The following is a 57,264-nucleotide window of genomic DNA, read 5'->3' on the forward strand; positions in this document are numbered from 1 at the left end:
CGGTGACTGCGGCCCGTCGCGCTGCCCAGGTGGTGCGACGTGTCCGCTTATATAGCCTTCATCCGTATTTGACGCTGCCTTACACATATGTTGCGGCCGGTTTTTCGAGACCTTGGAGAGTTATGGCTCGAATATGGGCGTAACTCTCCAAGGTCTTGAAATCGGGCTGCTAGCGACCTCCCCAAAAGCTACCGGACATGGACAAATCGACCGTCCTATTCAGACGGTCGTCCACGATGCGTAACTGTTCAGCTGGTTCCGTCGGCCGGGAGTCCCCGCGCGAGGCACCGCCGCCAGGCCCGGGCAGGTCCCAGCTCCCCACAGTGGCCGCCCCACCCGGGCGTGGGGAGCCGCGACGCCGAGGAGGTGGCGGTTGCCCACACCTCAGCCACCCCCACCCCCGTGTGGGCAGTCGCGACGCCGAGGAAGTTGCGGTTGCCCACACCTCAGCCACCCCCACCCCGGTGTGGGCACCCGCCACGACCGGAAGGTCCCAGCTCCCCACAGCGACGGTCCGCGCAGGTCCGCCGCGCATGGCCAACTCATCGGAGGGTGAGCGGCGCGAGAAACAGCTGAACAGTTCCACGATGCAGACGCGTCTGTCCGAATAGTGAGAGCGCGGTCTTGGAAAAGCGCAACTGTTGGCTCGCGGCTTGCCTTTGGCGAACCAGACACCGCAACAGGCGCCAACCAGCCGGACCCGGCACGAGGCCGCCGTGGCTGCCGAGCCCGGCCATCCGGCGACCGTGACTGGCGGCAGTGGGCGGGATTGGGCACGAGCGCCGCCGTGGCTGCCGAGCCCCGGCCACCCGGCGACCGTGACCGGCGGCAGTGGGTGGGACGAGCGAGCCATGGCTGCCGAGCCCGGGCATCCGGCGGCCGGGGCGGCGGCCGTGGGCGGGATTGGGCACGGCCGCCGCGGTGGGTGCCCAGGCCCGGCGGCCCCCGCTACCGCGAATGGCGGCGCGGCGGCCGTGCTTCCCGCGCCCGGTGGACACCCGCGTCGGCGGCTGCTGCGAAACGTGAAATGTCGGACATGATTTTGTGAGTTTTCGTCACATGGGCGGGCGTATCCGGGCAAGGTGGCACGTGGCCGATCAACCAGGACCACGGGGGTTCACGTGCACCGGAATCGGACGATCAGTCTGTTCGCCGCCGGCCTTAGCCTGATCATGGCGGTGGGGGAGCCGGCCGTGGGAGCCCCGGCCCGGCCGGGTGGCTTGGCGCTCACGATCGCGCGAGGGAATCCGGGGGCGCTGCCGCTCGAGGCCGGTCGCGGCGATTCGGGAGGCGCTTGGCGAAGTGCCCTGCAGACCGCCGCGTTGGGTAAGCGGCGCACGACCAGGCCGTTCAGCATGATCGGCGTGACTTGGACAGATCCCCGCGCGAGCATGGGCGGCCTCATTCAGGTGCGAACGCGGGCTGTCGGGTCGGGCCGGTGGAGCGTCTGGCGAAGCCTCGAAGCCGACGGCGGTGGTCCGGGTGCCCGCGGCGCGACCGACCCGCTGTGGGTCGGCGATTCGGACGCCGTCGAGTCCCGCGTCGTGGGCGCACGGAAGCCGTTGCCCATCGGCGTCCGAGTGGACCTGATCGATCCGGGTGCCGACGCCCCCCGAACCGAGTCGGCCGCAGGCGAGTCTCGGGCCGAATCGGCTGCGGACCGGTCCCGGGGCGAGTTGGCCGCGGGCGAGTCCCGAGGGGAGTCGGTTGCGGGCGATTCCGGGGGCGAGTTGGTTGTGGGCGAGTCCCGAGGGGAGTCGGTTGCGGGCGAGTCCGGGGGCGAGTTGGTTGTGGGCGAGTCCCGGGGGGACTGGGCTGCGGGCGAGTCCGGGGGCGAGTTGGCTGTGGGTCAGTCCCGGGGCGCGGTGGCTGCGGGCCTGGCCCGTGGCGGGTCGGCCGTGGGGCCAGCGGAGGGCGCCGCGTCGGTCGTGGTTGGCGGGCTGGGTGGCGTCGCGTCGGGGGTGGGTGGAGCGCGGACGGCGGCGGTGGTCGGGGGCGGCGGTGCGGCTCGCGGTGCGGGCTGGGGAGTGGCTGGGCGGGGGAGTGTGCCGCTGCCGGCGCGGCCGGTGCCTCGGATGGTTACCCGCGCCGGGTGGGGGGCCAACGAGGCGATGGTGCGGGACGCGCCTGAGTACACCGGGCCGGTTGAAGTGTTCTTTGTGCACCACACCGCTACCGGGAACGGCTATCGGTGTGCGCAGTCGGCGAGCATTGTGCGGGGGATTCAGGCCTACCAGGTGCGCAGCCGCGGGTGGGATGACATCGGGTACAACTTTTTGGTCGACAAGTGCGGGACCGTGTTCGAAGGGCGCGGCGGGGGTGTCGGGCGGGCCGTGCTCGGGGCGCACACGCTCGGGTTCAACGCGGACGCCAGTGCGATCGCGGTGATCGGCAGCTTCGAGTCGCGCGGGGTCTCCCGGACGGTGCGGACGGCGATCGCGGCGGTGGCCGCGTACAAGCTCGGGGCGTACGGGAATGTGCCGAACGGCCGTGTCGTGCTCACCTCCGGGGGCAGCGACCGGTTTTCGCGGGGTCGCAAGGTCCTGTTCAGCCGGATCTCGGGGCATCGCGACGCCGGTCGTACCGCGTGCCCGGGTGACGCGCTCTACCGGCAGCTGCCGCAGATCCGGGCGATCGCCGGTGCGGGCCCGAGCGACTTGCACTTCGAGCGCGTGTTCGGCGCGCAGAAGCACGGTGCGCTGCTGTTCTCCAAGGGGCTGATCAAGCCGTTGTGGGACGTGCGGACGCCGAGCGCGCTGATCAACCGGTTCGAGGTGTGGGTCGACGGGGTGTTGCGGCTGGCGGCGCCGGGCGGTCATCGGACGGCGGCGCTGCGGCTGGCGCCCGGCGGGCACACGGTCACCGTACGGGCGCTGCATTTGTCCGGGCGGTCGGCGACGAGCACGGTCAAGGTGGTGTCGGACGCGAACGCCCCGGCCTTCAGCGAGGCGCCCGATGTGGTGCTGCGGACCGGGTCGCTCAACGGGACTGTCCCGATCCGGCTCAACTGGTCGGCGCAAGACGTCAACGGGCTCGCCACGGTTGGGCTGGTGCGGCCGACGGCGGTCAACCTGGGCACGACCGGCCACGGACGCAACGGGACGGTCGCCCCGGCGGTGCCGACCACGTTCATGGTGCGGGCCGTCGATCGGGCCGGCAATGCCGTGAACGCCTCGGTGACGCGTACGCCCATGGTTGTCTCGGAGCTGGCGGCGGAACGCAGCGGAACCTGGCGTGCCCTGCGCAACCAGGCATATCTCGGCGGGACAGCACTCGGCGGGACGGCGGCCGGAGCATCCGCGTCGTGGACGTTCACCGGGCGGTCGGCGGCGCTCGCGGTGGGCCGGGGCGCGCAGAGCGGCCAGGTGCGGATCTGGGTGGACGGGGCCGACCAGGGCATCGTCGACCTGCGGTCGGCCGCCACCCGCTACCGGCAGGCGGTCTGGGCGCGGTCGTGGTCCACGAGCGCTTCCCATTCCGTACGCGTCGAGGTCGTCACCCCGGGCGTCGTGCTCGATGGACTTGTCTATTTGAAGTGAGTCCCGGATTCCTGCCAGAAGGTGTCAGTCTCGTTGGTGAGGATCGTGGTCATGACTGGTTTCGCGACGATGGCAATGATTTCGCTGGATGCGGGCGACCCGGCCGCGCAGGCGCGTTTCTACTCGGCGGTCCTCGGGTGGGAGGTCCTGCACAGCGAGGGCGACTTCGCCATGATCGGTGACGGCTCGACGAGCATCGGGTTCGGGCGGGTGCCGGGGTTCTCCGGGCCGGGCTGGCCGGACGAGGCCACCCCCAAGCGGTATCACCTCGACTTCTACGTGGACGACCTGGACAAGGCCGAGGAGATGGCGCTGGCGCTGGGCGCCACCAAGCCCGCCGAGCAGCCGCAGCCGGACCGGTGGCGGGTGCTGCTCGATCCGGCCGGGCATCCGTTCGACATCTGTATCAAGAGCTGATTCAGCGCAGGCGGTAGAAGCGCCAGAAATCGTTCGGGATCGTGAGCACCTCGGGGTTCTCGAAGCCCGCCGCGCGCGCCCACGCCACCAATGTGGGCGCGCGCAGGATCGTTCCGTTGGCGATGACCGGCTTCTCGGCACGGGTGGCGGGCAGGCAATGCAGGACGCTGAACGCGTATTGAAGGCGTTCGACCTCGCCGGCCGGGGCGGTGAATTCGTCCTCGACGCGTTCGTCGCCGATGAAGACGCTTCCGGTCGGGGTGAGGCGTTCGCGCGCGTTGGTGAGCACGCCGACCGGGTCGCCCATGTCGTGCAGGGCCTCGAAAATGGTCACCAGGTCGTAGTGACCCTCGACCGTGGCGGCGTCGGCGAGCGCGAATGTCACCCGGTCGGTGACGCCCGCCCGGGCCGCGGCGGCGCGCGCCTCGGCGATGGAGCTTTCGTCCAGGTCGATTCCGCGGACCGTGATTCCGGGATAGGCGAGCGCCATCGCGATCGACGAATAACCGGTGCCGCAGCCGAGGTCGAGGACCGTGGCGTCGCCGTGCAGGCGCTGTTCGACGTCGGGAATCGCGGGCAGCCATTCGGTGGTGAGCTGGTGGGCGAACATCGGGCGGTTGAACGACGCGATGCCGTGGCGCATGTGCCGGCCGTAGTCCGAATACGGAATGCCGGCCCCGGACCGGAACGCGTCGACCACCCGGGGGGTGAGCAGCCCGAGCCCGACGGCGAACTCACCGGCGGTGCCCAGATAGTCCGGGCCGCCCTCGTCCAGCAACACCACGGCGGTGCCGCTCGCGAGCGCGAACACATCGCCGTCCACGGTCAGCAGACCGGCGGCCGCCTGCTGCTCCAGCCACTCGCGGGCGTAGCGCTCGTCGATGCCGGCCGCCTCGGCCAAGTCTGCGGACGTCCGGGGACGCTCGCGGAGGGCGACGTAGAGGCCGAGTTCGCGGCCCACCTCGATCGTGATGAGTTCGGCCGCGCCGATCAGTGCGGCCAGCAGCCGCTCGCTCAGTGCCTGTGCGTCAGTCGTCATGCCTACCACCGTGACTCATCCGGGGCGGGCCGCCCATCGCCCGCTTGACTTCAACCTGGGTTCAGCTTGCAGGGTTTCGTTATGAGAGCCGCCGTGTTCGATCGTTTCGGGCCGCCCGACGTCCTCCGGATAGCCGACTTACCCGATCCGGAGCCCGCGCCCGGTGAGGTGCGGGTCCGGGTGCGTGCGGCCGGGGTGCAGCCGTTCGACGTCGGCGTACGCCGCGGGACGATGCCCTGGATCAAGGTCGGTTTCCCCCAGGCGCTCGGCCAGGAGTACTCGGGGGTGGTCGATCGTCTGGGGGAGAGCGCGGTGGCCACCGGGCTGCGGGTGGGTGACGAAGTTCTCGGCTCGACGATGCTGAACGGCCACGCCTCGATGGTGTGCGTGCCGGCCGAGAACGTCGTACGGAAGCCGGATCGTCTCGATTTCCCGACCGCGGCGGGTCTGGTCGCCGCGGCGCAGACGGCCAGCGGGGCGCTGCTGGAACTGGGCGTCGGGGAGGGTGACGTGCTGCTGGTGCACGCCGCGGCGGGCAGCGTCGGGACGGTCGCGGTGCAGCTGGCGCGGCTGGCGGGGGCCACGGTGATCGGCACGGCCAGCCCGGCGAACCACGACTACCTGCGGCAGCTGGGTGCTATTCCGGTGGCGTACGGGGAAGGGCTGGTGGAAGCGATGCCGCGGGTGCCGACCGTGGCGCTGGACGCGGTGGGTGGGATGGCCATCGCGCAGTCGGTGAAGCTCGGGATCGCGCCGGAGCGGATCGGCACGATCGTCGATGACAAGACCGCCGCCGAGTACGGGACCCGGGTGGTTCGAGCCGGTCGCAGCCCGCATCGGCTGGCGGAGGTGGTGGCGCTCGCGGCCAAGGGGGCGGTCACGATGCCGATCCGGGCGTATCCGCTGTCCCAGGTGGGCGCGGCGCACGCGGCGGTCGAGTCGACACACGGCCGGGGAAAGGTTGTTCTGATCGTCGAGCCGTGAGTTCATGAGCGCGCGTCGACGAACAGGGCCAGCCCGTCCAGCAGGCGCACCAGGCCGAACTCGAAGAGCTGGTCGAGCGTGTAGTCGAAGCCGGCGGTCGCCAGCTCGCGGAAGCGCGGGAGCCGGCTGTCGTCCATCACCCGCAACAGCGCCGACGTCTGCGTTTCCATCCACTGGTCGTTGGTCAGTCCGCTGTCCTGGATCGCCACCGCCTCCGGTTCCAGGGCGCTGGCCACGCCGCGTACGAAGCTGAAGAAAAGAATTTGGATGTACATGCGCTCGCTCATCGTGAGCGCGGTGCCGTCGAACGCGGCCATCACCCACTCGCTCAGGCGTATGGCGTTGGGCGCGAGCTGCGGCCGGGTGATCGACATGGTGGGGCCCAGCCACGGGTGCCGCTGGAACAACGCCCACTGCGTCCGGGCGTTGAGCTGCAGGCTGCGGCGCCAGTCCGCGTCGGGGCGGGCCGGGAGGCGTAGTCCGTCGAAGGCCGCGTCGATCATCGCCTGGATGAGGTCGTCGCGGCTCGGCACGTGCCGGTAGAGCGACATGGTCGCGACGCCGAGAGTGGACGCGATCCGGCGCATCGTCACCTCGGTGATGCCGTCGGCGTCGGCGATCTCGACGGCGGTGGCGACGATGCGATCGCGGCTCAGCTCGTGCTGCTTCGGCGCGCGCGGGGCCGGGCCGGCGACGATCGTGCCCACGCCCGGCCGCGCGACGGTCAGCCCCTGGTCGCGGAGGGCCTGCTGGGCCTTGATGGCGGTGGCGATCGCGACGCCCCACTCCTTGGTCATCGCGCGGGCGGACGGGACACGGTCGCCGGGCCTCAGATCGCCGCTCTCGATGCGGCCGCGGATGTCGGCCACGATCCGCTTGTACGTCACGTCAGTCCTCCCCGTACTAGTACACCTGGTCTGCCAGTCTGCAGCGTACTAGTGCAGTTTGCACCCTTGTCAGGCGCGCCCCTAGCCTCCTAGTACGTCGATGTACAGCGTACGCGGGGAGGATGGAAATGCGAGTTCTGATTTCTGGTGGGGGCATTGCCGGGCCGGCGCTGGCGTATTGGCTGGTCCGTGCCGGGGCCGACGTGACGCTGGTCGAGCGGGCGCCGGCGCTGCGGCCGGGCGGGCACGCGGTGGACGTGCGCGGCGTGGCCCGCGAGGTCGTCGAGGCGATGGGTCTGATGCCGGCGGTGCTGGACCGTCGTGTCGACGAGCGCGGCTGGATGATGGTCGACTCGCGCGGGCGGCGGCTGGCGTCGATGCCGGCCGAGATGTTCGGCGGCGAGGGAATCGTCGCCGAGATCGAGATCTCGCGTGGCGATCTGGCCCAGGTCCTGTACGAGGCGTCGTCCGGCGCGACATATCGATTCGGTGAGCGGGTGGTCGCGCTGACGCAGGACGAATCCGGTGTGGACGTCGCATTCGCGTCCGGCGATCGGGAACGGTTCGACATCGTGGTCGGCGCCGACGGGGTGCATTCCGGGGTGCGGGCGCTGGCGTTCGGGCCGGAATCCGAGTACGTGCGGCATCTCGGCGCGTACACCTCGTATTTCACCGTCGCCGATCCCGGGGACCTCGACAATTGGTTCCACATGTACAACGCGCCCGGCGGCCGGGTTGCCGGAATCCGGCCCGAGCGCGGCGGAACCGCCAAGGCGAGCCTCGGGTTTCGTTCGGCCGAGGGCTTTCACCGGCTCGACCGGGACGCGCAGATGCGTTTGCTGAACGACCGTCTCGCCGGGGCCGGATGGAAGGTGCCGTCGTTGTTGGAGGCCATGCTCGACGCGCCCGATTTCTATTTCGACTCGATCAGCGCGGTGCGGGTGCCGACCTGGCATCGCGGCCGCGTGGTGCTGCTCGGCGACGCCGGATACTGCGGTTCGCCGCTCGCCGGAATGGGCACCAGCATGAGCCTGGTCGGGGCGTACGTGCTGGCCGGTGAATTGACCGCGGGCGATTCGCCGGCCGACGCCTTCACCGAATACCAGGCACAGATGGCGGCCTACGTGGCGGATGGGACCGAGTTGCCGCCGGGCGGGGTGGCCGCGTTCGCCCCGAAATCGGCGCTGATGATCCGGTTGCGGGCGGTGTCGACGCGCGCGATGACACGCTGGCCGATGCGCAAGCTCCTGGAGAAGCAATTCAGCAAGGCCGAAGCGATGACCCTCAAGCCGTACGCGCGTACACCCTCCGTCGGTGGCGTCTGACTTTCGGCAACCACGGGTGGGCTCTGCGGGTGCGGCGGGGCGGACGTCGCTACCGTTATCGCGTGTCTGCGATCCCGTGGTGGGGGCTGCCCCTCATCGCCGCCGTGTTCGCGCTGGCCGGGGCGGCTGCCGCCCTGCTGGTCAGTGCCCGCAACGACTATCTGAGCAGCCGCCGCAAGCGCACCAGGCGCTGGTACGAGGAGCGACGTTCCGCGTACGTCCAGTTGCTTGCGGTCTTCGAACGTGACACCTACCGTCTCCGGGCCGCCTTCGACGCGGGGGAGAAGCCGGCCCCCGCCTTGGCGTACGTGGATGAGGTCGGGCCGTCCCTGATGCTGGTCCGGCTGCTGGCCTCGGGGCCGGTGCGCAGTGCCGCGCTCGCGGTCCACCTGCTGCTGCAGAAACTGCACGGCGAGATGAACCCGGCGTCGGTCTCCGGGGTGCAGCCGCAGACCCACTTCCGTGAGCTGCTCGCCCAGGTCCCGCTGGTGTTGCAGCAGCTGGAGGCCGCGATCCGGGAGGAACTGCAGATCGAGGTCACCGCCCCCGGCCCGCTGACGCGGCGCCGGCCGGCCAGGACGGCGGCACTGGATGGTCATGAAAACATCGGGCAGGATCTAAGTCGTGAGCGATGAGAGCAGCAACCCCGATGCCGTGACCGCCGCCGTCGTCCGCAGTGGGGTGGTCGCGATCCTGCGCGCGCCCACCGCCGATTCGTTCGCCGCCGTCGCCACCGTGCTGGTCGACGCCGGCATCACCGCGCTGGAGGTCACGCTGACCTCGCGCGGCGCGATCGAGGCGATCGCCGGGCTGCGACGCCAGCTGCCGGAATCGGTCGCGGTGGGCGCCGGCACCGTGCTGACACTGGACGAGGCCAAGGCCGCGGTCGACGCCGGCGCCTCGTTCCTGGTCTCGCCGGTGCTCGACGCCGACCTGGTTTCGCAGTCGCCGGTGCCGTTCTATCCGGGCACCCGTACGCCGACGGAGATCTACGGCGCGCACCGGGCGGGCGCGCCGCTGGTCAAGCTGTTCCCGGCGGCCGGCCTCGGCCCGCAATTCCTGCGCGACCTGCGCGGCCCGCTGCCACAGATCGACATCATGCCCACCGGCGGCATCAAGATCGAAGACATCGCGGACTGGCTGTTCGCGGGCGCGAAGGCGGTCGGGGTGGGCAGCCCGCTGATCGGCGACGCCACGTCCGGCGGCAGCCTCGAAGCGTTGCGCGCCCGGGCCCGGCACGCGGTCAGCGCCGTGACGTTCGCGCGCTCATGACGGGACTGTTCACGTTCGGCGAGACGATGGGGCTGATCGCCGCGGACGGGATCGGACCCGTGGCGTACGCGAAAAGCTTCTCGTTCGGTGTCGGCGGTGCGGAGAGCAATGTGGCCGTCGGGGTCGCGCGCCTGGGCGGTTCGGCCACGTGGCTGGGCCGGGTCGGGCCGGACGCGACAGGCGACCTGATCGCCCAGCGGCTGACCGCGGCCGGCGTGCACACGATGGCGCTGGTCGGGCCGCCATTCACCGGGCTGATGGTCCGGTATCGGCGCTCCGGCGAGTTCACGCACGTCGACTACCACCGGGCCGGCAGCGCGGGGTCGCGGCTGACCCCGGCGGACATTCCGGCCGCTTTGCTGACCGGGGCGGGGATTGTGCACGTCACCGGTATTACGCCGGCGTTGAGCGAGGGGGCGCGGGCGGCCGTCTTCCAGTCGGTGGAGACGGCGCGGTCGGCCGGTGTGCCGGTCTCGGTCGACGTGAACTATCGGTCGAAGCTCTGGAGCCGGTACGACGCCGCGCCCGTCCTGCGCGACCTGGTGTCCCGGGCGGACATCGTGTTCGCCTCGCCGGAGGAGGCTTCGTTGTTCGTCGACCCGGGCGATCCGGTGGCCGGGCTCGCCAAGCTGGGGCCGTCCGAGGTGATCGTGAAGGACGGCGCGCGCGGCTGCCAGGCGCTCATCGGCGGCGTTTCGTTCGTGGTGCCGGCGTTGCCCGTTGCGGTGGTGGATCCGGTCGGGGCGGGGGATGCGTTCGTCGCGGGGTATCTGGCCGATCGGCTGGCCGGTGCGGAGCCGCTGGCGCGATTGACGACCGCGATCGCGGCGGGGGCGTTCGCGGTGACCGTGCCCGGCGATTGCGAGGGGCTGCCGGACCGGGATGAGCTGGGCGCGCTGACCGGGGACGACATCCGGCGTTGACGGGTGTGGGTTCGGGCGTTGCCTGAGGGTCGCTCCGGGCGTTTCCCGGCGGTGTGATCCGGCGTTGCCTGGCGGTGGCACACCGTGTTGCCTGGCGGTGGCGCCCGGTGTTGTTCGGCGGCGGCGTTGGCGCTGACGGAGGGGGCGCCATCGGCATCAAGGCCGCGTTCTCGCCGCGGACGGCGTGGCCCTGTGGATGACGCCGCGAAAGTGTCAGACCCACCTGGTTGACTTGGCCCCACCCAAACGGGTGGGGGTGGCTTGGGCTGCTTCCACGCCGTCGACAACTTGATCTTCTCGGCATCTTCTCGGCAGAGAACCGAGGAAGGCTGCTGTGGCTGCGGTCTGTTGCGGTCGTGGGTGGTGGGCTGGGTATGCCAGCGCGGTTGCGCTGTGCCTCGGGCTCGGTCGCCCGCCGCCTTCGGTGTCGGGTTAGGCCATATAAGGTGCGTTTTGTCATGCCGATGGCTCGGCAACCAATTGGCACTTACCGGCCGCAGGTGGCAGTCGTCTCAATATCTGGACGCTTGTGTCTGCATGGTGGGCGATCGTCCTAACAGGACGGTCGATTTGTCTATATAGCAGCATTTGTGCCTGCGATTTTCGGTCGGATTTCGAGACCTTGGAGAGTTACGCCCACATACGAGCCATAACTCTCCAAGGTCTCGGAAATTCGGCTGCGCACAACTGCGCGCGGCGACTAATGGGGCAAAGGCGATAAATCGCGGCAGCTCCCAGCGGTGGCGGTGGCGGTGGCGGCGCTGGCGGTCGGTGGCGGCGAGGTGGGCGCCGTGCTCGCGACCCAACCGGCGCGGAGTCGCCCACGACGTACCCGCGGCCGACCACCTCATGCTCTTCGGACACGTTGAGCGCCGGGGATGCCACCGCTCAGGTCTGTTGGAGGATTGCGATGACGCCGGCGCGTTAGGGTCGGCGGTGTGGAGATCGCTGGGGTGGTGCTCGCGGCTGGTGGCGGGAGCCGCTACGGCATGCCCAAGGCGCTGATTCGGTACCCGGACAAGCTACTGGTGCAGCGTGCCGTGGACACCCTGCGTGAGGCTGGGTTGCGGCGCTGCGTGGTCGTCCTCGGCGCTGAAGCGGTTGAGGTGCGTGCCGCTGCGACCGATATTTCCGATATTTCGGAAATAGTGGTGAATCCTGACTGGGAGACCGGAATGGGGTCCTCGCTCCGCGTGGGGCTTCACGCTCTGGGCGGCCTTGCTGGCGACCGCGGCCTTGTTGACGACGGCGGGCTTGGCGGCGACGGCGGGCTTGGCGGCGACGGCGGGCTCGGCGACGGCGGGCTTGGTGGCGGCGGCGGGCTTGGCGGCGACGGCGGGCTTGGCGGCGGCGGGCTTGGTGGCGGCGGCGGCCTTGGTGGCGACCGTGGCCTTGCGGCGGGCGCCGAGGTCGAGGCCGCGCTGATCTTGCTGGTTGACATGCCGGGGGTCAGCCCGGAGGCGGTGCGGCGCATCGCCGGGCGCGCCAGGCGCGACGCCCTCGTCATGGGCGGCTACGGGGAACGGCGGGGACACCCTGTGCTGCTCGGGCGCGATCACTGGCAAGGGGTGGCCGAGAGCGCGACCGGCGATCGGGGCGCGCGCGACTACCTGCGCCGCCACGAGGTCGAGGTGGTGCAGGTCGACGACGTCGCCGACGACCGTGACATCGACGTGCCGACGGCAAACCCCTACGCCTGAGGGATCGTCAAACCCCGACGCGCAGGGCGGCCAGCGTGGCGATGCGGTGCGGCTCGTCGAACGGGCCCTCGCCGCGGCGGTCCAGGTGGATGGCGTGCAGGCCGGCCGCCCGCGCGCCCAGCACGTCGAACTCGTGGTTGTCGCCGACGCTCAGGACCTCGGCCGGGGCCAGGCCCCACCGCTCGCACGCCAACCGGAACGCGGCCGGGTCCGGCTTGGCCACGCCCAGGTCGTCGGGGGTGTAGACCGGGCCGATGCCGGCCAGGCCGACCCGGGAAAGCTTGCGGTTCTGCTGCTGCCTGCTGCCGTTGGTCAGCACCGCCGTGCTCAGGCCGGCCGCCGCGATCGTCGCGAGCATCTGCGGCACGTCGGGGAACGAGCGGTACGAGTCCTCGTAGGCCCGCAGGTAGCCGCCGAAGATTTCGTCGAGCTCGCTCTCGGCGTACGGGACCTGGATGGCCGGAAGGAAATCGCGGGTGCAGAGCGTCCAAAGTGGAGAACCGAGGTTCGTACCCGAGAACCGACCGGGCCCGCCCGATGCTCGCGGTGATGCCGCGCTCGATGTGATCGCGGGTCGTGGCCGCGTGATCCGCGCCGACCCGCTTCTCGAAGTCCGGCCACTCCACGAGGTCGACGACCGGCTCGCGGCCGAACCATCGGGCGACCCCGGTGGCCAGCCCTAACGACGTCATCGACTGCTCGGCCACGACGTGGAAGCTCGCGCCGATCGCGGCCGGCCGTCGCAGCGCCTGCTCGAAGGCCTGCGCCACGTCGTCGGCGTGCACGTGGTTGAGCACGCCCAGACCCATGGCGGGCAACGGAAGCGGCTCCCCGGTGGCCAGCTTCCGCCACACGTCGAGGTCCAGGTTGCCGGCCGGGGTGATCACGGACCAGCCGGGACCGGAGATGTGACCCGGGTGCAGGATCACCGACGGGACGCCACCGGACATGGTCTCGCGGTGCAGCAGTTCCTCGACCGCAGCCTTCTGCGACCCGTACGCTCCGTAACCGGTACGCGGCTCGTCCTCGGTGATCGGCGCCCGCAGCGCCCGCCCGTGCACCCAGATCGTGCCGCAGTGCACCAGCAACGGCCGGGCCGGGCGTAACGCGTCGACGAGCTGCTGGGCCGACGAGGGGGTGAAGCAGATCAGGTCGATGACCGCGTCCGGGCGCAGCGAAGCTATCCGCGTGCCGAACGTGCCGGCCGCGTCCTCGGCCTCCCGGTCGGCGACCACCCGGGTGACCGACTGCCACTCCACCGCGGGGTGGTAGGGCTCCTGTGTACCGCGGCTGACCGCGACGACCTCATATCCGGCGCGCACCAGCCGCGGCACTAAGTACGTGCCGATGTGGCCGGTCGCTCCGATGACGACAACACGACGCATGCCGGTCAGCGTACGACGGAAGCTAGGCGGAAGGCTTCCATTCGATCGTGGCCATCAGCGCGGACAGGGCCCGCAGCTGCCCGTGATCGAAATGATCGAGCAGGTTGCGCCGCACGCTCGCCGCGTACGACCGCTCGGTCTGATGCAGGCGGGTCCGGCCGGTGATCGAGAGGACGGCGCTCCAGCCGCGCCGGTCGCCGGGCACCGGTTCCCGCGAGACCAGTCCGCGCTGCTCCATCAACCGCACCATCCGGCTGATCCGGCTCACCGACAGGCCGGTCGCGGCCGCGAGCTCGGTCATCCGCAGCCGCCCCTCGTCCACCTCGGACAGACGGCGCAGCGCGGTGTACTCGCTGAGGCTCAGGCTGTTCTCCTCGAAGAGATCCTGGTCGACCCGGCGCTGGACGGTCACCGCCGTGAAGAGAAACTCTTCGAAGATGTCCCTCTCCTCCGAGGTCAAACGCGACAACGGGACTCCTTCGGACCGGTACATCGGCTAATCCGATGCTCAGACGTCGCGAAGGTCGCTTCATTCACGCCGCGTGCGCGCGGTCACAGGGTTCAGGCGGCCAGACGATGGGGTGCCGACGGACCGCGCAGAAGATCCTCGATGCGGTCGACGAGCCTGGCGGCCACGTCGATCTGGCCCAGCTCGGTGTACCGGTCGCGGGCCTCGCGCCAGGCGAGCACCGCCTCGTCGCGCTGCCCGGCGGCGGCCAGCAGGTCACCGAGCTGCCGGTTCGCCACCGCGACCTCCAGCACGTTGCCGGCCCGGCGGAGCAGGTCGCGGGCCCGGTGATAGGAGGCCAGCGCCTCCTCGGTGCGGCCCAGTCGCACCTGCGCCTGCGCGATCGCCCCGGCCAGCGATCCGGCGGTGTTGACGTCGTTCAGCTCCAGCGCGGTCGTCTCGGCGCGGCGCAGGTCGGACAGGCCGCCGTCGATGTCGCCGAGCTTGGTGCGTTCCTGACCGAGGGTGAACAGCGTGAGCGCGATCCCGCGGCGGTCGCCGGCCGTCTCGAACAGCGCCAGCGCCCGCTCGAAGTTCTCCCGAGCCGCCACGTGCCGGTTCGCCTCGGCGTGCACGGTGCCGAGGTTGCGATAAACGTGGGCCTTGTCGAGCGTCCGGTCCAGCACGTCGAGCAGGTCCAGCGCGCGTTGCAGCGGCCCGGCCGCGGACAGGATCCGTTCCTCGGCGCCGGGCCGCCCGGCCGACAGGTCGTTGCGTCCGCCCAGCGCCAGGGCACCGGCCAGCATCCGGTTCATCGCGGCCTGGCCCTCCAGGTCCTCGGCGTCGATCGCGGCGCGTAGCGCGTGCTCGGCCGTCGTCGTCCACCGCTGGAACATGGCACGCCGCTGGTAGTAGGGCATGAGCAGCTCGGCCAGCCGCCAGGTGTTGGCGCCCGGGATCTCGACCGCGTCCTCCAGGACCGCGAGCTCGGTGGTGAACCACGTCATCGCCGCGGTCGTGTCCGGGATCGGCTCCGGCGTCGCGTCGCCGCGCGCCGGCGGCGGCTCGCTCGACCGGAACGACCCGTGCAGCATGATGTTCGCCGCGTGCCCCACCCGCGTCAGGTGGTCGAGCATCCGACCAAAGGCGGCGATCCGGTACGCCTCCGGATCCTCGACCCGGCCCAGCTCCGCGGCGTACGCCTTGATCAGGTCGTGGAACGCGTACCGGCCCGGCCGGGTCTCGGTGAGCAGCCGGGTGCGGGCCAGTTCCCGGAGCAGCTGCCGCACGGTGTGCAACGGCTGCCCGGCCAGGTTCGCCACGCCCACGGCACCGAAATCCGGTCCCGGATGGACCGGCAGCAACCGGAACAGCCGGGCCGCCGGGTCGCTCAGCATCCGGTACGACCAGGAGAAGACGTTGCGAACGTCGCTGCGCGGCTCCTCACCGTCGAAGAAGTCCAGCGGCGCCGCCATCCGCAGCTCGTCGGCGATGTCCCGCAACGGCCACTCCGGGTAGGTCAGCGCCCGCCCGCACACCACCGCTATCGCTAGCGGCAACCGCCCGCACCGCTCGATGATCTCGTCCAGCGCCCGCTCCTCGCCGGCGATCCGGCCGGTGCCGAGCCGGGCCACCATGCCGGTGCGCGACTCCTCGTGCGACGGCGGGGTCAGGGTCAGCGGCACCGCGCCCTCCTGGGCGATCAGCCCGGTCAGGCGGTTCCGGCTGGTGACCAGCACCAGGCTGTGCGGGGAGGCGGGCAGCAGCGGGCGGATGTGCTCCTCGTCGCGCGCGTTGTCCAGGATGATCAGCATGCGGCGGTCCGCGGTCATCGTGCGGAACAGCGCGTTGCGCGCGCCGGCGTCGGCCGGGATCCGCTCGTGCGGCACACCCATCCCGGCGAGCAGATGCGCCAGCGCCTGGTCGGCGTCGAGGACCCGGCGGTGGACGTCGAAACCCTGCAGGTTCACGAACAACTGGCCGTCCGGGAACTCGTCGGCCATCTGGCGGGCCCAGTGGATGACCAGGCTGGTCTTGCCGACGCCGGGCAGGCCGTCGACCACCCCGACCACCGTCGCGCACCGATCCCGGCCGGTCTCGGCCAGCAGCCCGGTCAGCCGGGTCAGCTCGGCCGCGCGGCCGCTGAAGAACCGGGTGCCGGCCGGTACCTGCGACGGGATCGCGCGCGGCGCCGGCAGCTCCGCGGCGCCGTCGGCGGCATCCTGGCGGAGCACCCGGTCGTAGGCGGTGCGGAGCTCGTGCCCGGGGTCCACGCCCAGCTCCTCGACCAGGCGCGAGCGCACCGAGTGGAAGACGCCGAGCGCCGCGGCCTGCCGCCCGGTCGCGGCCAGCAGCAGCATCAGGCGGGCCTGCAGCGCCTCGTCCAGCGCGTTCTGCTCGGCCACCTCGCGGATCACCGGCATCAGATCGTGGGTGTCGCCGGTGCTCAACGCGTCGTCGACCGCCGCCCGGGCAACCGCGACACGCTCCTGGTCGACGGCGTGGAACTCGGGCAGCATCTCCGGATCGGGATCCAGGTCGGCGGCGCATCGGCCGCTCCACAGCCGCAACGCCTCGGTCCGCAGCGCCAGCGCCTTGGCGTGGTCACCGAGCTCGGTGGCCTGCCGTCCCTGCTCGGCGAGGCGGCGGAACTCGAGCAGGTCCAGCGACTCGGGCTCGATGTCCAGCCGGTAGCCGCCGGCGGCGCGCTGCAACCACTGCCCCTGGACGCGGTACGGCAGATCCGGTTCGAGCAGGCGCCGCAGCGTGCCGATGTGCCGGTGCACGATGTCCGCCGCGCGCTGCGGCGGGACCTCGCCCCAGAGCAACGCCGCGAACTCCTCGACGGTGACCGGCTTACCGGCCCGCAGTAGTAGCAGACCCATGACGTGGCGTAGCTGCCGGGGGCGAAGGTCGATCTCGATCTCGCCGCGCCAGGCCCGCACCGGACCCAGCAACGCGAACCTCACCACGTGATCCACCCCGCATCCCCCGACGACGTAGCAAACGTATCCAGGTCCGGGCCGTTCCCCCGCACGAATGTGAACGACGCCGCTACCAGGGCGTGACGTAGGCAACACCGCCATCCGCGAATTCCGCCCGGCCGCCTGCGTCTGGTCCGCGACCAACTGGAGGAAGCATGCCCGTGATCCGAACCGACGACGGTACCGACATCTTCTACAAGGACTGGGGGTCCGGACGGCCGATCGTCTTCAGCCACGGCTGGCCGCTGTCATCCGACGACTGGGACACCCAGATGCTGTTCTTCCTGCAGCAGGGTTATCGGGTCGTCGCCCACGACCGGCGCGGTCACGGCCGGTCGGCGCAGGTCGCCGACGGGCACGACATGGACCACTACGCCGACGACCTGGCCGCCGTGATGAACCATCTCGACCTGCGCGACGCGGTGAACATCGGGCACTCCACCGGGGGCGGCGAGGTGATTCGCTACCTCGGCCGGCACGGCACCGACCGGACGTCCAAGGCGGCGATCCTGTCGGCCGTCCCGCCGCTCATGGTGCAGACCGACGCCAACCCGGGCGGGCAGCCCAAGAGCGCCTTCGACGACCTGCAGGCGCAGCTCGCGACCAACCGCGCGGCCTTCTATCGCGGCATCGCGGACGGTCCGTTCTACGGCTTCAACCGGCCCGGCGCCGAGGTGTTGCCGGTGCTGGCCGACAACTGGTGGCGGCAGGGCATGATGGGCAGCGCGAAGGCCCACTACGACGGCATCGTCGCCTGGTCCCAGACCGACTTCACCGAGGACCTCACGAGGATCTCGATCCCGGTGCTCGTCATGCACGGCGATGACGACCAGATCGTCCCGTACGCCGACTCGGCGCCCCTGTCCGCGAAACTCCTCCCGAACGGGACCCTCAAGACGTACCCGGGCTTCCCGCACGGCATGCCCACCACCCAGCACGCGACCATCAACGCCGACCTGCTGGAGTTCATCCGCTCCTGAGCGGGTAAGCCGGAGGGGACCCCGCCCGGTCCCCTCCGGCCGGCTACGCCGCGATCAGGCCGATGCCCGCGGTGAGCAGACCGACGCCCAGGGCGGCCGCACCGATCCAGATCAGGGCGACGAGAGCGTTCGGCCGCTGCGGATCCCGGCCGAGCACGGACAGGAAGAACCCGGCGGGCATGAACGCGGCGGCGACGAGCACCCCGAACGAGAGCGCCGACCAGGGCTGGCCCACCCCGTTCGTCTGCACGAGGATCATCACCAGCAGGCCGAGAATGACCAGCACACCCGCGTGCGCGTGGCCGGCTCGGAAGAACGACACCTGCAGCGGATTCGCCGGAACGCCGCCGCGCACCACGCGCAGCAGGAACGTCCCGCCGTACGCGATACCGAGAACGGTCAGCAGGACCACGCCTGCCACGGTTTGATGAGCGCTGTCGAGCACGCCTCGCAAACGCACCGCGATGCTGAATATTCAAATAGATCTCCTGTCGGAGGAGGACACCCCCGTGAATGTCGTCCCGCTCGGCCGCAGCGGCATCAAGACCACCGAGTTCCTGTACGGCGCCGGGTCCATCGGTGGCGTCGGCTCGCCGGTGGCGACCCGCGGTCTCGGCATCACCGCCGATCAAGGGTTCGAGCGGCTCATCGAGGCGTACGAGCTGGGCATCCGGGGAATCGACACGGCGGACGCGTACGGCGGCGGCGAAAGTGAACGCACGGTCGGCCGCTGGCTGTCCATGCACGGCACGAACGACGTCCTCGTACAGACGAAGGTGGGCAACGTCGTCGAGCCGGATCGGGTCCGGGTCGACCTGTCCGCCCGCTACATCGAGCGGCAGCTGTCCCAGAGCCTCACGCGTCTCGGCTGCGTCGACGTGTGCCTCTCACACGCGATCGACCCGGAGACGCCGATCGAGGAGACGCTCACCGCCTTCGCCGCCGCGTTGCAGGACGGCACGATCCGGGCGTACGGGGTCAGCAATGTCGACGCCGAGCTGCTGGAAGCGTGGCTGGACGGCGCCTCGCGCAGCGGCCTGCCCCGGCCCGAGATCGTGCAGAACGGCTTCAACCTGCTCAATCGCGACGACGAGCACGGGCTGGCCGGCCTGATCGAGTCGGAAGGTCTCGCCTACCTGGCCGCGTCGCCGCTCGCCGGCGGGGTTCTCTCGGACCGCTACCTGGACGTCGCCGAACCGCCGCCGGGCAGCCGGATCGCGCTCGCCGGCGACCTGCAGTACCCGGGCATGTACTCGCCGGCGAACCTGGCGCGCGTCGCCCGGCTGCGCGACCTCGCCGGCGCGGCGGGCATCAGCACCGCGGGTCTCGCGCTCGCCTGGCTCCGGCACCACCCGCTGGTGACCGCGCCGATCGTCTCGCCCAGCACCGACGCGCAGTGGCAGGCCGTACGGGATGCCCTGACCGTGCCCGTCGACGACCAGGTGCTCGCCGAGGTCTCCGGCATCTTCAGCCGCTGAGCTGGTCCGCCGCGTCCTTGCGTAGCCGGCTGGGCGTACTGCCGGTCACCGTCCGGAAGGCCTTGCCGAACGCCGAGGGCGACCGGTAGCCGACGCTGGCCGCGATGTCGTCGAGGGTGCGCCCGGTCGTGGTCAGCAGGTCGGCCGCGATCGTCATCCGGGTCTGGGTCAGGAAGTCGGCCACGCCCATGCCGGTGGCGGCGGAGAAGTGCCGGGTCAGCGTGGCCCGCGAGACGCCGGCGACGCGGGCCAGGCCGGCGATGGTCCATTGCTTGTCCGGCTCGTTCACCACGGCGTCGACGACCGCGCGCAGGCCCGCGTCGGCGACGGCGGTCCAGGGGGCGACGAGCTTCACCGAGGCGGGGCTGCCGTTGCCGTCCCCGCGCAGGACGAGCGCGAGCAGGGCGTCGCAGAGCGAGGCGAGCAGGGCCCCGGCGCCCGGGCCGTCGATGGTCGCCTCGTTGCGCATGAGCTGGCCGAGCAGGAACAGCGGCGAGCCGGCGGCGAGGCCGAAGGAGGCGTGCACGATGTCCGGCAGCCCGGTGAACAGCAGCTCCCCGGCGCCCGGGCGGAACTCGTAGTGGCCGCAGAAGAGGTCGACAACGGGTGTGCTCACGCTGCGGAAAATGTCCATCGAGTCGGCGCTGTAGATCTCGGCGGGGGCCGGTGGGCCGTCGGCGACGACCCGCATGCGGTGGCGCCCCGCGCGCGGCAGGATCAGGACGTCACCCGCACGCAGGTCGACCGTGCGGTCGCCGACTTCGGCCACGCAACGACCCTCCAGCAGAACGTGGAAGGGCACGCGGCCGTGCGCGCAGGGCGGATTGTCCAGGACGTGACTGCCGGCCAAGAGGCAACGCAGGTCGATGGCCGCCTCGAGACGGGCCATACGGATGATGGTGCTGATCGCGTCCATGACCGGCTTCCGATACTAGCCGCGGCCGGTCGGTTCAGCCGAGCATCGCCTGACGTAGCGCCTGGATGGCGTAGTGCTGGCGGGAGCGCACCGTGCCGATCGGGATGTTCAGCAGATCGGCGACCTCGCGGGTGGTGCGGTTGCGGACGAATATCTCGTCGATGACCTGCCGTTGCGGGAAGGCCAGGTCGCTGAGCGCCTGACGGAAGGAGTCGGCGGCCACCACCGTCGAGGAGACGTCGTCGGATCGGCCCGGCTGGTCCCCCTCGACGTTGGCGGACAGATCCGACCGGCGTACCTTCTGCCGGCGTACGTGGTCGATGAGCAGCCGGTGCGCGACGGTGCGCAACCAGCGCCGGATGCCCTCCTCGTCGTCCGGGAGCCGTTCCTGCGACTGCCAGGCACGGATGATCGTCTCCTGCACGATGTCCTCGGCGGTGTGGTGTTCGCCCTGGGTCAGGTGCAGGACGAAGCGGACGAGGGGCAACCGGTGGGTTTCGATCAGCTCCTTCATGCGAGTGTCGGATTTGGCATGGGCGGTCGGGTATCGCATCCAGTGTCCTTGCGGGCGGGCGAGTTCCTGATGGCAAGGACGCTAGGGAGGAGCAACCGACCTGCGACTGAGGTCGTACTGACGTGACCGGCCGCCCGGGTCATTCATCCGCGATCATGACGTAGGTCACCGCGAGCGGCGCTGAATTCTGCGGGCCGCCGTGCGTCCTGAGCGCATGAATCGCAGCGATGTGCGACAGGCGCCCGCGACGACCGCCGTCACGCCGCCGCCGACGCGACTGCCGCTGAACACCCTGGCGGTGGCGTTCGGCTTAGCCGGCCTGGCCGGCATCTGGTCGGTGGCGGCCGACCAGCTGGGTGCACCGGAGTTCATCTCGACCGTGCTGTGGGTCATCGTGGGCGCGGTCTGGCTCGGTCTGATGATCGCGCACACGGTCCGCGGCTCGCGGACCACCGACACGCTGGCCGATCAGCTCCGGCATCCCGCTCAGGGCCCGATCGCCGCACTGCTGCCGGTGGTGGGCATGCTCGTCGGCGCCCAGGTGCATCGCGTGGCGTCGCGTACCGGCCTGGTCATCGTGGTGTTCTTCGTGGTGGTGGCGGCCGGGTTCGCGGCCTGGATGCTGGCCCACTGGGTCGACGGCAATCTGCGCATGGAGAGCGTGCACGGCGGCTATTTCCTGCCGACCGTGGCCGGCGGGTACATCGCGGCCGGCAGCCTGGCGCACGTGGGACTGCCGGAGCTCGGCTACTGCGCGTTCGCGGTCGGCACCTTCTTCTGGCTGGTCATCGGCACGCTGATCCTGACCCGCGTCGCGGTGCATCAGGACCTGCCGGCGCCCCTGGTGCCGACGCTTGCCATCTTCGTGGCCCCGCCGGCGGTCGGCGGCAGCGCGTGGTTCGCCCTGGCCGGCATGCACTCCGATCTGGTCGCGATGTTTCTCGCCGGCATCACCACGATCCTGGCGCTGATGCAGGTCGCCCTGCTGCCCCGCTATCTGCGTCTGTCGTTCTCGCTGGGTTTCTGGTCCTTCACATTCCCGTACGCCGCGGTCGCGCGCTTCGCCGTCGAATGGCTGGGCCTGGAGAAGCCCGCCGAGTGGAAGATCTGGGCGTGGGCCGTCGTGCTCGCGATCTCCGCGTTCATCGTGGTCATCGCGGTGCGGTCGGTGGCGCTCATTCCGCGCCCGGCGCCGCGTCCTCGGTGACGACCGACAACGTGCGGAAGAACTGCGCGTACGCCTCCCGCCCGACCTTCGCGGCGTATCTCCTCTCGATGTCCGCGACGATCGCGTCCGAAATCCGCATGAGCCGCAGGCCGCGTTCGGTGGGCACGATCAGCTTGGCGCGGCGGTCGGCCGGGTCGGTCACCCGCGAGACGTAACCCATCGCCTCCAGTTCGTCGATGATCGCGCCGATCGTCTGTTTGTTGCGGCCGGACAGCCGGACGAGGTCGTTCTGGCGCAGACCGTCTTCATCCAGGTAGGCGGTCACCGCGCCGTGCCGGGGACGGAGGTCACCGAAGCCCTCCTCGGCGCTGCGCCGGAACAGTTCGGACTGCAGCCCGAACAACAGCCGGGTGGCGAGCATGCCGAGATCCGCGGTGCGGGTGCTGCGTCCCATGTAACCCCCATCACGATATGGTCCCATAGTTGGACAGTCCGAACTCTGGACCATATCTTCGTGTCGAACGCACTGGAGGATCTCATGCCCGCTGTCGAACTCACGCGCTTCCGGGTCGACCCCGCCCGTGAGCAGGAATTACTGCGCACCCGGCCGGGAATGCTGGCGGATTTCCGCGCCGACCGCACCGGATTCGTCGAGGCGCGCCTGGTCCGGCTGCCGGGCAACGAGTGGCTCGACATCGTGGTGTGGGAGACCACCGAGGACTACGCGGCGTCCCGGGCGAAGGGCCCCAACCTGCCCGGCATCGCGGCGTTCTTCGCGGCCATCGGCGAGGTCGTCAGCGCCGAGGAAGGAACCCTGATCAGGGAGTGAGCACGACGCGGCCGGCGGTGGCCGGATCCTCGACGAGCCGGTGCGCCCGGACGATCTCGGCGAGCGGGAGCCGCGCGGCGATCGGATAGCGCAGGTCGCCGGCCTGCAGCGCGGCCGCTAGCTCCCGGGCCGCCGCGGCGTTGGCGTCCTCGGGGAAGTCGTCGTTGCTCAGAAAACGCACGGTGACGTTCTTGAAGGCGTACGGCCAGAAGGGAACGTGCGGCGATCCGTCGCGCGTCGCGTAGGTGGCGATCACGCCCTGGTATGCCAGAATCCGCTCGTTCACGTCCTGGTTGGAGTCGAACGCCAGCTCGGCCACCCGGTCGATCGGGCGGTTGCCGGTCGCGTCCAGAATCTGCTCGGCCGCGTCCCCGGCGGACACGTCGATCGCGTGATGCGCGCCGGCTTCGAGCGCCTCGGCGACCTGCGACGGATGCCGCACGGTCGCGACGACGGTGGCGCCACCCCGCCGGGCCACCGCCACGGCGGCCCGCCCGACCGCGCCCAGCGCGCCCGTGACCAGGACGGACAGGCCGGTCACCGGGCCGTCCGCGAAGACCGCCCGATGGCCGGTGATCCCCGGGATGCCGAGGCCGGCGGCCTGCTCGTCCGGGATCGCGGCGGGCAGCGGCACGGCGTGGGCGGCGGGCACGGTGGTGAAGCCGGCCGCGGTGCCGAACGGGCGGTACGACTGGGCGAGATAGATCCAGACCCGCTCGCCGGCGCGCTGCGGGTCGACACCCTCGCCGACGGCGTCGATGAACCCGGTGCCGTCGCCGTGCGGGATCACCCGGGGGTACGCCATCGTGGAACCCCAGTAGCCCTGGCGCTTGCCGATGTCTCCGATGTGGATGCCGGAGGCGGTGACGCGTACCCGCACCTCGCCGGGACCGGGCACGGGATCGGGCATCTCGCCGAGCTGGAGCACCTCGGCGGCCGGACCTTGCTTGTCATACCAGGCTGCACGCATGTCGGATCCCTACCAGGTGCTGGAGAACGGAGGCGCCTGACGGTCCGGCGGTGGCGGCGGCGGTTCGGTCGCGTCCTCGTCACCGGTGTCCGGCTCGGCCGGGCCGTTCGCGCCCTGGTCGCCGGTGTTCGGCACGCCGGACCGGTCGTCGGACTCGGAACCTGATGAAGGGGTGTCGCAATCCCATCCCGTCGTCGTCATCAGTAACGACATCCGGCCCCCAAATTAGTCGTATAATTTGACTGTCCAAGAATAGGACTAATTTTCCCTGGATTGTCAAGTAAATCTTTGTGACGGTGGCGACAAATCGGCCACCCGTCGCGCGGCCGACCCCGAATTCGTCCGCGCGGCGGGCCGTCGAGCAAAAAGCGACGTCCCCATGCAGACAGGTTCCGATGAACGGGCAGATCCGGCAAGACAGAGATGAATCAAGTTTCGTCGCCATCGGCTCACCGCTCATTCGGCCACGCGACCGCCTGTCATTCGGCTACGCGACCACCTGGCCCAAAGGTCACCACCATGGCGTGACTCACATCCGAGCGGCCGTCCATGAATTCCCGCGCCCGGCGACCGTTTCGCGGGCAACGACCGAGGGGGTGGGTGGATGACCGGGCCGCACCGACGTCTGCTGGCGCCGATGCGAGCGCGCTCCGCGGACGAGCCGTACCGCGCGTCCACGCCGCTGGAACTGCTCTTCGACCTCTGCTTCGTGATCGCCGTCAGCCAGGCCGCGACGCCCCTGCACCACGCCGTCGCGACCGGCCACCTGGGCGCCACCCTGCAGGGCTACCTGGTGGTGTTCTTCGCGATCTGGTGGGCGTGGATGAACTTCAGCTGGTTCGCCAGCGCCTACGACACCGACGACCTCGTCTACCGGGTCACCACCTTGGTGCAGATCGCCGGCGCGCTGGTGCTGGCGGCCGGGATCGGCCCGGCCCTGGAGAACGGCGACCTGCGCGTGAACACGGCCGGATACATCGTGATGCGACTGGCCATGGTGGTCCAGTGGCTGCGCGCGGCGCGCTCCGACAAGCAGCGCCGCCGGACCGCCGCCCGGTACGCGATCGGCGTCGTCTGCCTGCAGATCCTGTGGCTGCTCCGGCTGGCCATCGAGCCCGGCTCCGGCCTGTTCCTGCCGAGCGTCCTCGTGCTGATCCTGCTGGAGCTGGTGGTGCCGATCTGGGCCGAGGTCGCGCCGGGTGGTCCGACCACGTTCAACCCGCACCACATCGCCGAGCGGTACGGCGGCTTCACGCTGATCGTGCTCGGCGAGGCGGTCGCGTCGGCCACCGTCGCCTTCCGCGCGGCACTGGACGAGGGCGGCGACCACGTGGCCGCCCTGCTGCGCGTCGGGGTGGCCGGCCTGGTGATCCTGTTCGTGCTGTGGTGGCTCTACTTCGACCGGCCCGCGCACACGCTGCTGACCTCGTTGCGCACGTCGCTGTTGTGGGGATACGGCCACTACTTCATCTTCGCGTCGGCCGCGGCGGTCGGGGCCGGGCTGGGCGTCGCGGTGGACCACGCCGCCGGCCATTCGTCGATCTCCGACGTCCAGGCCGGGTACGCGGTCGCAGTGCCGGTCGCGATCTATCTGTTCTTCGTCTGGCTGCTGCACCTGCGGCCGCACCTGTCCGGGGCGGCGCTGGCGACAATCCCGCTGGGCGTGGTCCTGACGCTGGTCGTCCCGCTGGCGCCCGCATCGATCGAGGTGCTCGCACTCGTGCTGGTCGGCCTGGTGGTGGTCAGCACGCAACTCGGCGGTCGACAACCTGTCTCTTGACTAGTTGTCACTCTGTGCGGAAACTGTCCTCCGCGCCGATCATTGGCGCGAAAGGAGGAACAGTGAGCGACCGCAAGCCCCCCGATGCCGCCGATGCCAGGCAGGTGCCCCGCGACTTTGACGGCCTGTACAAGGCGCTGTTGGAGACCTACCCGCGCGATGCGCTGAGCCTGTTGTGCGGTGCCCGGCTCAACGGCCGAGAGGCGATCGTCGACGGACCCACCGAGCAGCCGCGGCAACGCAGCCGCCAATGCGACAAGGTGTTCCTGGTGCATCACCTCAACCGTGGGCCCACCGACGTCTACCACATCGAAATCCAGCTCAAGCGCACCGAGGATTTCCAGGAGCGCATGGTGGCCTACTGGGCCTCCCTGGCGCTCAAGTACCGCCGCTTGGCCTACTGCATCCACCAGGTCGTGCTCTGGCCGTTAGGTGGAGGACTTCCGGGCCGGTTCATCCGTGATCAGGCCCAGCTCGAGTACCGCTCGATCAACGTTCCCGACGACCTGGACCCCGCCACCCTGCTGGCCAGCCCCCTCGCTCCCCTCGCGTTGTGGGCGCAGAAACCGCCACCTGATCTCACCGAGCGAGTGGCCGATCGGATCGCCGAGACCGACACGATCGAGGAACAGCTGGTCCAGATCGAGCTCGGTATGCTCGTGGGAGGCTCACTGGCCATCCAGGTTGTCGAAGCACTGCGAAGGAGAGGCATGAACGACGTTCTCGAACAGACCACGTCAGGCCGCGAGATCGCCCAGCGCAACCTCGACCAGGGCCGCGAGCAGGGCCGCGAGCAGGGTGTGGAGCAAGGCCACGTCGACGGGATGCGGGCGCTCCTGAAGGCGAGGTTCGGCGAGTTCGGCGACCTCGACGACCTCGCCCGGCGCCTGGCCGAACACGACCACGACGGCAACATCGCTCGCATCGTCGCCGGCGCGACCTTGGCGGAGCTGCGTTCCTAAGACGGCAACGGGGCGGGCGTGACAGATGCGTCCCGCCCACCCCCACCCAGTGGAGTGGGCCTGCGCGGCCTGCGGATCGATGCCGGGATACTAGGCCGCGTGACGGCGGTGGACTTTCCGGTTGAGGCCGGCGGGCGGCGGAGCAGCGTCGCATTCGGGAAAGCGGTGGTCGCGGACGCGCTGCGTGGGGTCGATCCCGGGGCGGCCGACGCGGTGCTCGCGGAGCGGGACTGGCGCAAGGGTTATCCGCGGCACTTCCGGGCGCTGGTCGAGGCCGGGTTGGGCGAGGAGGCGTACGGGATCGCCAGTGCCGGTTTGGACTCGGTGCGCAAGCGGATCCCGCTGGCCGACTCGCTGGCCGACGGGCCGGAACGCCCGCTGGAGACGGTGACCGTCGACGGCGGCGGGCGGCCGGAGACCGAGGTCACGCTGCCGGTGCGCGGCGAGCTGCTGCGCGGCGACGGCTTAGCCCGCCAGCTGGAGACGTGGGTCGCCGACGGCGTGATCGAGCCGTCCTGCAGCGACATCATCCACCAGGTCATGAAAAATCCGGACATGTTGCACCTGGGCGACCAGCGCATGGTCGTCCTCGGCGCGGGTGCCGAGATGGGCCCGTTGACGGCGCTGCTGGGCTGGGGCAACACCGTGATCGGCGTGGATCGCCCGCAGGTGCAGCCGAGGCTCCTGGCCGCCGCGCGGGAGACCGCTGGCACGCTGATCGCCCCGGCTCACGGCGCCGACTTGCGCAACGATCTCGCCGCGGTCGCGCAGTGGCTCGAGAGCGTCGACCGGCGGCTGATCATCGGCAATTACGTGTACGCCCCGGGCGGTCTGCACACGCTGCTGTCGATCGCGGTCGACGCGCTCGGGTCGTACCTGACGTCGCGCCGCGACGACACCGCGCTGGCCTTCCTCGCCACGCCGACCGACGTTTTCGCGGTGCCGCCTGAGGTGGTGGCGCAGGCGAGCGACCGCTTCGGCCACCGGTCCCGGAGCGCGCGGCTGACCGGGACGCTCTCCGGCGGACGGCTGCTGCGGCGCAACTATCCGGAGGACGCCGACCCGGGGATCAACGACAGCATCGTCCTGCAGCAGGGGCCGAATTACGCGCTCGCCAAACGCATCCAACGCTGGCGCGCCACCGTCGCCCGTCACGAACGGACCGTGGCCTTCTCGGTGGCGCCGGCCACGCGGACGCGGTCGGTCACCAATAATCGGCTGCTTGCCGCCGCGTATGCCGGGGCCCATCGGTTCGACGTCGACGTCTTCGAGCCGGAGACCGCGCGCAAGCTGATGGCTCTGCTGCTGGTCCACCAGATTCAGAACCCGCGCCCGCCGGCCGCCGAGAGCTGGCGGGACGAGGCGTTCGGGGCGGCGCACGGCGGGTTGTGGCGGTCGGCGTACGCGCCTCGGTCGGCGCTGCCGTTGGCCATCGTTCTCCCGAAGTAGCTCCTCCCGAAGGAGGAGATGCCGCGACCCCTGGGCGGACGAAACGCGGCCCCGCCCGGACGACGCTTCGGGCATGGCTGTCGAGACGCTCCCACTGACCCGCACGCGTGACTGGCACCGGCCGTTGCTGGTGCTGACCGGGGCGGCGATCGTGCTGTCGGTCGTCGCCGGGATCGGGGTCTTCACCGATCCGCAGATCGTGACCGGCGTGCCGGCCTGGCTCAAACCGTTCAAGTTCGCCGTGTCGTTCGCGATCTACATGTTCACGATGGCGTGGCTGCTGGCCGTGCTGCCGCGCCGCAGCCGCAACGCCGAACGGGCCGGCACCGTCATCGTCGCGATCGTCGTCATCGAGCTCGCCGTCATCGTGATCCAGGCGGCGCGCGGCACGATGAGCCATTTCAACGACACCACACCGTTCAACGGTCTGCTCTTCCGGATCATGGGCGTCTCGGTCATGGTGCTGTTCTTCGCGCACATCGTGATCGGGGTGGTCGCTTTGCGGCAGCGCATCGGGGACCGGCCCACGACGTACGCGGTCCAATGGGGTCTGGGGTTGGCCCTGCTCGGCATGCTGGTGGCGGTGCCGATGCTCACGCCGCTGCAGGATCCGGGCATCGCGGGGCTCACCGGGTCGCACAGCGTCGGCGTGCCGGACGGCGGTCCCGGGATGCCGGTCACCGGGTGGAGCACGACCGGCGGTGACCTGCGGATCGGGCACTTCGTCGGACTGCACGGGATGCAGGCGCTGCCGATCCTGGCGTTCCTGCTGGCCCGGTACGGGCGGCGGCTCGGCGAGGCGACCCGCGGCCGGCTGGTGGTGCTGGCGGGGGCGTCCTACGCCGTACTCGTGGTGCTCCTGACCTGGCAGGCGTTTCGCGCGCAGCCCTTGCTGCGGCCGGACATGCTGACCCTGGCAGCCGTCGCGACGCTGGCGGCCGGCTCGGCGATCGGACTCGTCGCGGTGCTGGGACGGAGGAAATTCGCATGACCGGTACGCTGTTCGGCCTCACCTTCACGCTCGCGGCACCGTTCTGGGCGCTGATGATCCTGGCGCCGTCCTGGTCGTGGACCCGCCGGATCATCGAGTCGCCGCTGATCGCCGTGCCGATCGCGCTCATCTACGCGGTGCTCGTCGCCTCGGAATGGGGCGCCATCCTGCCCGCGGTGCTGACACCGTCCTTCGTCGACGTGCGGGAACTGCTGGCCACCGCGACCGGCGCCGCGGCGGCCTGGGCCCACATGATCGCGTTCGACCTGTTCGTGGGCCGATGGTCCTACCTGGACAGCCGGGAGCGCCGCATCCCGGCCGTGGTGATGGCGCCGGTGCTGCTGCTGACCATCCTGCTGGGGCCGCTCGGCCTGCTCGCCTACCTGGCGGTCCGGCGCTGGGCGGTCACGCCCGCCGAGCAGCACCTAGGCTGAGCGCATGGGCTGGCTCGGCCGCATCTTCGACCGCCGCGACACGTGGGCTCGGGTGGTGCTGCTCGACCTCAGCGGCTTCGGCTACCTGTTCTTCGGCATCCAGCCCGGCCGGCCCACCGCGGGTCAGTGGGTGCTGGCGCTGCTGGCGTTCGCCGTGGCGGCCGGCCTGTTCCGGTGGCCGGTGGTGCAGTTCGTGACGCAGGCCGGCTTGCTGGTGATCGCGTTCGTGACCCTCGACGACCCGACGATCAACCAGGTGGGGGCCAGTTGGGCGCTGGCGGAACTGATGGTCTGGGCGGCCCATCCCCGGACGCTGGCGCTCGCGGTCGTCGCCATGGCCGGGATCTACGCGAGCTTCAAAGTGGTGGGCTCGCCGGCGCCGCAGACGGCGATCTTCGGGCTGATCTGGCCGATCGCGTTGCCGGTGCTGCTCGGGCTGGTCGTGCGGACGAGCCGCGAGCTGGCGTTGCAGGCTTCCCGGCGGGCGTTGGCCGAGCAGCAGGCGGTACGGGCGGACGAGCGCGCCGCCATCGCCCGCGAGTTGCACGACGTGGTGGCCCATCATGTCGCGTCGATGGTGCTGCGGGTGGGGGTGGCGCGGCATGTGCTGCCCGGTTTGGAGCCACGGACTGCCGAGGTGCTCGACGATGTGCATCGCACCGGGACAGCGGCTCTCGCCGATCTCCGGCGGCTGGTCGGTGTGTTGCGCTCCCCTTCCCCCGTACGCGGGGACGCGGCGTTGACGGCCATGGAGCCTGGGGCGTTGCCGGCGGCGTTGGGAGCGGCGGTGGACAGGGCGCGTGGCGCCGGGTTGATCGTGGAGGCGTCGATCGATCCGGCCGTCGGGGAGATCGACGCCGTCCGGGGGTTGGCGGTGTTGCGGTTGACCCAGGAGGCGCTGACAAATGTGGCAAAGCACGCGGGGACGTCTGCTGTGGCTCAGTTGTCGGTCTCGGTCAGCGGTGGGGCGGTGAGCTGGGAGGTCGCCGACGACGGCGGGGCCGGGGCGGGTGGCGGTCAGGGGCCGGCCGGGGTGCCGGGTGGCGGCGGTGATGGGTTGGGTTTGCTGTCGGGTGGCGGCGGCGCTCGGTTGGGCGGGCGGCCGGATGGGCTGTCGGGTGGCGGCGGCCATGGCTTGGCTGGGCTGTCGGGTGGTCGCGGCCATGAGTTGGCTGGGCTCTCGGATGGCGGCGGCCTTGGGTTGGGCGGGCGGCCGGGTGGCGGCGGTGATGAGTTGGGTGGGCTGCCGGATGGTGGCGGTCATGGGCTCGCCGGGATGCGGGAGCGGGTCGAGTTGCTCGGCGGCGCGCTGATCGCCGGGCCGGCCGGCGGCGGCTGGTGCGTGCGGACCGTACTGCCCGCTCCCGCGGAGGCCGGCACGTGATCCGGTTGCTGCTCGTCGACGACCAGCACATGATCCGGGCCGGGCTGCGCATGTTGTGCGATGCCGAACCGGACCTCGAGGTGGTCGGCGAGGCCGCGGACGGCCGGGAGGCGGTGACGCTGGCCGCGCGGCTCGCCCCCGACGTGGTGGTGATGGACCTGCGCATGCCCGGAGTCGACGGCATCACCGCGACCAGCCGGATCCTGGCGGCCCGCCCGGCCACCCGGGTGCTGGTGCTGACGACGTTCGGTGACGACGATCACCTGTATCCGGCGCTGACCGCCGGGGCGTGCGGCTTCCTGCTCAAGGACGCACCGCCGGCGTCACTGCTGGACGGGATCCGGCGCGCGGCGGACGGGGACAGCCCGTTCAGCCGCGAGGTGCTCGGCCGCTTGGTGCGGCGTGCCGTGGACGCCGCGGAGCGGCCGGCGCTTCCGCGGCTTTCCGGCGTGACGGCCCGCGAGCGCGAGGTGCTCGACCTGGTCGCGGAGGGATTGTCGAACGCGGAGATCGCGGCCCGCCTGCACGTCGGCGTGACGACGGTGAAGACGCACGTCACGGCCTTGATGACCAAGACCGGCTGCCCGAACCGGGTGCGACTGGCACTGCTGGCCCACCGGGAGCCGTGAGGTCCCGGCGCGGCGCTTGGCCGGGGTGCTTGAGCCTCGCGATCCGGCCCGGCGCGTGGGCCTCGCGTTCGGCCCGGCGCTTGGGCCTCACGATTCGGTGCTGCGCTTCGGCCTCGCGCTTTCTGCGGGGCGCTTCGGGCCGGCGTTTCGTTCCGGCCGTGGACACGGCAAAGGCCGGAGATCCGTGGCGGCGGGTCTCCGGCCTTCGCTACAAAGTTATCGCGTGTTCGCGGGTTGTACCCGCGGATCGCCTCGCGTGGCGTCAGCCCTGACGGCCGTTCCACCGGGGGTTCTTGCGGTTGATCACCACTATCCGCCCGCGGCGACGGGCGAGCACCGAGCCGGGCTTGCTCTTCAGCGACCTCAGCGAGTTGCGGACCTTCATCGTGGTTCCTCTCTCCGCGCCGGCTCATCCGCCCGGCGCGATGGTGTAAACGCCACCCCGGTGGCGCTTATTTCCACGTCAGGCCGACGCCCCTTCGACCGGCCGCACCGCAACCACCGCTCGACCCCACAGCTCGGACCCGGCCGCCGGCGACGCGGACCAGCTCCGCCCGGGAGCGTGTTCGATCGTCTGTGGCGGGAGCGGGGCGGGCGGGTGCGCGGTGGGTGGCGACGCTTATTTCAAGCTGAGCGTCTCGATGGGCTGGCCCGTGACAGAGGAGATCAGGTCGAAATCCTTGTCGACCGCGAGCACCGTCAGCCCTGCCTTCTCGGCGGTCGCGGCGATCAACAGGTCCGGTATCGATGGCGCGCGGTGCTGGCCCTGGTCGGCCAGGAGCATCTGCACCTGAAAGGCGCGATCCTCGATGGCCGGGGTGAGGTGCTCGACCGGCATCAAGGACAACGGCGGCGACGCGAACTCCCGGCGGCCCACTTCCCCGGAACGCGCCGAGTAACCGAGTTCGAGCCGCGTGATCGTCGAGAGCCGGACCAGGCCCCGGCCGATGCGGGCGCTCCACTGATCACGGTTTCGGGCTTGGTCCAGTTGGAGCCGGACATATGCTGACTTGTCGATCAGCCAGCTCGTCACCGCCATGCGTTGTCCATCACCGTGGGGTCGGCGAGGTCGGCGAACGCATCCGAAGACCGATGCCAGTCCGAGTCGGTGACCTGCCGGTCGCCGGTCGCGCCGACGGCCTCCTCGAACTTGCGGCGCAGGTATTCGTTACGGGACAGGCCGAGGTCGGCGGCGGCGGCGTCAATGCGATCGATGGCTTGCTGGCTCAGATCGCGAATGAGGATGTTGGGCATCGTGAACCTCTCAGGGCCGTTCGCGCAGACTGATATCACGATATCACGGCTGGCGATCCGGCCCGCGGCGCGTGGCGCCGGCTGGGTCGATGCGGCAACATCGGCCCAGCTCGGCAGTCCGGATGAAAGTCAGGGGGCACCCATCAACGAGGCCAGATGCTCGGGGGCGAAGAACTCCGGCGGGGACAGCACGCCCGAGTTCAGGCGGGCGAAGGCGTCCATCGCGGGCTGGTTGCCCTGGATCGCGGTGAGCAGGCCCACCAGCTGGTCGTCCGGCGGCTGCAGCGAGGCGATCTGCAGGGTCAGCTGGTAGAACGGCATCGCCCGGGCGTCCCGGCGGCCCTGATAGCCGGCCAGCGCCTCGTCGAACGGTGACTTGCCGGTCAGCGCCTCGTGCAACGCCGCCGCGCAGTGCTCGGCGTCGAGGAACGCGTCCGTGATGCCCTGCGCGGTGATGAAGTCACGGTTGTAGCCGGCGTCGCCCACCAGGACCCAGCCCGGCCCGTACGGCGTACGGAAGTAGTTCGGCACCGACGCCCCGACGATGCGTTCCTCGCGTTTCGCGTCCCGCAGGCGCTCGACGAACGACGGCGACAGCGCGAACGTCGACTCCAGCGCCGCCTCGATGTCGTCGCGGTGGGTGGTGATCTCGCTGTGTCGCCAGCCGCCGATCACCAGGGTCAGGCCGTCGTTGGTCGGGCAGACCGCCCAGCCGCGGCCGGGCCGGCTGTACGCCTCGAAGCTGTCGGTCGGCAGGTTGCTGTAATACGAGTAGTAGCCCACGGCCTGCGGCGGCTGCTCCTCGTACGCGGGAGCCTGCACCGCCTTCGCAACCGACGAGTTCCGGCCGTCCGCGCCGACCACCACGCGCGCCCGCTCGACGATCCCGCCGTGGCCCCGGATGCCGGTCACCCGGCCGTCGGAGAACACCAGATCGTCGACCGTGAAACCCTCCCGCACCTCGGCGCCGGCCGCTGCGGCGGCGTCGAGCAGGATCTTGTCGAGCAGTTGGCGGCGCGGGGCGTAGGCGTACGGGGAATCGGGTGTGCCGGGAGCACCGGCGAGGGTGACCGGGCCGAAGTCGAAGGAATAGCGGCCCACCGGCGGGCACCCGGTGGCGGCGACCTGGTCGAGCAGGCCCCAGCGCTGGAGGGCGGCCGCGCCCGGCGGGTGGATCACGTGCGTCGAGACCGTGTCGCTGGGGAACCGCGCCCGATCGACCAGCAGGGTCCGGTGGCCCTGCCGGGCCAGCATCATGGCCAGCGGCGAGCCGGCGCAGCGCGCTCCCACCACGATGACGTCGTATTGCGTATCGGTCATGGTCTCTCTTTCGTCGGTGACGCCATAGTGGAGGACGGCCCGTCAAGTGTCGATCGACCATCACGGCAATCCTCAACTGCCCGGCGCCGTGACCGAACGTACCGGTCATGCGCATCCGTGCCCTTGTCATGCTCGTCGCCGGAGCCGTCCTGGCCACCGGCGGGACGGCCGTCCCGGCGTACGCGGAGGCGCCGATCGAGGGTGCCGGCGCGCCCGGAGCCATCCCCGGGCGGTACATCGTCACGGAGGCGGACGGAAGCACCACAACCGCAACCGGGATGCGACCCGACCAGGCCCGGCGCCTCGCCGCCAGCCGGCGCGTGCGCTACGTCGAGCAGGACCGCGTCCTCAGCATGGCGCAGAACGACCCGCCGTGGGGGCTGGACCGCATCGATCAGCGCCCGGTGACGCCGTCGCACGAGTTCACTCCTACCGACGACGGCAGCGGGGTACACGCGTACGTGCTGGACTCCGGAATCCGGATCACGCACAGTGAGTTCGGCGGGCGGGCCTCGTACGGCTGGGACTACATCGCCAACCGCAAGACGGCTACCGACTGCGACGGGCACGGCACGCACGTGGCCGGCACGATCGGCGGCGCGCACTACGGGGTTGCCAAGAAGGTGCGGCTGGTTTCCGTCCGGGTGCTGAACTGCGCGGGCGAGGGCACTCTGTCCAGCGTGATCAACGGCGTGAACTGGGTGACCCGCAACGCCGTGCACCCGGCCGTGGCGAACATGAGCATCGGCGGCGGGAAGAGCCCGTCACTGGCGGCGGCCGTCCAGCGGTCGATCAACTCCGGGGTCACGTACGTGGTGGCGGCCGGCAACGAGAACATCAACGCCGGGAACACGAGCCCCGCGGGGCTGCCCGCGGCGATCACGGTGGGGGCCACCGACAAGTCGGACCGCCGGGCCGCGTTCTCGAACTACGGCAGCGTGCTGGACCTCTTCGCGCCCGGCGTGGACGTCGTCTCGGCGTGGTGGAAGTCCGATTCGGCGACGGCGATCGCCAGCGGCACATCGATGGCGTCGCCGCACGTGGCGGGTGCGGCCGCGCTCGTGCTCGACGCGTATCCCGCGATGACCCCGGCCCAGGTGCATGACTATCTGGTCGCGCGGTCCACCAAAGGCAAGGTGACCGGTCTCAAGGGCTCGCCGAACCGCCTGCTCTTCGTGCCGCCGCCGCCCGCGGCGCCGATCATCGACACCGACGCGATCACGGTCACGGCGGGTCAGGCGTACGCGGGGAAGCTGGCTCTCGTCGCCGGACGGCGGGGGACGTGGTCCGTGGCGAGCGGACGGTTGCCGCACGGTCTGTCTCTGACATCAAACGGCAGCATTTCCGGTACGCCGGTGGGTGCCGGCGAGTCGACGATCGAGGTGCGGTTCGTCGACTACGTGCCGCACACCGTGACCAAGACGATCAAGGTGACGGTGCTCGGGGATTCTGCGTGAGTGTTGTACGGCTCATCGCGGGTCACCGTTCCCTGGACAGGGCGTCGTCGGTTAACCTATCTCGCAGATGGGAAATGTAGTTTTAGGCCTCGCCCGGAGGAGACGCCATGTCCGCGTTCGCTGCCGTCCACCCGTACGCCGCGCCCAAGCCGCACCTGCGGCCGGTGCCGGACCTGCCGCCCGAGCCGCCGGTCACGCTGACGATCACCGTTGCGGGTGGTGGTGCGGGGCGGGATCGGGTCATCGAGGCGCTGCGCGATCTCGTGGTCGAGGTCGGGGTGCGGGTGGCGATCGACGACGGGCCGCCGGAGATCACGCTGGATCCGCTCGCTCGTACGGCCGTGCGGCACGGGCGCAAGCTGGAGTTGAGCCGGCTCGAGTTCGATCTGCTGCTGTTCCTGGCGAGGCATCCGCGGCAGGTCTTCAGCCGGGCGCAGTTGCTGGGGCAGGTGTGGGGGCACACGCATACGACTAATCGGACCGTGGATGTGCACGTGAGCCGGCTGCGCACCAAGCTGGACGATCCGGAGGTGGTGACGACCGTTTATGGGTTGGGGTATCGGCTGGCGGATGATGCCGGGGTTTCGGTGGCGGAGCGCGCGGGTGGCGGGTACGCGGTGGGGCGTGCGGACGGGTTGACTGCGGCGGAGCTTGCCGGTGGTGGTTCGACTGCCGTGGGGCGTGCGGGTGGCTTGACCGCGGCTTCTGTCTCGGTGGCGGAGCGCTAGTGGGGCGACGGACCGTGGCCGTTGTCGGTGGCGGCTGCGCCGGCGTGCTGGCCACTCGGGAGCTGCTTCGATGTACCGACCACCGGGTGGTGATGATCGAGCCGGACGAGCCGGGCGGCGGGCTCGCGTACGGCCAGGCTCGGCCGTGGCACCTGCTCAACTCGCGTGCCGGTGCGATGGGCGCCGACAAAGACGGATTTATCGGGTTTGCGCGGTGCGGGCCTGACGAATTCCGGCCGCGCCAAGAATATGGGGCCTACCTGCGGGAGGTCTTTGCGACCGCGGCCCGGGAGGGCGGCGACCGGCTCGACCTCGTCAAGGCCCGCGCCACGGGAGTGTCCGATCACGGCGTTGCGCTGGCCGGCGGCGGGGTGATCCGCGCCGACGAGATCGTGGTCGCCACCGGCAACCCGGCGGCGGCCCAGCCGGTCGCGGTGCGCGATCACCCGGACTACATCGCCGATCCCTGGCGGCCCGGAGTGCTGGACGCGATCCCGTCCGACGTCCCGGTCCTGCTCGTCGGGGCCGGCTTGACCGCGGTCGACGTGGCGCTGACCCTCACCGAGGACCGCCACCGCGACGCGCCGATCACCGCCGTCAGCCGCCGTGGCCAGCTGCCGCTCACCCACACCTCGGTCGCCGCGCCGCCCCTCGAGCTTAGCGGTCGGGCCGGGCTTGACGGTGGGGCTGCGCTGCCGGAGCGCGTCGCTCTGCGGGACGTGGTGCGGCTGGTGCGGGCGTCGGCTGCGCGGGCCGGGGACTGGCGTGCGGTTGTGGACGGGCTGCGGCCCCACCTCGACGAGCTCTGGGCCGCGTTCACGCCGGACGAGCAGGACGCCTTTCTCCGGCACCTGGCCCGGCCGTGGGAGTGTCACCGGCACCGGATGGCGCCGTCGATCGGGGCGCGCGTCGGTGAGCTGCTGGCCGAGGGGCGGCTCGAGGTGCGGGCCGGTGGCATCCGGTCGATCGAGGCGCCGCGGGCCGGTGGGCTGCTGGTCGAGCTGGACGCGGGCGTGCAGTGGTTCGGGGCCGTGGTCAACTGCGCGGGGCCCGGGCGCCTGCCGGCCGCGGCGGGGGAGTTCGTCGCGGGGCTGCTGCGGAGCGGACGCGCGCGCGTCGGCCCGCACGGGTTGGGTCTCGACATCGATGCCGGGGGACGGCTGGTCGGGGCGGACGGGCGTACGGGGAACATGTGGTTGATCGGACCGTTGCGCCGGGGGGCGCGCTGGGAGACCACGGCGGTGCCCGAAATTCGCGATCAAGCGGCGGCGGTAACCATCCCGATTCGGTGATACCGCGGCGGTATGGCGCACGCGTTTTCGCAGGCCAGCACGATTTAGCCGTAATTCGGTGCACATTGTGGTGGCTTGAATACGCATCGAGATCGATCAATACTGCATGAGCACATTGGTGTGTCCCCTTACCCCCGGGAGGAACCGTGCTCAACCGGAAGCTGCGCCGGCCGATCGTCGGCCTGGCCGCCTGCGTACTCGTCGGCTCCGCGTTCGCCGCGTCACCCGCGTCGGCCGCGCCCGCCCCCGGCGCAGACCCCTCGTTCGCCCCTTCCGCCCTCGCCTCAAGGATTGACTCGCAGTTCGGCACGAGCGCCGCCGGCTCCTACGTCGACAGCGCCGGCAAGGTCGTCGTCAACGTCACCGACGCGGCCACGGCCAGAGCCGTCACCGCCGCGGGCGCCACCGCCCGGTTCGTGGCCCGCAGCGGCGCGACCCTCGCGGCCGCCGACTCCAACCTCAAGGCAAACCTGAAGACCGTCGGTACGGCGTTCGCCGTGGACCCGATGAGCAACCAGGTCGTCGTCACGGTGGACAGCACGGTCACCGGCGCGAAGCTGGACGCGGTCAAGGCCACCGTCGCGAAGCTCGGCGACGCGGCCCGCATCGAGAGCACCCCCGGCACGCTGAGCACCGAGATCTCCGGCGGCGACGCGATCTACGCCGGCGGTTCGCGCTGCTCGCTCGGCTTCAACGTGCGCAGCGGCAGCACGTACTACTTCCTGACCGCGGGCCACTGCACCAACATCGCCACGACCTGGACCAACGGCTCGGCGACGCTGGGCACGCGGGCGGGCACGAGCTTCCCGGGCAACGACTACGGCATCGTGCGCTACACGAACACCACGATCGCCAAGTCCGGCACGGTCGGCTCGGTCGACATCACCGGCGCCGGCACCCCGGCGGTCAACTCGACGGTCACCCGCCGCGGCTCGACCACGGGCATCCACTCCGGCCGGGTCACCGCGCTCAACGCGACGGTCAACTACGCGCAGGGCTCGGTCAGCGGCCTCATCCGCACCACGGTGTGCGCCGAGCCCGGCGACAGCGGCGGCTCGCTCTACGCCGGCAGCACCGCACTGGGCATGACGTCGGGCGGCAGCGGCAACTGCAGCTCCGGCGGCACGACGTACTTCCAGCCGGTCACCGAAGCCTTGAGCGTCTACGGCGTCTCGGTGTTCTGATCCCGCTTCACAGCGGCCCCCGCCGGACTCTTCGGCGGGGGCCGTCGCTCGCTCGCCTTTCCGGCTCGCAACGGCCAGATGCTACGCGCCGCACACAGCGCCGGGATCGACTGGACGCCCTCAGCGCTTGCGTGCGCGGCCTGGCACCCGGCCTCAGGGCTGGCGCGCGTCCTCTCGCTCCTCACCCCGGCGGCGCAGCATCTTCAGGCCGGGCAGGCCGGCGATCGCGAGCCGCAGGTCTTCCGTGACCTCGAGCAGCTTGTGCAGGTCCGGGCCCACCTGGTCGAGCTTGCCGAGCAGCGGCATCACGTCGTTGATCAGATGCTCGCGCAACTGCGGCAGCTGATCGATCATCCGGATCGCCGCGGTGACCTCCTCCGGCGAGAGCTCATCGACAAATCTCGCCGCCAACGGCGCACCCTTGCGAAGAGTTTCCCCGTACGCCTCGAGCAGCGCCGCAGCCTCGCCGGCCGCCGTGGCAGCTTGTTCGACGACCGCCGCCGCCGCGTCGGAAACGTCCGCGGCCCGCCCGACCAGCGTGTCCGCGGCGTCGCTGATGCCGGAAACCCGAGTGACCATCGTGTCGGCGGAGTCGGTGATGCCGGAGACCCGGGCGACCATCGCGTCGGCGGAGTCGGTGATGCCGGAAACGCGGGTCACCATCGCGTCCGCGGAGTCGGCTATGCCGGACGCCTGGGTCATGACGACGGCTGCGCTCCTGGTGATTTCGGTGGCGGCGTCCGTTATGCCCGCTGCCTGGCCGACGATCGTGGCGGCCGCCTCCGACGTGGATTTCGCCTGGTCCATGAGCTGGCCTGCGGACGCGGCGATGACGCGCGCCTCGGCGACCGTCGCCTCGGCCTCGTCGGCGATCTCGGTGACGCGCCGGATCAGCGTCTCCGCCTCGCCGGCGATCACGGTGATCCGGTTGACCAGCAGCTCGCTCTGGCCCAGCAGACTCATCACCCGCACCGGGATGGTGGCCGCGGCGGCCGCCGTCTCCAGTACCTGACCGACCACGGACCGGGTGACGTCGACGAGCGCCCCGGGAGACAGCGGTAATGCCATGCCACCATCATGCGCTCCCGGACCAAGGCCCGTCGGTCACTGTCGGTGACAGCGTTCGAGGCGTACGGGGAAATTGTCTGAAAACTTGTTAAGGAGATCGGATTCGAATAACCATCCGCGGCTCGGACACGGCACTATGGGCTCCGTGCGACGTACGCGAACTTGGATCTTTGTCGTGGCGGCAGTCGGGGTCCTGGCGGGAGTGGGTCTGGTCGGCGTGGGTTTGTTCCGCGGCGGCGACGGCGGTGTGCTGTCGTTGACCAGCGCGTCCGGCGGTGCCACCTCGTCGCCGACGCCCACCGGACCGTCCCCGGAGGAGCTGGCCGCCCAGGCGCGGGCGAAGCGGGCGAAGGACTTGACCGCCGCCCTGACGAAATACGCGGTCGGCAAACCCGAGTTCTCGGTCGCGGTGCTCGACAAGAAAACGGGACAGAAGTTCTCGTTCCGCGGTACCGAGAAATACGACACGGCCAGCATCGTCAAGGTGCAGGTGCTCGGGTGCCTGCTGCTCAAGGCACAGGACAAGGATCGCGACCTCACGTCGAGCGAGCTGGCCAAGGCCAAGCTGATGATCCGGTTGAGTGACAACAACGCGACGACGTCGTTGTTCACCGGGCTGGGCGGGAAATCCGCGGTCACCGCCTGCAACAAGCGGCTCGGGCTCACCCAGACCGTGGTGAACAGCGCGTGGGGCCTTACCAGGACGACGGTGGACGACCAGATCAAGCTGCTCGGCCAACTGGTCGACCCGAAGAGCCCGCTGGACGCCGATTCGCGCAAGCTGGCATTCACGTTGATGAACTCGGTCGACAAGACGCAGGAATGGGGCGTGCCCGCCGCAGCGAAGCCGGGTGAGGAGTTCACGGTCAAGAACGGCTGGGACACGCGTACGGCTGACAATGGTTTGTGGGCAGTCAATTCGGTCGGCCGCATCACGAGCGACGACACGGACGTCTCGCTTGCCGTCTTGAGCCATCGGAACGCCACGATGGACAGCGGCATCAGCGAGGTCGAGACGGTTGCCAAGATGACCAGGCAGTATTTGAAGTACTAGTTTGCGTCAGCGGTCCGGCCGCACCATGGCGTTCGTTGTCCCGGCGATGGGCCCCTGGACGAGTAAGTCCTGGGTGTGGAGGACGAGGCGCTCTGAGCGATGGGGGCGATCCGACTCGGCGGCCGTCGGCGGTCAGCGCTCCGGTCGCGTGTCGTCCGGTGTGCTCGGGCATTTGCGGTGGGCTCGGGCATTGCGGTGTGCTCGGGCATTGCGGTGTGCTCGGGCACTCTGGTGCGCCCCGGCTTTGCGGTGCCTCCGGGCACCCCTGTGCTCGGGCACTGCGGTCCGCTCGGGCACTGCGGTGCGCCCCGGCTTTGCGGTGCCTCCGGGCACCAGATCCACACCCTCGGCGCCGCCGGCTACCGCACGATCGCCCCCGACCCCGGCGCATTTCCGATATTTTCGATATTTCCGGTGACCAGGTGGACAGGCTGGCCCGCAGGCCCGGCGAGTGACACGCGGTGCGTCCATTTTGTGGGACTCCCGGCCGCATACTGAGACCGGCGACCACATCCTGGACCCGGCGTCCGCAATGTAGGACCTTCGTCCATTGTGGAATGACAGTTTGTCCGATAACACGGCGTTTGTGGAGGCGGCCGAGCGCCTGATTACGAGACCTTGGAGAGTTATGGCTCGTATGTGGGCGCAACTCTCCAAGGTCTGAATGAATCCCACGATGTGGGCGCGATGTTCATATAGTGGAACGGTTCAGCTGGTTCTCGCGCCGCTCACCGTCCGATGCGGTGGCCTTCCGTGGCGGACCTGTGAGGGCCGCCGCTGTGGGGAGCTGGGACGTTCCGGCCGTGACAGGTCCGCACACCTGCTGTGGGTCGCCGCGGTGTGGGGAACCGCAGCTTCCTCGCCGTCGCGACTCCCCACACGTGGGTGAGGGTGGCCGCGGTGTGGGGAACCGCAGCCTCCCGGCCGTCGCGACTCCCCACACGGGGGTGGGCTGGCCGCGGTGTGGGGAGCCACGGCCTCCCCGGCGTCGCTACTGCCCACACCCGGGTGGGGCGCCCATTGTGGGGAGCTGGGACCTGCCCGGGCCTGGCGGCGTCGCCTCGCACGGGGGACTCCCCGGCCGACGGAACCAGCTGAACAGTTACACATAGTGAGCCGCTCGGAGGCTGGAAGCCGGGAGACTCAAACGGCCCGGCCCCCGAGGAACCGCTACCAACCGTCTGGGCTGCTGCCACCGAGGGGGCGTTCAGCAGCTGGTGGCTGCACCTCGACCGGCAACTTATCCGGCTAGGACGCGTTAAGGTCTGGTGTGGTCGATGGGTGGGAGTCGCAGCGGGATCTGTTCGACGTTCCGGAGGACGTGGCCTATTTCAATACGGCCAGCCTGTCGCCGGTGTTGCGGTCGGTTCGTGCGGCCGGCGAGGCGGCGCTGCGGCAGCGGGCCCGGCCGTGGGAGATCGGTGAGGCCGACTGGTTCACCGACGTGGAGCGGCTACGGGCGCTGGCCGGGCGGTTGGTCGGGGGCGACGCCGAGGGGATCGCGCTCGTGCCGGCGACCAGCTACGGGTTCGCGGTCGCGGCGGCCAACCTTCCGCTGACGGCCGGGCAGCAGGTGCTGGTCCTCGCCGAGGAGTATCCGTCCGGGCCGTATACCTGGCGGGTCCTGGCCGAGCGGGTCGGCGCGGGCATCCGGACGGTGTCGCGGGCGCCGGGCCAGACGTGGACCGAGGCGGTGCTGGCGGCGATCGACTCGCGGGTCGGGATCGTGTCGGTGCCCAACGTGCACTGGACCGACGGCGGGCTGGTCGATCTTGCTGAGGTTGCGGCGGCCACGCATGCGATCGGCGCCCGGCTGGTGGTCGACGCCAGCCAGTCGCTGGGGGTGCTGCCGCTCGACGTGGCCGCGCTGCGTCCCGACTTCGTGGTGTCGGTCGGGTACAAGTGGTTGCTGGGGCCGTTCGGGCGGGGCTATCTGTGGGTCGCCGAGGAACACCGCCAGGGGCGGCCCCTGGAGGAGAACTGGATCTTGCGGGAGGGCTCGGACGACTTCGCGCGGCTGGTGGACTATCGCGACGAGTATCTGCCCGGCGCGCGGCGGTACGACCAGGGTGCGCGGACACTATTCGAGATCACGCCGATGGCGATCGCGGCGCTGGAGCAGGTCCTCGCGTGGGGGCCGTCGCGGATCGCGGCGGCGCTCGCCGGCGTCACGGCGGAGATCGCCACGCGGCTCGCTGATGCGGGCGTCACCGCCACCGAGCCGCGCGGGCCGCATTTTCTCGGGCTGCGTTTCCCGGCCGGTGCGACCGAGCGAGTTGCCGCCGCGCTGAAGGCCGCGAACTGTTTCGCACCGCGCCGCGGCGACGCGATCCGGGTGGCACCACACCTGCACGTCACCGAGGCCGACGTCGACCGCCTCGTCGCGACGGTGATCGCCAGCGTCTGAGCGGCGGTTAGCCGGTGAGGAAGGGCTGGGCCTGGGTGGTCAGCAAGCGGGGAAGGGCTGGACCTGGGCGGTCAGCCGGCCAGGAAGGGCTGGGCCTGGGCGGTCAGCCGGTCAGGAAGGGCTGGGCCTGGGCGGTCAGCCGGCCAGGAAGGGCTGGACCTGGGCGGTCGGGGTGAGCAGGGAGACGCCGGAGCCGTCGGTGAAAGTGAGGCGCAGGCGGCCGGACTGTTCGGTGGCCGAGGCCAGGTCGGCGCGAGGGCAATCCCAGCGCAGGCGCAACGGCGGCACGGGGCCGGCGGATGGGCGGAACAGGCCGCGCCAGGAACCGGCGCGCTTGGACAGGACCATCAGGCGGCGGTCGGTCAGGGCGAGGATCCGCGGGTCGGTGACGATGCTGATCTGCTGGTCCAGGGTTACCGCGCGGCTGCGTGGCGCGCCGTCGACGCCGCGGCGGGCGCCGGGGGCCTCGGGCATCGGCCGGCGGAACCGGAACGGGGAGATCTCGCGGCGTGTCATGCCGACCGAGGTGCGCCCGTCCGCCCGGCTCGCCCAGATCGCGGCGCGGAAGGTCTCGCCGGGCTGCAGGTGCTCACGCACCCGAGCCTCCAGGTCGCGCTCGGCGTCCAAATTCCGCTCCTATCGTGAAATTTCCGATTTGTTCGGAAGGGGGTGGGCTCGGCAGGTGCCGAAGAGAAAAGCCCCTGCCAGTCGACCACGACGTCCCGCGCACAGCCCCACCGGGTCGGAGCGACGGACCCGACGGATCGCCACTGGGTCGGAGCGACGAAGCCTACGGATCGCCATCGGGTCGGAGCGACCGACCCGGCGGATCGCACCGGGTCGGAACCGATCGCGGCGGATCGGCGGCGCCTCCCCCTACGCAGCGTAAGATCTTGGTGTGCCATGAAGGGGAGGGCCGATGTCAGATCTCCGCAGCCGCCTGGCGGTCAACGCCCACACCAAGCTGTCCGACATCGATCCCCGCAGCACCCCAGGCCTGCCCGACCTCCGCCACGACCCGAAAGACTGGTCGGCCCAACAGGTCGGCGAGATCGGCGAACAACTGGCGGGCTATCAGGAGCGCCTCTTCGCCGCCGCCAAGCACGAGACGAGCAAAAGCCGCGTCCTGCTCGTCCTGCAGGCGATGGACTGCGGCGGCAAGGACGGCACGGTCCGCGCGATCGCCCGCGGCATGAACCCGGCCGGCCTCAGCGCCGTCGGCTTCGGACCACCCACCGCCGAGGAACGATCCCACGATTTCCTCTGGCGGATCCGCCGCGCCCTGCCCGCCCCGGGCATGGTCGGCATCTTCAACCGCTCGCACTACGAGGACGTGCTGGTCGTCCGGGTGCACGAGCTCGTACCGGAGAAGGAGTGGTCGGCCCGCTACGAGCAGATCAACGCCTTCGAGAAGGAGCTGGCCGGCGACGACCTCACCATGGTCAAGGTCATGTTGCACATCTCGTTCCAGGAGCAGAAGGAACGCCTCGCCGACCGGCTCGACGACCCTGCCAAGTACTGGAAGTACAACCCGGGCGACCTCGACGAGCGGCAGCGCTGGGACGACTACCAGCGCGCGTACCAGGACGCGCTCACCAAATGCAGCACCGCCGAGGCCCCTTGGTACGTGGTTCCGGCCGACCGCAAGTGGTATCGCAACTGGGCCGTCGCCACCCTGCTGCAGGAGACCTTCGCCGAGCTCGACCCGCAGTATCCGCCCGCCGATTTCGACGTGAACGCGGAACGCGAGCGGCTGAAGTCCATGCCGTGAGGTGTCCGCCCCGGGAGGCGGACACCCCGCGACTAGTAAGCCCGGCGCACCGCCGCGGCGATACCCGCGGCGTCCAGCCCTTGCGACGCCAGCAATGCCCCACGGGACCCGTGATCCATGAACTCCTGATCTAAGCCGAGCACCTCGACGCGGCTGCCCGGACAGGCCCGGATCACCGACGCCCCGAAGCCGCCGGCCACCCCGCCGTCCTCAATGGTCACCGTCAGCCGATGACCGGCCACCGCCTCCACGAGCTCCGGCGCCAGCGGCAGCACCCAACGCGGATCGACCACCGTCACCGCGATGCCGTCGAGCTCGAGTTCCCGTGCCGCCTCCAGAGCGGCCCCCGCCAGCGGCCCGGTCGCGAGCATCAGCACCGACGCGTCCGGCGACGAGAACAGGACGTCCGACTCTCCGATGTGGTCGATCGCGGGCAGCGGCGCGCCCACGTCGGCCTTCGGGAAGCGCAGCACCGCAGGGCCCTCGAACGACACCGCCTCGGCGAGCAACCGGCGCAGCGTCTCGCCGTCGCGGGGTGCGGCCACCCGCACCCCCGGCACGATGGCCAGCAGCGACAGGTCCCACATGCCGTTGTGCGACGGCCCGTCGCTGCCGGTCACACCGGCCCGGTCCAGCACGAACGTCACCGGCAGCCGATGCAGCGCCACGTCCATCAATAACTGGTCGAATGCCCGGTTGAGGAACGTCGCGTAGACGCACACCACCGGATGCATGCCGCCCATCGCCAGACCGGCCGCGGAGGTGACCGCGTGCTGCTCGGCGATGCCCACGTCGAAAATCCGCGACGGGTACGCCGACGCGAACTCGCCCAGCCCGGTCGGATGCAGCATCGCCGCGGTCACCGCGACCAGGTCCGGCCGGGACGCGGCCAGCTGCACCAGCGCCGAGCCGAACACCGACGTCCAGGACACCCGGGCCGGCGCCGACACCGAGGCGGACGAGGACGGCGGCGGGCTGATCGCGTGCATCCGGTCGTACTCCTCGGCCTCGGCGGCCGGATAACCCTTGCCCTTGACCGTCAGCACGTGCACGACCACCGGCCGCTTCAGTGAACGCGCCGAGACCAGGGCCGCCGAGACCGCGCCCACATCATGACCGTCGATCGGCCCGATGTACGAAAGGCCCAGGTCGGACAACAGCGAGGGCAGCGCGGAATGCGCCGACCCCACGGTGGGGGAGTACGAGCGGCCGTTGTCGTTGAGCACCACGATGACCGGCCGTTCCGAGCAGGCGCCGATGTTGTTCAGCGCCTCCCAGCACATGCCCCCGGTCATCGCGCCGTCGCCGACCACGGCCACCACCGCACGGTCCGGAGCGTCCTGCAGTGCGAACGCCTTCGCCAGCCCGTCGGCGTACGAGAGGGCTGTCGACGCATGGGAATTCTCCACCAGGTCGTGCGGGCTCTCCGCACGCCTGGGGTACCCGGACAACCCGCCCGCCTGCCGCAGCGAGCTTAGAGCCGACACCCGCCCGGTGAGCATCTTGTGGACGTAGGCCTGGTGGCCGGTGTCCCACACGATGGCATCACGCGGGGAGTCGAAGACCCGGTGCAGGGCGATGGTCAGTTCGACCACGCCGAGGTTCGGGCCGAGGTGCCCGCCGGTGCGGCTGACCGTGTCGATCAGCCGCCGGCGGATCTGAGCGGCGAGCACCGGCAGCGCGTCGACGGGCAACGCGCGTACGTCGGAAGGGCAGTTGACCATCTCCAGGTTTACTGGCGGGGTTATCTGCAGAGTCATGGCTACACGCTCACGGCGGCGCGCAGCGACTCCTTGAGAGAACCCATCGTGGCAATGACCGCCGTCGGCTCGTATCCGCAGTGAGCCATGCAGTTCGCGCAGCGCTCGTCCTTACCGCGGCCGAACTGCTCCCAGTCGGTGGTCTCGATGAGCTCCTTGTACGTCTTGGCATACCCGTCGGCCAGCAGGTAGCACGGCCGCTGCCAGCCCAGCAGCGAGTACGACGGGATGCCCCACGGCGTGCACTCGAGTTCCTTCTTGCCTTCCAGGAAGTCGAGGAACACCGGCGAGTGGTTGAGCCGCCACTTCTTGCGCCGTCCCTGGCTGAACGCCTTGCGGAACAGCTCCCGCGTCTCCTCCACGGCCAGCCACTGCTCCTGGTCGGGAGCCTTCTCGTACGCGTACGCCGGGCTGACCTGCATGTTGTCGACCTTGAGCTCGTCGTTGAGGTAGTCGAGCACGTCGATGACGGTCTGCGGGCTGTCGGTGTTGAAGAACGTGCTGTTCGTCATCACCCGGAAGCCGGCGTCCTTGGCCTGCTTGATCGCGTCGACCGCCTGCTCGAACACGCCGTCCTTGTTGACCGAGAGGTCGTGGCGCTCCTTGAGGCCGTCCACGTGGACCATCCACGCGAAGTTCTTGTGCGGCTTGAACTTGTGCAGGTGCTTGGGCAGCAGCACCGCGTTCGTGCACAGGAACACGATCTTGTTGCGGTCGAGCAGCTGCCGCACGATCTCGTCGATCTGCGGGTGCATGAGCGGCTCGCCGCCGGCGATGGAGACCATGGGCGCGCCGCTCTCTTCGATCGCGCCGACCGCCTGCTCCACCGGCATGCGCTGCTTGAGCAACGTGTGCGGCTGCTGGATCTTGCCGCAGCCGATGCATGCGAGGTTGCATGCGAACAGCGGCTCCAACTCGACGAGAAGCGGGTACTTCTTCGCACCCTTCAGCTTCTGCTTGATCAAATACTGGCCGAGCCGGACTGTCTGGCGGAATGGCATCCCCACGCCTAGCTCACCTCCTTGGGCAGTGCGAATTGGACGTTCTCGGCGCCGACGCGGGATTCGCGGGCCGTGACCGGGCCAAGCCCGGCGAGGCCGGCGACGACGTCGTCGACCAGATGCGGCGGGGCGGAGGCCCCGGCCGTGATGCCTACGGTGCGGACGCCGGCCAGCCAGGCGAGCTCGATCTCGCCGGCGTCCTCGACCAGGTGCGCCCGCGCTCCTTCACGCGCGGCCACTTCGACCAGGCGTACCGAGTTGGACGAGTTCTCCGAGCCGACGACCAGGACGAGATCGGCGGATCGGGCGATGGCCCGCACCGCCTGCTGCCGGTTGGTCGTGGCGTAACAGATGTCCTCGCGGCGCGGCGCGTGCAGCGCCGGGAAGCGGGACCGCAGCACCGACGCGATCTCCTCGGCCTCGTCGACCGCGAGGGTGGTCTGCATGGCGTATGCGACGCGGCCGGGATCGTGCGCGGTGACCCGCTCGGCCGCGGCCACGTCCTCGACCAGCACGATGTCGGCGGGCGCCTCGCCGAGCGTGCCGACCACCTCCTCGTGGTCGCCGTGCCCGATGAGGAACACCGTCTCGCCCCGGCCGGCGTACCGCTTGACCTCGCTGTGCACCTTCGTCACGAGCGGGCAGGTGGCGTCGATGACGTCGAGGTCGCGTTCGCGGGCGGCGGTGCGCACGGCCGGTGCGACGCCATGGGCGGCGAGCACCACCGTCGAGCCGGGCGGCACGTCCTCGATCTCGTCGACGAAGATCGCGCCCAGCTCGCGCAACCGCCGCACCACGTGGGCGTTGTGCACGATCTGCCGCCGCACGTAGACCGGCGTACCCCGCTGGTGCAGGGCCCGCTCGACCACCTCGATGGCCCGTTCCACGCCGGCACAGAAGGATCGCGGCGCGGCCAGCAGAACCTCGCGGCCACCGATCGCCTCGGCCCACTGCCGCAGCGCCGGCGTCGCGGTCCGCAGAGCTTTCAGCGCCCGTACGCCGCGGCCCAGCATCGCCGGCGACCACAGCGGCGCCCCGACCCCGTCGGAGATGGCCCGCACCGCCGCGAAGGGACGGTCCCCGGCCGCGACCCGCAACCGTTCCGTCTCCATGTCGACCGCGAGCGCGTTGTAGGCCCGGCGTTCGGCCCCGGTCACGATGTGGTCGCTGGTGTGAATCGGTCCGATATGGACCGTCAAGCCGAGTCGTCGCAACGCCCCGGCCAGCAACGGCGCCGACGCGTCCGGCGCCACCACCACGTCGCCCGGCCGCACCGACGGACCCAGCCCGCCGGCCACGCCCGCCACCAGGAACGCGTCACCGTCGGGCAGCGCCGCGCGGGTGCCCATGCCGAGCCGCACCGACCCGGGCACGGCCCAGCTCTCGATCGACAGCGGCGTTCCGATGACGGCGGTCATGAGCGGCTCGCCACGTAGCGCCCGAGCGCGGTGATCGGGAAGACGATCCGGTACAGGTGGTAGTTGAGGTAGAAGTCGCCGGGGAAGCCGGTGCCGGTGAACTGGGGCTCGTCCCACGACCCGTCCACCTCCTGGCTCTCGACCAGCCAGGCGACACCGCGCTCGACCGCCGCGTCGGCGCCACCGGCGGCCATCAGCGCGAGCAGCGCCCACGCCGTCTGCGAGGCCGTCGTGGTGCCCCGGCCGCGCCAGGCGACATCCACATAGGAGCGCAGGTCCTCGCCCCAGCCGCCGTCCTCGTTCTGGTGCTCGAGCAGCCAGCGCACCGCGCGGCGGATCGGCGGCGACGCCGGGTCCACGCCGGCCTCGACCAGCGCCGGAACGACAGCGCCGGTGCCGTAGACGTGGTTCGCGCCCCAGCGGCCGAACCACGAGCCGTCGTCCTCCTGGTTCTTCAGCAGCCAGGCGATACCGCGCCGGGCCGGCGCACGGTCCGCCTTGCCTTCGGCCGCGAGCATCTCCAGCACGTGCGCGGTCACGTCGGCCGACGGCGGGTCGACGACCGCGCCGAAGTCGCAGAACGGCAGCTTGGTGGGCAGCGCGCTGAGCTGGTCGGCGTCGAACGCGGCCCAGCCACCGTCCTTGCTCTGCATGCCGACGGTCCAGTCGACGGCCCGGTCGACCACGGCTCGCATCGCCGGGTTGTCGCCGGCCACCCGGCGCAGGCCGAGTACGATCTCGGCGGTGTCGTCGGTGTCCGGGTAGTTGACGTTGGCGAACTCGAACGCCCACCCGCCCGGCGCCAGGGCCGGGCGGCGCACCGACCAGTCGCCCTTGACCGTGATCTCCTCGCCCACCAGCCAGTCCGCGGCCTTCGCGATGGCCGGGTCGTCGGCCGGCACGCCGGCGTCGAGCATCGCGATGACGGCCAGGCCGGTGTCCCAGACCGGCGACTGGCACGCCTCGAGCCGGCGCACCACACCGTCCGGCGTGGACTCCCGGATGAGGAAGCCGTCCAGCCCGTCGAGGCCTTTCTTGACCGCCGGATGGTCCAGCGGATAGCCGAGCAGGTGCAGCGCGAGCAAGGAGTACACCCACGGTGGCTGGATGCCGCCCCAGCCGCCGTCCGCTTCCTGCCGGGCCAGGATCCACGCCACCGACTGGTCGATCGCCTTCTGTCGCAGGCCCTTCAGCGGCTTCTTGGCGTACGCGTGCAGGACTTTGTCGAGCCGGTTGAAGGCGCCCTTCCAGGTCCAGACAGCGCCGGTCGGCTTGACCCGGCGGCCGGTGCGCAGCTCATCGATGCCGAACGGCAGCGGCCGCACCGGCTGCAGCGTGCTCACGATGGTCAGCGGCACCACCGTCTGCCGGGCCCAGCAGCCCCAGTTGTATTTGTTCAGCGGGAACCACTTGGGCAGGAAGACGAACTCGGGTGGCATGTTCGGCAGGTCCGCCCAGGACCACAGGCCGAACAGGGCCAGCCAGATCCGGGTGAACACGCGCGTCTTCTCGACGCCGCCGTGCGCGAGGATCCACTCCTGCGCGCGGCGCATGTGCGGCTCGGCCACCGCGTCGCCGGCCAGCCGCAGCGCCACCCAGCTTTCCACCGTGCAGGACAGTTCCGGCGGGCCGCCCTCGAAGCTGGCCCAGGTGCCGTCGTCGCGTTGCTGCGAGCGGATCCACCGCGCGGCCTGCGCCGTCTCCTCCTCCTGCCGGATGCCGAGGAACTCGCGCAGCAGCAGGTCCTCGGCGTCCATGGTGACGTTGGTCTGCAGTTCGCCCTTCCACCAGCCGGCCTCGTCCTGCAGTCCGCGCAGGTAGCGGACCGCGTCGTCGAGCGCGTCGGCGGTGGCTCTGGTACGGACCTGGGTGGTCACTCAGACCTCCCGGTCCACGATGAAGTGCCCGAGCGCGACGAGGTCGGCCCGCACCGTCGGCGGTAATACGACGGAGTCCAGCGCGTCCTCGGCCATCCGCATGCGCCGGGCCGCCTCGTCGAGGGCCCACTGTTTGCCGCCGGCCGATTCGATGGCGTCGGCCCGCTTCTCCAGGTCCTCCGGGTCGATGAGCGCGATCGACGTGTCCTGCGCGAGCGCGTAGCTTACCGGCAGCGACTTCTTGCCGGCCCGCAGATCAGAGAAGACCGGCTTGCCGGTGACCGCCGGGTCGCCCCAGATGCCGAGGACGTCGTCGACGAGCTGGAAGGAGAGCCCGACCTGCGCGCCGTACGTCTCCAGCGCGTGCACCGTCTCGTCCGGCGCCCCGGCCAGCACCGCGCCGATCGCCGCACTGGCCGCCATCAGCGACCCGGTCTTGCCGGCCGCCATCTGCAGGCACTCCTCGACCGTGACGCTGTCCCGTTCCTCGAACGAGAGGTCCTGGACCTGGCCGCGGATCAGCTCGCGGGTCGACCTGGCCAGCATCAGCGCGGCCCGCGCCGAGGTGGGCAGCCCGCTGTCGAGCAGCACCTCCTGGGCCAGCCCGAGCAGCGCGTCGCCGGACAGGATGGCGCTGGAGCTGCCCCACAGCAGCCAGACCGTGCACCGGTGCCGGCGCTGCTCGTCGTGGTCCATCAGGTCGTCGTGCAGCAGCGAGAAGTTGTGCACCAGCTCGACCGCGACCGCCCCGCTCAGCCCGATCTCGGCGGGACCGCCGGTGGCCTGCGCGGACAGCAGCGCCAGCGCCGGGCGCACCGCCTTGCCACCGCCCTTGTCCGGCCGCCCGTCGGCATCCACCCAGCCGAAGTGGTAGGCGGCCTGGTGGCGGGTGGTCGCGTCGAGGCGGTCGATCGCGGCTCGCATCGCCGGGGTGATGGCGTCACGGCTGCGGTGAAGGCTTTCCAGCACGGTCGTCATGGCGCAACACCGTCCAAGGTAGACATCGTTGACATGTGGTGGAGAAGCCCGTGAGCGGCCGTCTCGCCGCTGCGCACCGCGCCCTCCATGGTCGCGGGCCACCCGGTGTCGGTCCACGCGCCCGCCAGCCAGAGCCCGGGCAGCGCGGTGGCCGCCGGCGGCCGCAGTTTCGCGGTGCCGGGCGCGGAGCGGAACGTGGCGTGCCGCTCCCGGGTGACGAAGAAGTCGCGCACCTCGGCGCCGCGCGCGGCCGGCAGCAAGGCTTCCAGCGCGGGCAGCATCCGCTCGCGCAGGTCGGCGACCGGGACGTCGATGAGCTGGTCGGCGGCCGACAGCGACACCGCGATGTACTGCCCCTCGGTCAGCCCGGAGTGCGAGGTGCGGTCGAACACCCACTGCAGCGGCGAGTCGATGGTGGCCACGAACGGTTCGTCGAGCACCCGGCGGTCGTAGACGACGTGCACGTTGACGATCGGGGAGGTGCCGAGCTCGCCGCCGGCCGGCACGACGCCCTCCGGGAGCAGCTTCGCCGCCACGTCCGGCGGCACGGCGGAGACCACCTGGTCGAACCGCTGGCCGTCGACGTCCCAGCCGGTGCCGGCCGGGCGGACCGCGGTCACCTTGGCCGAGGTGTGCACCGTCACGCCCAGGCCGGACAGCACACGCTGCGACGCCGTACCGTGCAATTCGCCCAGCGGAACCAGCGACCAGCCGATGTCGGCCGCGTCGGAGTCGGTCAGCAGGCCGGTCTGGAAGACCTTGGCCGCCAGGGCCAGCGACGCCTCGTCGGCTCGCGCGTTGAGGGTGGCGATGCCGACCAGGTCCCACATCGTCTCGATGGCCCGGCGGCTCTGGCCGTGTGCGGCCAGCCAGGAACCGAAGCTCTGCTCGTCGGTGGCCGGCGCGGTCAGCTTCACCCGGCGCAGCGCCAGGGCGGCGGTGCCGAAGCGCAGCCGCTCGAGCACGGTGAGCGGCGTGTAGCCGAGCACCGAGCGGGCCAGGTGAAGCGGCGCGGGCAACGGGTCGCCGCGCAGCCACACCGGATCCTGTCCGGGCGAGACGATCGGGATGGCCAGCTTCGGTTGCAGGTACACGCTGCCGGTGACGCCGAGCCGGTCCAGCAGGCCCAGGTACGCCGTGCAGCAGCGCAGGAAGACGTGCTGCCCGTTGTCGATGTCCAGGTCGCCGCGCTTGAACGAGTGGGTGAGCCCACCGAGCTTCGGCCTGCCCTCGAACAGGGTGACCCGGGCGCCGCCGTCCGCGGCGCGCACGGCCGCGGCGATGCCGGCCAGGCCCCCGCCGATCACGGCAACGTTCGTCACGAGGCCCTCCCGGTGAGCGAGCGCAGGGCTACGCCGATCTTCTCCCGGCCGGTGAGCGAGAGCCGCTGGGTGAAGACCAGGCTCGGCTGGTCGTCGATGCGGTTCAGCAGCTGGCGGTAGATGCCCGCCATGGCCAGGCAGGAGGCCTTGCTGCGCCAGTCCAGCAGCGGGGCCAGGCGCAGGCCGTCGCGATACCAGCGGCGGTTGCGTTCGCCCGCGAAGTGGATCAGCGCGCTCAGCCCGCCGCCGGCGTCGACCAGCGCGCCGTGCTCGTCCAGCTTGAGGTCGACCCCGAACCGGTCCAGGTCCTCTTGCGGCAGGTAGACCCGGCCGCCGTTCATCAGGTCCTCGCGGATGTCACGCAGGATGTTCGTCTGCTGCAGCGCGATCCCCAGTTGGTCGGCGTAGCGCGCGGCCTCCGGGTGCGGTTTGCTGCCGAAGACGGCCAGACAGACTCGGCCGACCGCCCCGGCCACACATCGGCAGTAGGTGACCAGCTCGTCGAACGTCTCGTAGCGGCGGCCGGTGACGTCCATCTCGACGCCGTCGATCAGCTCGTCGAACGCGCCCAGCGGGATCGGGTAGCGCCGGGCCGCGTCGGCCACCGCGACCAGGACCGGATCGGTGCTGGTATCGAGCGCGGCCAGCTCGCCGCGCAGCGCCCGCAGCGCGCTCACCTTGTCCTCGACCGGCAGGTCGCCGTCGCCGATGTCGTCCATCCGGCGGGCCAGCGCGTAGACGGCGCACAGCACGGCCCGTTTGTCCTCGGGAAGCAGCCGGATCCCGTAGTAGAAGTTCTTCGCCTCCGTCTTGGTGATCTCCTCGGTCGCGGCGTACGCCTCGGCGAGTGTGTTGGTCATCGGGCTACCTCCGCGATGAGATGCCGCAGCACGTCGCGCTTGCTCGGTTTCGGCGTGCGCGCGAGCACGTCGTAGTCGCAGCGCCGGAGCGCGTCGACCGTGGCGAGACCGCCGGCCAGGAAGCCGCCCACCGACAGCCGGGCCCAGCCGCGCAGGCTCTTCACCAGCGGCGCCCCTTCGCGCAGGAGCGACTCGGCTCGATCGGTCTCAAAAGCCAGAAGCTTGCGTACGGCGTCCGGCGTGCTCGATTTGTCCAGGTCAGCCGGGGTGACCCCGAATCGGGCCAGGTCCTCGGCGGGCAGGTAGACGCGGCCGTTACGCCGGTCCTCGGCCACGTCCTGCCAGTGCTCGACGAGCTGCAGTGCCGTGCAAATAGCGTCAGACCATGCCACTCGGGCCTGCGTCGTGACGGAAAACACATCGAGAACTATTCGGCCGACCGGGTCGGCCGAGAGGGTGCAGTACGCGCGTAGGTCGTCGAAGGTTCGGTAGCTCTTCACCCGTTGGTCCTGACGGTTCGCCTCGACCAGTCGAAGGAACGGCTCGGCGGGCAGTTGACAGTCCCGGACAGTGCCGGCCAGACGCACCAGAACGGGCGTTGAAGGCCTGCGTCCGGCCCAGATAAGGTTCAAGTCGGTGGCAAACGCATCAAGGTTCGCCAGTCGGTCACCGAGGGACTCATCACCCAGGTCGTCGACCGTCCTGGCGAAGCCGTACACCGCCTCCAGATGCTCGCGATGACGCCGCGGCAGCACGCGCAGCGCAACCGGAAAGTTCTCCGCATGCTGTCTGTCCTTTATGGTCACCGGCGGAACAATGACCCCCCTTACTTCCCCCACCCCTTGATGCTGCTCTGCGGGAGGGGCCATGATCTGCGCAGTTAGAGGTGGTTATTGCGCGGCTTTTTGTCACGTACGCACAAAACCCCGGTAGGTAGTGGATGCGTTCATCTGAATCCGTCGACGACGGCAAGGAACCGTTCGGCTGGCCTGGGCGAAGCCCTGAGCTGGACGCGTACCTCGACCGGATCGGCCAGGAACCCAAGCTGCACGAGATGCTGCCGGTGCTGTTCCGGCGGCTCCCGGAGATGCTCGACGAGGTCCGGGTCATGCTCGCCAACAGCTGGCCGGACTATGCCGAATTCCTGGCGCAGGAGCAGGCCGAGGTCACCGGCGCGGCCGAGGCGTTCATGCTCTGGCTGATCGACACGGCCGAGCACGGCGGCGCCGAGAGCCTGCGCGAGCGGCCGGTCGGCAACCAGCTCGAGCTGTTCGAGGAGATCGGCCGGGTGCAGTGGCGGGAGGGCCGGGAGGTCTCCACGCTGCTGTCCGCGTACCAGGTCGGCGCCCGGGTGGCCTGGCGCTACGTCTCCGGTGCCGCGCTGGAGACCGGCGTGGAACCGGACACCCTGGCCGCCTTGGCCGAAGCGGTGTTCGCCTTCGTCGACCAGCTCTCCTCGGCGTCGGCCCGCGGTTACGTGATGGAACAGTCACTGAACGTGGCCGAGCGGGAGCTGCTGCGCGACGAACTGGTCGAGCTGCTGCTCTCCGACCGCTCGGACAGCACCGCCGTGCGGGCCGCCGCGATCCGGGCCGGCTGGACCCTGCCGCGCGAGGCCGCGGTGATCCTGCTGGCGGTCAGCAGTGCGATGGGTCACGAGGTGCTCAACCGGCTGGACAGCTCGTGCCTGATCATCCACCGGCGGGCGTTGCTGGGTGCGATCGTGCCGGACCCGGTGCGGCCGGGCCGCCGGCAGCGGCTGAGCACCGCGCTGGCCGGGACCGGCGCGGTGGTCGGGCATCCGGTGCCGTTGGAGCAGTTGCCGGTCAGCGTCCAGTTCGCCGAGCTGACCGCACGTCTGAGAGCCGGCGGCATCCTCACCGACGACCCGGTGTTCGTCGAGGACCACCTGGACGCGCTGATCGTGCACCGCGACGCCAAGCTGCTCGAGGCGCTGCGCGAACAGGCCCTCGCGCCGCTGGCGAGGCTCGCCCCGACCACCCGCGAACGCCTGAGCGAGACGCTGGGCGCCTGGTTAAGGCACATGGGCGACCGGCAGGCGGTGGCCGCCGAGCTGCACATCCACCCGCAGACCGTGCGCTACCGGATGAGCCAGCTGCACGCCGCGTTCGGCCGGTCGCTGGACGACCCGGCCACCCGCACCCGGCTCACGCTCGCGCTGGCCTGGGGCACCGCGGCCGAGCCGAACCTGCAGGCGCCGGAGTCAGACGGCACCCCGCCCCCGCAGGGCCGCCGGCGCAAGGCGGTCTGAACCGCTCGCCCACAGCTCGTCGTAGACGATCCGCATCGCGGCGGCCAGCGTCTCCGCGTCCTCGACCAGCGCGGGGTCGACGGCCACGCCGACCGACAGCCAGCCGTCCCAGCCCAGCGCGCCGACCGCGATCGGCACCCGCGGGGCGAGCGGCAGGATCGGGTACGCGTGGGTGAGCGGGGCACCGGCCATGCTGAGCGTTTTGTCCGGTCCGGGCATGTTGGAGACGATCGCCTGGAACACCCCGCCGCCGTAGACGGTCCTCGCGAACCACGCGTGCCCGGGCACCGGCAGCACCGTACCGGCCGCCCGCATCGCGAAGTTCGAGGCCAGCGTGCGGGACCCGCTGTAGAGCGAGCGGCTGCGCTGGTGGATCTCGGCCAGCCGGGCCAGCTCGCCGCCGTCCATCGGGCCGAGCGGCACCTCGGTCATCACGGCGGCGGTCAGGTTGCCCTCGGCGGCCGCGTCCGGCGGCCGGACCATCAGCGGGACGGACACCCGTAGCAGCCCGTGCGGGGCCTCCGGCGCGGCGATGCTCAGCCCCCCGGCGACCATGGTCATCAGGATGTCGCTGAGCTTGACGTGCTCGCGCCGGGCCAGCTTGCGCGCCTCGACGAGCGGAATGTCGACGGTGGTGAACCCGCGGGCCGAGGCGTTGCCGGTGGGCAGCTTCACCTTCGGGAAGCCGTCGGTGGCCAGTTGCGCGATGCCGACCGTGGTCGCGGCCGCGCGCCGCAACCCCGAGGGCACCCGCTGCGGTGGGAGGCGGGGCGTGTAACGCGGCGAGAGGATGTTCAGCGACTGCGTCACCGTACCGACACCGTCGGCGATCACGTGGTGCACCAGGAACAGGC

The 57,264-nt window shown here is 70.7% G+C and carries 53 protein-coding genes and 1 pseudogene (1 of these 54 only partly in view); 27 read left to right on the forward strand and 27 right to left on the reverse strand.

The features are described 5' to 3' along the window. The first annotated feature begins 2,075 nt into the window (after nt 1–2,075). Nucleotides 2,076–3,539 (forward strand): N-acetylmuramoyl-L-alanine amidase, encoded by a 1,464-nt coding sequence (locus HH310_RS07740; RefSeq protein WP_169174748.1) that lies wholly within the window; start codon nt 2,076–2,078, stop codon nt 3,537–3,539. Between the two features lie 51 nt (nt 3,540–3,590). After that, nucleotides 3,591–3,956, forward strand: a complete 366-nt coding sequence (locus HH310_RS07745; protein WP_169174749.1) for a VOC family protein — start codon at nt 3,591–3,593, stop codon at nt 3,954–3,956. A gap of 1 nt (nt 3,957) precedes the next feature. Here HH310_RS07745 and HH310_RS07750 read toward each other — a convergent pair whose 3' ends face one another. Beyond that, entirely contained in the window at nt 3,958–4,995 is a 1,038-nt protein-coding gene (locus HH310_RS07750; protein WP_169174750.1) for a bifunctional 2-polyprenyl-6-hydroxyphenol methylase/3-demethylubiquinol 3-O-methyltransferase UbiG, read from the reverse strand. Between the two features lie 81 nt (nt 4,996–5,076). Between HH310_RS07750 and HH310_RS07755 the strand changes: the two genes are divergently transcribed. After that, entirely contained in the window at nt 5,077–5,979 is a 903-nt protein-coding gene (locus HH310_RS07755; protein ID WP_169174751.1) for an NADP-dependent oxidoreductase, read from the forward strand. Nucleotides 5,980–5,981: 2 nt separating this feature from the next. On the opposite strand, the gene HH310_RS45265 is transcribed toward HH310_RS07755, so the two are convergent. After that, on the reverse strand, nt 5,982–6,866 hold the full coding sequence (locus HH310_RS45265; RefSeq protein WP_312033900.1) for a TetR/AcrR family transcriptional regulator C-terminal domain-containing protein: 885 nt from the start codon (nt 6,864–6,866) through the stop codon (nt 5,982–5,984). Between the two features lie 128 nt (nt 6,867–6,994). Between HH310_RS45265 and HH310_RS07765 the strand changes: the two genes are divergently transcribed. From HH310_RS07765 to HH310_RS07785, 5 genes are all read left to right on the forward strand, one after another. Further along, nucleotides 6,995–8,191, forward strand: coding sequence for an FAD-dependent monooxygenase (locus HH310_RS07765; protein ID WP_169174752.1), 1,197 nt, complete (start codon nt 6,995–6,997; stop codon nt 8,189–8,191). Between the two features lie 62 nt (nt 8,192–8,253). Continuing rightward, the gene (locus tag HH310_RS07770; protein WP_312033901.1) at nt 8,254–8,826 is read left to right on the forward strand and encodes a hypothetical protein; all 573 of its coding nucleotides are present in this window, start codon (nt 8,254–8,256) and stop codon (nt 8,824–8,826) included. Beyond that, on the forward strand, nt 8,816–9,463 hold the full coding sequence (locus HH310_RS07775) for a bifunctional 4-hydroxy-2-oxoglutarate aldolase/2-dehydro-3-deoxy-phosphogluconate aldolase (protein ID WP_169174753.1): 648 nt from the start codon (nt 8,816–8,818) through the stop codon (nt 9,461–9,463). The genes HH310_RS07770 and HH310_RS07775 overlap by 11 nt, the downstream gene beginning before the upstream one ends. Continuing rightward, nucleotides 9,460–10,386 (forward strand): sugar kinase, encoded by a 927-nt coding sequence (locus HH310_RS07780; protein WP_169174754.1) that lies wholly within the window; start codon nt 9,460–9,462, stop codon nt 10,384–10,386. The genes HH310_RS07775 and HH310_RS07780 overlap by 4 nt, the downstream gene beginning before the upstream one ends. 938 nt (nt 10,387–11,324) lie before the next feature. After that, entirely contained in the window at nt 11,325–12,086 is a 762-nt protein-coding gene (locus HH310_RS07785; RefSeq protein ID WP_169174755.1) for an NTP transferase domain-containing protein, read from the forward strand. 7 nt (nt 12,087–12,093) lie between these two features. On the opposite strand, the gene HH310_RS07790 is transcribed toward HH310_RS07785, so the two are convergent. The 4 genes and pseudogenes from HH310_RS07790 to HH310_RS07805 all read right to left on the reverse strand — a co-directional run bounded on the left by HH310_RS07790 (nt 12,094) and on the right by HH310_RS07805 (nt 16,900). Next, on the reverse strand, nt 12,094–12,675 hold the full coding sequence (locus HH310_RS07790; protein WP_169175069.1) for an HAD family hydrolase: 582 nt from the start codon (nt 12,673–12,675) through the stop codon (nt 12,094–12,096). 193 nt (nt 12,676–12,868) lie between these two features. Beyond that, a pseudogene (locus HH310_RS45745) lies at nt 12,869–13,471 on the reverse strand (NAD-dependent epimerase/dehydratase family protein); the annotation flags it as partial. 22 nt (nt 13,472–13,493) lie between these two features. Beyond that, nucleotides 13,494–13,940: a MarR family winged helix-turn-helix transcriptional regulator gene (locus HH310_RS07800; protein WP_169174756.1), complete on the reverse strand. Its 447-nt coding sequence runs from the start codon at nt 13,938–13,940 to the stop codon at nt 13,494–13,496. A 92-nt stretch (nt 13,941–14,032) separates the two neighbouring features. Next, nucleotides 14,033–16,900: an AfsR/SARP family transcriptional regulator gene (locus tag HH310_RS07805; RefSeq protein ID WP_169174757.1), complete on the reverse strand. Its 2,868-nt coding sequence runs from the start codon at nt 16,898–16,900 to the stop codon at nt 14,033–14,035. Nucleotides 16,901–17,058: 158 nt separating this feature from the next. Between HH310_RS07805 and HH310_RS07810 the strand changes: the two genes are divergently transcribed. Next, nucleotides 17,059–17,883 carry an alpha/beta fold hydrolase gene (locus HH310_RS07810; protein ID WP_169174758.1) on the forward strand — a complete coding sequence of 275 codons (825 nt, stop codon included), beginning with the start codon at nt 17,059–17,061 and terminating at the stop codon, nt 17,881–17,883. A gap of 43 nt (nt 17,884–17,926) precedes the next feature. Here HH310_RS07810 and HH310_RS07815 read toward each other — a convergent pair whose 3' ends face one another. Then, the gene (locus HH310_RS07815; protein WP_169174759.1) at nt 17,927–18,304 is read right to left on the reverse strand and encodes a hypothetical protein; all 378 of its coding nucleotides are present in this window, start codon (nt 18,302–18,304) and stop codon (nt 17,927–17,929) included. Between the two features lie 88 nt (nt 18,305–18,392). Between HH310_RS07815 and HH310_RS07820 the strand changes: the two genes are divergently transcribed. Next, nucleotides 18,393–19,361, forward strand: a complete 969-nt coding sequence (locus tag HH310_RS07820; RefSeq protein ID WP_169174760.1) for an aldo/keto reductase — start codon at nt 18,393–18,395, stop codon at nt 19,359–19,361. On the opposite strand, the gene HH310_RS07825 is transcribed toward HH310_RS07820, so the two are convergent. Beyond that, on the reverse strand, nt 19,351–20,277 hold the full coding sequence (locus HH310_RS07825) for an AraC family transcriptional regulator (RefSeq protein ID WP_169174761.1): 927 nt from the start codon (nt 20,275–20,277) through the stop codon (nt 19,351–19,353). The two genes, HH310_RS07820 and HH310_RS07825, sit on opposite strands and share 11 nt — an antisense overlap. A 34-nt stretch (nt 20,278–20,311) precedes the next feature. Then, complete coding sequence (locus HH310_RS07830; protein ID WP_169174762.1) at nt 20,312–20,830, reverse strand: sigma-70 family RNA polymerase sigma factor; 519 nt, start codon at nt 20,828–20,830, stop codon at nt 20,312–20,314. 175 nt (nt 20,831–21,005) lie between these two features. Here HH310_RS07830 and HH310_RS07835 point away from each other — a divergent pair, with 175 nt between their 5' ends. After that, a complete protein-coding gene (locus HH310_RS07835) occupies nt 21,006–21,998 on the forward strand; it encodes a transporter (protein WP_169174763.1) in 993 nt (330 codons plus the stop codon). Here HH310_RS07835 and HH310_RS07840 read toward each other — a convergent pair. Beyond that, nucleotides 21,967–22,413 carry a MarR family winged helix-turn-helix transcriptional regulator gene (locus HH310_RS07840; RefSeq protein WP_169174764.1) on the reverse strand — a complete coding sequence of 149 codons (447 nt, stop codon included), beginning with the start codon at nt 22,411–22,413 and terminating at the stop codon, nt 21,967–21,969. The two genes, HH310_RS07835 and HH310_RS07840, sit on opposite strands and share 32 nt — an antisense overlap. A gap of 60 nt (nt 22,414–22,473) precedes the next feature. On the opposite strand from HH310_RS07840, the gene HH310_RS07845 reads away from it, so the two are divergent. After that, nucleotides 22,474–22,788, forward strand: a complete 315-nt coding sequence (locus HH310_RS07845; protein WP_211191902.1) for an antibiotic biosynthesis monooxygenase — start codon at nt 22,474–22,476, stop codon at nt 22,786–22,788. Here the strand turns inward: HH310_RS07845 and HH310_RS07850 are convergent. Beyond that, nucleotides 22,778–23,758, reverse strand: a complete 981-nt coding sequence (locus HH310_RS07850; protein ID WP_169174765.1) for an NADPH:quinone reductase — start codon at nt 23,756–23,758, stop codon at nt 22,778–22,780. The genes HH310_RS07845 and HH310_RS07850 overlap by 11 nt on opposite strands. A gap of 9 nt (nt 23,759–23,767) precedes the next feature. Continuing rightward, nucleotides 23,768–23,959: a hypothetical protein gene (locus tag HH310_RS07855; RefSeq protein WP_169174766.1), complete on the reverse strand. Its 192-nt coding sequence runs from the start codon at nt 23,957–23,959 to the stop codon at nt 23,768–23,770. Nucleotides 23,960–24,362: 403 nt separating this feature from the next. Between HH310_RS07855 and HH310_RS07860 the strand changes: the two genes are divergently transcribed. The 7 genes from HH310_RS07860 (at nt 24,363) to HH310_RS07890 (ending at nt 31,387) form a co-directional block, all read left to right on the forward strand. Beyond that, nucleotides 24,363–25,538, forward strand: coding sequence for a low temperature requirement protein A (locus HH310_RS07860; RefSeq protein WP_169174767.1), 1,176 nt, complete (start codon nt 24,363–24,365; stop codon nt 25,536–25,538). Nucleotides 25,539–25,600: 62 nt separating this feature from the next. Then, the gene (locus HH310_RS07865) at nt 25,601–26,500 is read left to right on the forward strand and encodes a hypothetical protein (RefSeq protein WP_169174768.1); all 900 of its coding nucleotides are present in this window, start codon (nt 25,601–25,603) and stop codon (nt 26,498–26,500) included. 99 nt (nt 26,501–26,599) lie between these two features. Further along, the gene (locus HH310_RS07870; RefSeq protein WP_312033902.1) at nt 26,600–27,949 is read left to right on the forward strand and encodes a hypothetical protein; all 1,350 of its coding nucleotides are present in this window, start codon (nt 26,600–26,602) and stop codon (nt 27,947–27,949) included. A gap of 73 nt (nt 27,950–28,022) precedes the next feature. Further along, nucleotides 28,023–28,940 carry a hypothetical protein gene (locus HH310_RS07875; protein ID WP_169174769.1) on the forward strand — a complete coding sequence of 306 codons (918 nt, stop codon included), beginning with the start codon at nt 28,023–28,025 and terminating at the stop codon, nt 28,938–28,940. Beyond that, on the forward strand, nt 28,937–29,374 hold the full coding sequence (locus HH310_RS07880) for an ABA4-like family protein (protein WP_169174770.1): 438 nt from the start codon (nt 28,937–28,939) through the stop codon (nt 29,372–29,374). The genes HH310_RS07875 and HH310_RS07880 overlap by 4 nt, the downstream gene beginning before the upstream one ends. A gap of 4 nt (nt 29,375–29,378) precedes the next feature. Further along, nucleotides 29,379–30,758 carry a sensor histidine kinase gene (locus tag HH310_RS07885; RefSeq protein ID WP_169174771.1) on the forward strand — a complete coding sequence of 460 codons (1,380 nt, stop codon included), beginning with the start codon at nt 29,379–29,381 and terminating at the stop codon, nt 30,756–30,758. Then, a complete protein-coding gene (locus tag HH310_RS07890; protein WP_169174772.1) occupies nt 30,755–31,387 on the forward strand; it encodes a response regulator transcription factor in 633 nt (210 codons plus the stop codon). Before HH310_RS07885 ends, HH310_RS07890 begins: the two co-directional genes overlap by 4 nt. Nucleotides 31,388–31,649: 262 nt before the next feature. On the opposite strand, the gene HH310_RS07895 is transcribed toward HH310_RS07890, so the two are convergent. The 4 genes from HH310_RS07895 to HH310_RS07910 form a co-directional block, all read right to left on the reverse strand. Further along, nucleotides 31,650–31,772: a ribosomal protein bL36 gene (locus HH310_RS07895; RefSeq protein WP_169174773.1), complete on the reverse strand. Its 123-nt coding sequence runs from the start codon at nt 31,770–31,772 to the stop codon at nt 31,650–31,652. Nucleotides 31,773–32,006: 234 nt separating this feature from the next. Then, a complete protein-coding gene (locus HH310_RS07900; protein ID WP_169174774.1) occupies nt 32,007–32,426 on the reverse strand; it encodes a PIN domain nuclease in 420 nt (139 codons plus the stop codon). Then, complete coding sequence (locus HH310_RS07905) at nt 32,417–32,641, reverse strand: hypothetical protein (protein WP_169174775.1); 225 nt, start codon at nt 32,639–32,641, stop codon at nt 32,417–32,419. Before HH310_RS07905 ends, HH310_RS07900 begins: the two co-directional genes overlap by 10 nt. 129 nt (nt 32,642–32,770) lie before the next feature. Next, the gene (locus tag HH310_RS07910) at nt 32,771–33,961 is read right to left on the reverse strand and encodes an NAD(P)/FAD-dependent oxidoreductase (protein ID WP_169174776.1); all 1,191 of its coding nucleotides are present in this window, start codon (nt 33,959–33,961) and stop codon (nt 32,771–32,773) included. A 107-nt stretch (nt 33,962–34,068) separates the two neighbouring features. On the opposite strand from HH310_RS07910, the gene HH310_RS44740 reads away from it, so the two are divergent. The 4 genes from HH310_RS44740 (at nt 34,069) to HH310_RS07930 (ending at nt 38,622) form a co-directional block, all read left to right on the forward strand. After that, nucleotides 34,069–35,418 carry a S8 family peptidase gene (locus tag HH310_RS44740; RefSeq protein WP_169174777.1) on the forward strand — a complete coding sequence of 450 codons (1,350 nt, stop codon included), beginning with the start codon at nt 34,069–34,071 and terminating at the stop codon, nt 35,416–35,418. A gap of 107 nt (nt 35,419–35,525) precedes the next feature. Continuing rightward, nucleotides 35,526–36,146 carry a winged helix-turn-helix domain-containing protein gene (locus HH310_RS07920; RefSeq protein WP_169174778.1) on the forward strand — a complete coding sequence of 207 codons (621 nt, stop codon included), beginning with the start codon at nt 35,526–35,528 and terminating at the stop codon, nt 36,144–36,146. Beyond that, nucleotides 36,146–37,438, forward strand: a complete 1,293-nt coding sequence (locus HH310_RS07925) for an FAD/NAD(P)-binding protein (RefSeq protein ID WP_169174779.1) — start codon at nt 36,146–36,148, stop codon at nt 37,436–37,438. Before HH310_RS07920 ends, HH310_RS07925 begins: the two co-directional genes overlap by 1 nt. Nucleotides 37,439–37,584: 146 nt before the next feature. Continuing rightward, a complete protein-coding gene (locus HH310_RS07930) occupies nt 37,585–38,622 on the forward strand; it encodes an alpha-lytic protease prodomain-containing protein (protein WP_169174780.1) in 1,038 nt (345 codons plus the stop codon). A 153-nt stretch (nt 38,623–38,775) separates the two neighbouring features. Here the strand turns inward: HH310_RS07930 and HH310_RS07935 are convergent, their stop codons facing one another. Beyond that, complete coding sequence (locus HH310_RS07935; protein ID WP_169174781.1) at nt 38,776–39,690, reverse strand: hypothetical protein; 915 nt, start codon at nt 39,688–39,690, stop codon at nt 38,776–38,778. A gap of 175 nt (nt 39,691–39,865) precedes the next feature. On the opposite strand from HH310_RS07935, the gene HH310_RS07940 reads away from it, so the two are divergent. After that, nucleotides 39,866–40,744: a serine hydrolase gene (locus HH310_RS07940; RefSeq protein WP_312033903.1), complete on the forward strand. Its 879-nt coding sequence runs from the start codon at nt 39,866–39,868 to the stop codon at nt 40,742–40,744. Nucleotides 40,745–42,014: 1,270 nt separating this feature from the next. Continuing rightward, complete coding sequence (locus HH310_RS07945; RefSeq protein WP_169174783.1) at nt 42,015–43,151, forward strand: aminotransferase class V-fold PLP-dependent enzyme; 1,137 nt, start codon at nt 42,015–42,017, stop codon at nt 43,149–43,151. A 135-nt stretch (nt 43,152–43,286) separates the two neighbouring features. Here the strand turns inward: HH310_RS07945 and HH310_RS07950 are convergent, their stop codons facing one another. Continuing rightward, complete coding sequence (locus HH310_RS07950; RefSeq protein ID WP_169174784.1) at nt 43,287–43,778, reverse strand: hypothetical protein; 492 nt, start codon at nt 43,776–43,778, stop codon at nt 43,287–43,289. Between the two features lie 292 nt (nt 43,779–44,070). Here HH310_RS07950 and HH310_RS07955 point away from each other — a divergent pair, with 292 nt between their 5' ends. Then, a complete protein-coding gene (locus HH310_RS07955; RefSeq protein ID WP_169174785.1) occupies nt 44,071–44,922 on the forward strand; it encodes a PPK2 family polyphosphate kinase in 852 nt (283 codons plus the stop codon). A gap of 32 nt (nt 44,923–44,954) precedes the next feature. Here the strand turns inward: HH310_RS07955 and HH310_RS07960 are convergent, their stop codons facing one another. From HH310_RS07960 to hpnC, 8 genes are all read right to left on the reverse strand, one after another. Beyond that, on the reverse strand, nt 44,955–46,682 hold the full coding sequence (locus HH310_RS07960; RefSeq protein ID WP_169174786.1) for a 1-deoxy-D-xylulose-5-phosphate synthase: 1,728 nt from the start codon (nt 46,680–46,682) through the stop codon (nt 44,955–44,957). Nucleotides 46,683–46,684: 2 nt separating this feature from the next. Continuing rightward, nucleotides 46,685–47,683: an adenosyl-hopene transferase HpnH gene (gene hpnH / locus HH310_RS07965; protein ID WP_211191926.1), complete on the reverse strand. Its 999-nt coding sequence runs from the start codon at nt 47,681–47,683 to the stop codon at nt 46,685–46,687. 8 nt (nt 47,684–47,691) lie between these two features. After that, entirely contained in the window at nt 47,692–48,642 is a 951-nt protein-coding gene (gene ispH / locus HH310_RS07970; protein ID WP_396027501.1) for a 4-hydroxy-3-methylbut-2-enyl diphosphate reductase, read from the reverse strand. Between the two features lie 455 nt (nt 48,643–49,097). Beyond that, nucleotides 49,098–50,978, reverse strand: coding sequence for a squalene--hopene cyclase (gene shc, locus HH310_RS07975; protein ID WP_169174789.1), 1,881 nt, complete (start codon nt 50,976–50,978; stop codon nt 49,098–49,100). Next, the gene (locus HH310_RS07980) at nt 50,979–51,956 is read right to left on the reverse strand and encodes a polyprenyl synthetase family protein (protein WP_169174790.1); all 978 of its coding nucleotides are present in this window, start codon (nt 51,954–51,956) and stop codon (nt 50,979–50,981) included. Continuing rightward, entirely contained in the window at nt 51,953–53,278 is a 1,326-nt protein-coding gene (hpnE, locus tag HH310_RS07985; protein WP_169174791.1) for a hydroxysqualene dehydroxylase HpnE, read from the reverse strand. Before hpnE ends, HH310_RS07980 begins: the two co-directional genes overlap by 4 nt. Next, a complete protein-coding gene (gene hpnD, locus HH310_RS07990; protein ID WP_169174792.1) occupies nt 53,275–54,138 on the reverse strand; it encodes a presqualene diphosphate synthase HpnD in 864 nt (287 codons plus the stop codon). The genes hpnE and hpnD overlap by 4 nt, the downstream gene beginning before the upstream one ends. Continuing rightward, nucleotides 54,135–54,944 carry a squalene synthase HpnC gene (gene hpnC / locus HH310_RS07995; RefSeq protein ID WP_211191903.1) on the reverse strand — a complete coding sequence of 270 codons (810 nt, stop codon included), beginning with the start codon at nt 54,942–54,944 and terminating at the stop codon, nt 54,135–54,137. Before hpnC ends, hpnD begins: the two co-directional genes overlap by 4 nt. Nucleotides 54,945–55,078: 134 nt before the next feature. Between hpnC and HH310_RS08000 the strand changes: the two genes are divergently transcribed. Then, nucleotides 55,079–56,410, forward strand: a complete 1,332-nt coding sequence (locus HH310_RS08000) for a CdaR family transcriptional regulator (RefSeq protein WP_211191904.1) — start codon at nt 55,079–55,081, stop codon at nt 56,408–56,410. Here HH310_RS08000 and HH310_RS08005 read toward each other — a convergent pair. After that, nucleotides 56,363–57,264: the final stretch of a phosphatase PAP2 family protein gene (locus tag HH310_RS08005; protein WP_169174794.1), read on the reverse strand. Its footprint extends 1,129 nt past the window's final position; 902 of the gene's 2,031 nt are visible here — the last part of the coding sequence; the start codon falls outside the window, past its right edge; the stop codon is at nt 56,363–56,365. The two genes, HH310_RS08000 and HH310_RS08005, sit on opposite strands and share 48 nt — an antisense overlap.

Source organism: Actinoplanes sp. TBRC 11911 (assembly GCF_012933445.1).
Lineage (GTDB): Bacteria > Actinomycetota > Actinomycetes > Mycobacteriales > Micromonosporaceae > Actinoplanes.

Bases quoted from the DNA above. Each gene is read 5' to 3' on its own strand.
- HH310_RS07740 (WP_169174748.1), top strand. From the start codon at position 2,076: ATGGTTACCCGCGCCGGGTGGGGGGCCAACGAGGCGATGGTGCGGGAC.
- HH310_RS07745 (WP_169174749.1), top strand. From the start codon at position 3,591: ATGACTGGTTTCGCGACGATGGCAATGATTTCGCTGGATGCGGGCGAC.
- HH310_RS07750 (WP_169174750.1), bottom strand. From the start codon at position 4,995: ATGACGACTGACGCACAGGCACTGAGCGAGCGGCTGCTGGCCGCACTG.
- HH310_RS07755 (WP_169174751.1), top strand. From the start codon at position 5,077: ATGAGAGCCGCCGTGTTCGATCGTTTCGGGCCGCCCGACGTCCTCCGG.
- HH310_RS07765 (WP_169174752.1), top strand. From the start codon at position 6,995: ATGCGAGTTCTGATTTCTGGTGGGGGCATTGCCGGGCCGGCGCTGGCG.
- HH310_RS07780 (WP_169174754.1), top strand. From the start codon at position 9,460: ATGACGGGACTGTTCACGTTCGGCGAGACGATGGGGCTGATCGCCGCG.
- HH310_RS07810 (WP_169174758.1), top strand. From the start codon at position 17,059: ATGCCCGTGATCCGAACCGACGACGGTACCGACATCTTCTACAAGGAC.
- HH310_RS07825 (WP_169174761.1), bottom strand. From the start codon at position 20,277: ATGGACGCGATCAGCACCATCATCCGTATGGCCCGTCTCGAGGCGGCC.
- HH310_RS07830 (WP_169174762.1), bottom strand. From the start codon at position 20,830: ATGCGATACCCGACCGCCCATGCCAAATCCGACACTCGCATGAAGGAG.
- HH310_RS07835 (WP_169174763.1), top strand. From the start codon at position 21,006: ATGAATCGCAGCGATGTGCGACAGGCGCCCGCGACGACCGCCGTCACG.
- HH310_RS07840 (WP_169174764.1), bottom strand. From the start codon at position 22,413: ATGGGACGCAGCACCCGCACCGCGGATCTCGGCATGCTCGCCACCCGG.
- HH310_RS07850 (WP_169174765.1), bottom strand. From the start codon at position 23,758: ATGCGTGCAGCCTGGTATGACAAGCAAGGTCCGGCCGCCGAGGTGCTC.
- HH310_RS07855 (WP_169174766.1), bottom strand. From the start codon at position 23,959: ATGACGACGACGGGATGGGATTGCGACACCCCTTCATCAGGTTCCGAG.
- HH310_RS07860 (WP_169174767.1), top strand. From the start codon at position 24,363: ATGACCGGGCCGCACCGACGTCTGCTGGCGCCGATGCGAGCGCGCTCC.
- HH310_RS07875 (WP_169174769.1), top strand. From the start codon at position 28,023: ATGGCTGTCGAGACGCTCCCACTGACCCGCACGCGTGACTGGCACCGG.
- HH310_RS07880 (WP_169174770.1), top strand. From the start codon at position 28,937: ATGACCGGTACGCTGTTCGGCCTCACCTTCACGCTCGCGGCACCGTTC.
- HH310_RS07885 (WP_169174771.1), top strand. From the start codon at position 29,379: ATGGGCTGGCTCGGCCGCATCTTCGACCGCCGCGACACGTGGGCTCGG.
- HH310_RS07895 (WP_169174773.1), bottom strand. From the start codon at position 31,772: ATGAAGGTCCGCAACTCGCTGAGGTCGCTGAAGAGCAAGCCCGGCTCG.
- HH310_RS07900 (WP_169174774.1), bottom strand. From the start codon at position 32,426: ATGGCGGTGACGAGCTGGCTGATCGACAAGTCAGCATATGTCCGGCTC.
- HH310_RS07905 (WP_169174775.1), bottom strand. From the start codon at position 32,641: ATGCCCAACATCCTCATTCGCGATCTGAGCCAGCAAGCCATCGATCGC.
- HH310_RS07910 (WP_169174776.1), bottom strand. From the start codon at position 33,961: ATGACCGATACGCAATACGACGTCATCGTGGTGGGAGCGCGCTGCGCC.
- HH310_RS44740 (WP_169174777.1), top strand. From the start codon at position 34,069: ATGCGCATCCGTGCCCTTGTCATGCTCGTCGCCGGAGCCGTCCTGGCC.
- HH310_RS07920 (WP_169174778.1), top strand. From the start codon at position 35,526: ATGTCCGCGTTCGCTGCCGTCCACCCGTACGCCGCGCCCAAGCCGCAC.
- HH310_RS07935 (WP_169174781.1), bottom strand. From the start codon at position 39,690: ATGGCATTACCGCTGTCTCCCGGGGCGCTCGTCGACGTCACCCGGTCC.
- HH310_RS07955 (WP_169174785.1), top strand. From the start codon at position 44,071: ATGTCAGATCTCCGCAGCCGCCTGGCGGTCAACGCCCACACCAAGCTG.
- HH310_RS07960 (WP_169174786.1), bottom strand. From the start codon at position 46,682: ATGACTCTGCAGATAACCCCGCCAGTAAACCTGGAGATGGTCAACTGC.
- hpnH (WP_211191926.1), bottom strand. From the start codon at position 47,683: ATGCCATTCCGCCAGACAGTCCGGCTCGGCCAGTATTTGATCAAGCAG.
- HH310_RS07980 (WP_169174790.1), bottom strand. From the start codon at position 51,956: ATGACGACCGTGCTGGAAAGCCTTCACCGCAGCCGTGACGCCATCACC.
- hpnD (WP_169174792.1), bottom strand. From the start codon at position 54,138: ATGACCAACACACTCGCCGAGGCGTACGCCGCGACCGAGGAGATCACC.
- HH310_RS08000 (WP_211191904.1), top strand. From the start codon at position 55,079: ATGCGTTCATCTGAATCCGTCGACGACGGCAAGGAACCGTTCGGCTGG.